At 63.4% G+C, this 54439-nt stretch carries 58 protein-coding genes and 2 pseudogenes (1 of these 60 only partly in view); 27 read left to right on the forward strand and 33 right to left on the reverse strand.

Translation table 11 applies throughout. The features are described 5' to 3' along the window. Nucleotides 1–80 precede the first annotated feature (80 nt). On the forward strand, nucleotides 81–1055 hold the full coding sequence (locus J7573_RS02680) for a D-glycerate dehydrogenase (protein WP_294325276.1): 975 nt from the start codon (nucleotides 81–83) through the stop codon (nucleotides 1053–1055). Nucleotides 1056–1186: 131 nt separating this feature from the next. On the opposite strand, the gene J7573_RS02685 is transcribed toward J7573_RS02680, so the two are convergent. The 4 genes from J7573_RS02685 to J7573_RS02700 form a co-directional block, all read right to left on the reverse strand. After that, a complete protein-coding gene (locus J7573_RS02685; protein ID WP_294325278.1) occupies nucleotides 1187–2125 on the reverse strand; it encodes a glycosyltransferase family 2 protein in 939 nt (312 codons plus the stop codon). Continuing rightward, nucleotides 2122–2490, reverse strand: coding sequence for a GtrA family protein (locus tag J7573_RS02690; protein WP_294325280.1), 369 nt, complete (start codon nucleotides 2488–2490; stop codon nucleotides 2122–2124). The genes J7573_RS02685 and J7573_RS02690 overlap by 4 nt, the downstream gene beginning before the upstream one ends. Next, nucleotides 2487–3980 carry a glucosyltransferase domain-containing protein gene (locus tag J7573_RS02695; protein ID WP_294325282.1) on the reverse strand — a complete coding sequence of 498 codons (1494 nt, stop codon included), beginning with the start codon at nucleotides 3978–3980 and terminating at the stop codon, nucleotides 2487–2489. Before J7573_RS02695 ends, J7573_RS02690 begins: the two co-directional genes overlap by 4 nt. 77 nt (nucleotides 3981–4057) lie before the next feature. Next, entirely contained in the window at nucleotides 4058–4951 is an 894-nt protein-coding gene (locus J7573_RS02700) for a DMT family transporter (protein ID WP_294325284.1), read from the reverse strand. 148 nt (nucleotides 4952–5099) lie between these two features. Here J7573_RS02700 and J7573_RS02705 point away from each other — a divergent pair, with 148 nt between their 5' ends. Then, nucleotides 5100–5975 (forward strand): AraC family transcriptional regulator, encoded by an 876-nt coding sequence (locus J7573_RS02705; protein WP_294325285.1) that lies wholly within the window; start codon nucleotides 5100–5102, stop codon nucleotides 5973–5975. Between the two features lie 78 nt (nucleotides 5976–6053). Here the strand turns inward: J7573_RS02705 and J7573_RS02710 are convergent, their stop codons facing one another. The 6 genes from J7573_RS02710 to J7573_RS02735 form a co-directional block, all read right to left on the reverse strand. Then, complete coding sequence (locus J7573_RS02710; RefSeq protein ID WP_294325286.1) at nucleotides 6054–8444, reverse strand: TonB-dependent receptor; 2391 nt, start codon at nucleotides 8442–8444, stop codon at nucleotides 6054–6056. Between the two features lie 102 nt (nucleotides 8445–8546). Further along, the gene (locus J7573_RS02715; RefSeq protein WP_294325287.1) at nucleotides 8547–9527 is read right to left on the reverse strand and encodes a FecR domain-containing protein; all 981 of its coding nucleotides are present in this window, start codon (nucleotides 9525–9527) and stop codon (nucleotides 8547–8549) included. After that, on the reverse strand, nucleotides 9524–10075 hold the full coding sequence (locus J7573_RS02720; RefSeq protein WP_294325289.1) for an RNA polymerase sigma factor: 552 nt from the start codon (nucleotides 10073–10075) through the stop codon (nucleotides 9524–9526). Before J7573_RS02720 ends, J7573_RS02715 begins: the two co-directional genes overlap by 4 nt. Before the next feature lie 4 nt (nucleotides 10076–10079). Beyond that, on the reverse strand, nucleotides 10080–10406 hold the full coding sequence (locus J7573_RS02725) for a DUF3325 domain-containing protein (protein ID WP_294325291.1): 327 nt from the start codon (nucleotides 10404–10406) through the stop codon (nucleotides 10080–10082). Next, on the reverse strand, nucleotides 10406–11977 hold the full coding sequence (locus J7573_RS02730) for a PepSY-associated TM helix domain-containing protein (protein WP_294325292.1): 1572 nt from the start codon (nucleotides 11975–11977) through the stop codon (nucleotides 10406–10408). The genes J7573_RS02725 and J7573_RS02730 overlap by 1 nt, the downstream gene beginning before the upstream one ends. Continuing rightward, nucleotides 11974–12279, reverse strand: a complete 306-nt coding sequence (locus J7573_RS02735; RefSeq protein ID WP_294325293.1) for a DUF3649 domain-containing protein — start codon at nucleotides 12277–12279, stop codon at nucleotides 11974–11976. Before J7573_RS02735 ends, J7573_RS02730 begins: the two co-directional genes overlap by 4 nt. 247 nt (nucleotides 12280–12526) lie before the next feature. On the opposite strand from J7573_RS02735, the gene J7573_RS02740 reads away from it, so the two are divergent. Both J7573_RS02740 and J7573_RS02745 read left to right on the forward strand, forming a co-directional pair. After that, on the forward strand, nucleotides 12527–12874 hold the full coding sequence (locus tag J7573_RS02740; protein ID WP_294325294.1) for an HPF/RaiA family ribosome-associated protein: 348 nt from the start codon (nucleotides 12527–12529) through the stop codon (nucleotides 12872–12874). Between the two features lie 124 nt (nucleotides 12875–12998). Next, nucleotides 12999–13299 (forward strand): annotated as a pseudogene (locus J7573_RS02745) (DUF3509 domain-containing protein). A gap of 3 nt (nucleotides 13300–13302) precedes the next feature. Here the strand turns inward: J7573_RS02745 and J7573_RS02750 are convergent. Further along, on the reverse strand, nucleotides 13303–13773 hold the full coding sequence (locus tag J7573_RS02750; protein ID WP_294325295.1) for a phosphate-starvation-inducible PsiE family protein: 471 nt from the start codon (nucleotides 13771–13773) through the stop codon (nucleotides 13303–13305). A gap of 295 nt (nucleotides 13774–14068) precedes the next feature. Here J7573_RS02750 and J7573_RS02755 point away from each other — a divergent pair, with 295 nt between their 5' ends. After that, complete coding sequence (locus J7573_RS02755) at nucleotides 14069–14335, forward strand: YebG family protein (protein ID WP_294325298.1); 267 nt, start codon at nucleotides 14069–14071, stop codon at nucleotides 14333–14335. Between the two features lie 85 nt (nucleotides 14336–14420). On the opposite strand, the gene J7573_RS02760 is transcribed toward J7573_RS02755, so the two are convergent. Continuing rightward, complete coding sequence (locus J7573_RS02760) at nucleotides 14421–14678, reverse strand: hypothetical protein (protein WP_294325300.1); 258 nt, start codon at nucleotides 14676–14678, stop codon at nucleotides 14421–14423. Between the two features lie 330 nt (nucleotides 14679–15008). Here J7573_RS02760 and J7573_RS02765 point away from each other — a divergent pair, with 330 nt between their 5' ends. Further along, nucleotides 15009–15884: a WYL domain-containing protein gene (locus J7573_RS02765; protein WP_294325302.1), complete on the forward strand. Its 876-nt coding sequence runs from the start codon at nucleotides 15009–15011 to the stop codon at nucleotides 15882–15884. An 18-nt stretch (nucleotides 15885–15902) separates the two neighbouring features. On the opposite strand, the gene J7573_RS02770 is transcribed toward J7573_RS02765, so the two are convergent. Then, the gene (locus J7573_RS02770) at nucleotides 15903–16922 is read right to left on the reverse strand and encodes a Glu/Leu/Phe/Val dehydrogenase dimerization domain-containing protein (protein WP_294325304.1); all 1020 of its coding nucleotides are present in this window, start codon (nucleotides 16920–16922) and stop codon (nucleotides 15903–15905) included. A gap of 124 nt (nucleotides 16923–17046) precedes the next feature. Here J7573_RS02770 and J7573_RS02775 point away from each other — a divergent pair, with 124 nt between their 5' ends. Next, complete coding sequence (locus J7573_RS02775) at nucleotides 17047–17853, forward strand: tetratricopeptide repeat protein (protein ID WP_294325306.1); 807 nt, start codon at nucleotides 17047–17049, stop codon at nucleotides 17851–17853. Here the strand turns inward: J7573_RS02775 and maiA are convergent. Genes maiA through hmgA form a run of 3 tightly spaced genes read right to left on the reverse strand, consistent with a single transcriptional unit; the run spans nucleotide 17847 to nucleotide 21087 of the window. Further along, nucleotides 17847–18479, reverse strand: coding sequence for a maleylacetoacetate isomerase (gene maiA, locus J7573_RS02780; protein WP_294325308.1), 633 nt, complete (start codon nucleotides 18477–18479; stop codon nucleotides 17847–17849). The genes J7573_RS02775 and maiA overlap by 7 nt on opposite strands. Before the next feature lie 11 nt (nucleotides 18480–18490). Further along, nucleotides 18491–19783, reverse strand: a complete 1293-nt coding sequence (fahA, locus tag J7573_RS02785; protein ID WP_294325311.1) for a fumarylacetoacetase — start codon at nucleotides 19781–19783, stop codon at nucleotides 18491–18493. A 2-nt stretch (nucleotides 19784–19785) separates the two neighbouring features. Continuing rightward, on the reverse strand, nucleotides 19786–21087 hold the full coding sequence (gene hmgA / locus J7573_RS02790) for a homogentisate 1,2-dioxygenase (RefSeq protein ID WP_294325313.1): 1302 nt from the start codon (nucleotides 21085–21087) through the stop codon (nucleotides 19786–19788). 114 nt (nucleotides 21088–21201) lie between these two features. Here hmgA and J7573_RS02795 point away from each other — a divergent pair, with 114 nt between their 5' ends. After that, on the forward strand, nucleotides 21202–21984 hold the full coding sequence (locus J7573_RS02795; RefSeq protein ID WP_294325314.1) for an IclR family transcriptional regulator: 783 nt from the start codon (nucleotides 21202–21204) through the stop codon (nucleotides 21982–21984). A 210-nt stretch (nucleotides 21985–22194) separates the two neighbouring features. Here J7573_RS02795 and J7573_RS02800 read toward each other — a convergent pair whose 3' ends face one another. From J7573_RS02800 to J7573_RS02815, 4 genes are all read right to left on the reverse strand, one after another. Next, nucleotides 22195–23097 (reverse strand): SDR family oxidoreductase, encoded by a 903-nt coding sequence (locus J7573_RS02800; RefSeq protein WP_294325316.1) that lies wholly within the window; start codon nucleotides 23095–23097, stop codon nucleotides 22195–22197. 114 nt (nucleotides 23098–23211) lie between these two features. Then, the gene (locus J7573_RS02805; RefSeq protein ID WP_294325319.1) at nucleotides 23212–24117 is read right to left on the reverse strand and encodes an alpha/beta hydrolase; all 906 of its coding nucleotides are present in this window, start codon (nucleotides 24115–24117) and stop codon (nucleotides 23212–23214) included. 176 nt (nucleotides 24118–24293) lie between these two features. Continuing rightward, complete coding sequence (locus J7573_RS02810; RefSeq protein WP_294325322.1) at nucleotides 24294–24980, reverse strand: LrgB family protein; 687 nt, start codon at nucleotides 24978–24980, stop codon at nucleotides 24294–24296. Next, the gene (locus J7573_RS02815; RefSeq protein WP_110639429.1) at nucleotides 24970–25356 is read right to left on the reverse strand and encodes a CidA/LrgA family protein; all 387 of its coding nucleotides are present in this window, start codon (nucleotides 25354–25356) and stop codon (nucleotides 24970–24972) included. The genes J7573_RS02810 and J7573_RS02815 overlap by 11 nt, the downstream gene beginning before the upstream one ends. Before the next feature lie 99 nt (nucleotides 25357–25455). Between J7573_RS02815 and J7573_RS02820 the strand changes: the two genes are divergently transcribed. Next, a complete protein-coding gene (locus J7573_RS02820; RefSeq protein ID WP_294325328.1) occupies nucleotides 25456–26352 on the forward strand; it encodes a LysR family transcriptional regulator in 897 nt (298 codons plus the stop codon). Here the strand turns inward: J7573_RS02820 and J7573_RS02825 are convergent. After that, nucleotides 26334–26789: a flavodoxin gene (locus J7573_RS02825; RefSeq protein ID WP_110639431.1), complete on the reverse strand. Its 456-nt coding sequence runs from the start codon at nucleotides 26787–26789 to the stop codon at nucleotides 26334–26336. The genes J7573_RS02820 and J7573_RS02825 overlap by 19 nt on opposite strands. Nucleotides 26790–26894: 105 nt before the next feature. Here J7573_RS02825 and J7573_RS02830 point away from each other — a divergent pair, with 105 nt between their 5' ends. Together J7573_RS02830 and J7573_RS02835 are read left to right on the forward strand one after the other, a co-directional pair. Then, nucleotides 26895–27323 (forward strand): PAS domain S-box protein, encoded by a 429-nt coding sequence (locus J7573_RS02830; protein WP_294325335.1) that lies wholly within the window; start codon nucleotides 26895–26897, stop codon nucleotides 27321–27323. Nucleotides 27324–27383: 60 nt separating this feature from the next. Continuing rightward, nucleotides 27384–28004, forward strand: coding sequence for a hypothetical protein (locus J7573_RS02835; protein WP_294325338.1), 621 nt, complete (start codon nucleotides 27384–27386; stop codon nucleotides 28002–28004). Here J7573_RS02835 and J7573_RS02840 read toward each other — a convergent pair. After that, nucleotides 27989–28921 carry a MerR family transcriptional regulator gene (locus J7573_RS02840; RefSeq protein ID WP_294325340.1) on the reverse strand — a complete coding sequence of 311 codons (933 nt, stop codon included), beginning with the start codon at nucleotides 28919–28921 and terminating at the stop codon, nucleotides 27989–27991. The genes J7573_RS02835 and J7573_RS02840 overlap by 16 nt on opposite strands. Before the next feature lie 218 nt (nucleotides 28922–29139). Here J7573_RS02840 and J7573_RS02845 point away from each other — a divergent pair, with 218 nt between their 5' ends. The 4 genes from J7573_RS02845 to J7573_RS02860 all read left to right on the forward strand — a co-directional run bounded on the left by J7573_RS02845 (nucleotide 29140) and on the right by J7573_RS02860 (nucleotide 31108). After that, a complete protein-coding gene (locus J7573_RS02845) occupies nucleotides 29140–29700 on the forward strand; it encodes an antibiotic biosynthesis monooxygenase (protein WP_294325342.1) in 561 nt (186 codons plus the stop codon). Nucleotides 29701–29775: 75 nt separating this feature from the next. After that, entirely contained in the window at nucleotides 29776–30468 is a 693-nt protein-coding gene (folM, locus tag J7573_RS02850) for a dihydromonapterin reductase (protein WP_294325344.1), read from the forward strand. Nucleotides 30469–30477: 9 nt separating this feature from the next. Further along, complete coding sequence (locus J7573_RS02855; RefSeq protein WP_054884724.1) at nucleotides 30478–30774, forward strand: DUF1244 domain-containing protein; 297 nt, start codon at nucleotides 30478–30480, stop codon at nucleotides 30772–30774. After that, the gene (locus J7573_RS02860; RefSeq protein ID WP_294325349.1) at nucleotides 30767–31108 is read left to right on the forward strand and encodes a HopJ type III effector protein; all 342 of its coding nucleotides are present in this window, start codon (nucleotides 30767–30769) and stop codon (nucleotides 31106–31108) included. The genes J7573_RS02855 and J7573_RS02860 overlap by 8 nt, the downstream gene beginning before the upstream one ends. Nucleotides 31109–31135: 27 nt before the next feature. Here J7573_RS02860 and J7573_RS02865 read toward each other — a convergent pair whose 3' ends face one another. From J7573_RS02865 to J7573_RS02875, 3 genes are all read right to left on the reverse strand, one after another. Then, nucleotides 31136–32044, reverse strand: coding sequence for an alpha/beta fold hydrolase (locus tag J7573_RS02865; RefSeq protein ID WP_294325351.1), 909 nt, complete (start codon nucleotides 32042–32044; stop codon nucleotides 31136–31138). A 78-nt stretch (nucleotides 32045–32122) separates the two neighbouring features. Further along, entirely contained in the window at nucleotides 32123–33334 is a 1212-nt protein-coding gene (gene fabV, locus J7573_RS02870; protein WP_294325352.1) for an enoyl-ACP reductase FabV, read from the reverse strand. Nucleotides 33335–33584: 250 nt separating this feature from the next. After that, the gene (locus J7573_RS02875; protein WP_294325353.1) at nucleotides 33585–34445 is read right to left on the reverse strand and encodes a LysR substrate-binding domain-containing protein; all 861 of its coding nucleotides are present in this window, start codon (nucleotides 34443–34445) and stop codon (nucleotides 33585–33587) included. Between the two features lie 135 nt (nucleotides 34446–34580). Here J7573_RS02875 and J7573_RS02880 point away from each other — a divergent pair, with 135 nt between their 5' ends. The 4 genes from J7573_RS02880 to J7573_RS02895 are packed head-to-tail and all read left to right on the forward strand — an operon-like array spanning nucleotide 34581 to nucleotide 38715. Further along, the gene (locus J7573_RS02880; RefSeq protein WP_294325355.1) at nucleotides 34581–35621 is read left to right on the forward strand and encodes an agmatine deiminase family protein; all 1041 of its coding nucleotides are present in this window, start codon (nucleotides 34581–34583) and stop codon (nucleotides 35619–35621) included. Then, nucleotides 35618–36514 carry an N-carbamoylputrescine amidase gene (gene aguB / locus J7573_RS02885; RefSeq protein WP_294325356.1) on the forward strand — a complete coding sequence of 299 codons (897 nt, stop codon included), beginning with the start codon at nucleotides 35618–35620 and terminating at the stop codon, nucleotides 36512–36514. The genes J7573_RS02880 and aguB overlap by 4 nt, the downstream gene beginning before the upstream one ends. Before the next feature lie 2 nt (nucleotides 36515–36516). Next, nucleotides 36517–37602: an extracellular solute-binding protein gene (locus J7573_RS02890; protein ID WP_294325359.1), complete on the forward strand. Its 1086-nt coding sequence runs from the start codon at nucleotides 36517–36519 to the stop codon at nucleotides 37600–37602. Nucleotides 37603–37605: 3 nt separating this feature from the next. Beyond that, nucleotides 37606–38715: an agmatine deiminase family protein gene (locus tag J7573_RS02895; RefSeq protein ID WP_294325362.1), complete on the forward strand. Its 1110-nt coding sequence runs from the start codon at nucleotides 37606–37608 to the stop codon at nucleotides 38713–38715. Nucleotides 38716–38726: 11 nt separating this feature from the next. Here the strand turns inward: J7573_RS02895 and J7573_RS02900 are convergent, their stop codons facing one another. Both J7573_RS02900 and J7573_RS02905 read right to left on the reverse strand, forming a co-directional pair. Then, a complete protein-coding gene (locus J7573_RS02900; protein ID WP_294325363.1) occupies nucleotides 38727–39254 on the reverse strand; it encodes a cytochrome b/b6 domain-containing protein in 528 nt (175 codons plus the stop codon). Further along, nucleotides 39254–39523: a PepSY domain-containing protein gene (locus tag J7573_RS02905; protein WP_159408870.1), complete on the reverse strand. Its 270-nt coding sequence runs from the start codon at nucleotides 39521–39523 to the stop codon at nucleotides 39254–39256. Before J7573_RS02905 ends, J7573_RS02900 begins: the two co-directional genes overlap by 1 nt. A gap of 171 nt (nucleotides 39524–39694) precedes the next feature. On the opposite strand from J7573_RS02905, the gene J7573_RS02910 reads away from it, so the two are divergent. After that, nucleotides 39695–40873 (forward strand): acetyl-CoA C-acetyltransferase, encoded by a 1179-nt coding sequence (locus tag J7573_RS02910; protein ID WP_294325366.1) that lies wholly within the window; start codon nucleotides 39695–39697, stop codon nucleotides 40871–40873. A gap of 36 nt (nucleotides 40874–40909) precedes the next feature. Here the strand turns inward: J7573_RS02910 and J7573_RS02915 are convergent. Continuing rightward, nucleotides 40910–41683, reverse strand: a pseudogene (locus J7573_RS02915) (5-methyltetrahydropteroyltriglutamate--homocysteine methyltransferase); the annotation flags it as partial. Between the two features lie 226 nt (nucleotides 41684–41909). Here J7573_RS02915 and J7573_RS02920 point away from each other — a divergent pair. Continuing rightward, entirely contained in the window at nucleotides 41910–43397 is a 1488-nt protein-coding gene (locus J7573_RS02920; protein WP_294325368.1) for a methylenetetrahydrofolate reductase C-terminal domain-containing protein, read from the forward strand. Here J7573_RS02920 and yjiA read toward each other — a convergent pair. The 3 genes from yjiA to J7573_RS02935 all read right to left on the reverse strand — a co-directional run bounded on the left by yjiA (nucleotide 43357) and on the right by J7573_RS02935 (nucleotide 46690). Further along, nucleotides 43357–44334: a GTPase gene (gene yjiA / locus J7573_RS02925; protein ID WP_294325369.1), complete on the reverse strand. Its 978-nt coding sequence runs from the start codon at nucleotides 44332–44334 to the stop codon at nucleotides 43357–43359. The two genes, J7573_RS02920 and yjiA, sit on opposite strands and share 41 nt — an antisense overlap. 78 nt (nucleotides 44335–44412) lie before the next feature. After that, the gene (locus tag J7573_RS02930) at nucleotides 44413–44610 is read right to left on the reverse strand and encodes a YbdD/YjiX family protein (protein ID WP_103449033.1); all 198 of its coding nucleotides are present in this window, start codon (nucleotides 44608–44610) and stop codon (nucleotides 44413–44415) included. A gap of 13 nt (nucleotides 44611–44623) precedes the next feature. Continuing rightward, nucleotides 44624–46690 carry a carbon starvation CstA family protein gene (locus J7573_RS02935; RefSeq protein WP_027918411.1) on the reverse strand — a complete coding sequence of 689 codons (2067 nt, stop codon included), beginning with the start codon at nucleotides 46688–46690 and terminating at the stop codon, nucleotides 44624–44626. A 340-nt stretch (nucleotides 46691–47030) separates the two neighbouring features. Here J7573_RS02935 and J7573_RS02940 point away from each other — a divergent pair, with 340 nt between their 5' ends. The 3 genes from J7573_RS02940 (at nucleotide 47031) to J7573_RS02950 (ending at nucleotide 50380) form a co-directional block, all read left to right on the forward strand. After that, entirely contained in the window at nucleotides 47031–48143 is a 1113-nt protein-coding gene (locus J7573_RS02940) for a lytic polysaccharide monooxygenase (RefSeq protein ID WP_294325376.1), read from the forward strand. Nucleotides 48144–48233: 90 nt separating this feature from the next. Next, complete coding sequence (locus J7573_RS02945) at nucleotides 48234–48599, forward strand: PilZ domain-containing protein (protein ID WP_294325378.1); 366 nt, start codon at nucleotides 48234–48236, stop codon at nucleotides 48597–48599. A gap of 263 nt (nucleotides 48600–48862) precedes the next feature. Next, nucleotides 48863–50380 (forward strand): nucleobase:cation symporter-2 family protein, encoded by a 1518-nt coding sequence (locus tag J7573_RS02950; RefSeq protein WP_294325380.1) that lies wholly within the window; start codon nucleotides 48863–48865, stop codon nucleotides 50378–50380. 60 nt (nucleotides 50381–50440) lie between these two features. Here the strand turns inward: J7573_RS02950 and radA are convergent, their stop codons facing one another. Continuing rightward, entirely contained in the window at nucleotides 50441–51808 is a 1368-nt protein-coding gene (radA, locus tag J7573_RS02955) for a DNA repair protein RadA (protein ID WP_060485566.1), read from the reverse strand. A 176-nt stretch (nucleotides 51809–51984) separates the two neighbouring features. Between radA and mscL the strand changes: the two genes are divergently transcribed. After that, complete coding sequence (gene mscL / locus J7573_RS02960; RefSeq protein ID WP_110639453.1) at nucleotides 51985–52404, forward strand: large-conductance mechanosensitive channel protein MscL; 420 nt, start codon at nucleotides 51985–51987, stop codon at nucleotides 52402–52404. Between the two features lie 32 nt (nucleotides 52405–52436). On the opposite strand, the gene J7573_RS02965 is transcribed toward mscL, so the two are convergent. Next, entirely contained in the window at nucleotides 52437–53213 is a 777-nt protein-coding gene (locus tag J7573_RS02965) for a ferredoxin--NADP reductase (RefSeq protein ID WP_294325386.1), read from the reverse strand. Between the two features lie 213 nt (nucleotides 53214–53426). On the opposite strand from J7573_RS02965, the gene J7573_RS02970 reads away from it, so the two are divergent. Both J7573_RS02970 and J7573_RS02975 read left to right on the forward strand, forming a co-directional pair. Continuing rightward, complete coding sequence (locus tag J7573_RS02970) at nucleotides 53427–54137, forward strand: autoinducer binding domain-containing protein (RefSeq protein WP_294325387.1); 711 nt, start codon at nucleotides 53427–53429, stop codon at nucleotides 54135–54137. Between the two features lie 93 nt (nucleotides 54138–54230). Next, a protein-coding gene (locus J7573_RS02975) for a methyltransferase (RefSeq protein ID WP_294325560.1) crosses the window boundary here: on the forward strand, nucleotides 54231–54439 show its start. Its footprint extends 916 nt past the window's final position; the window shows 209 of its 1125 coding nt (coding positions 1–209); its start codon is at nucleotides 54231–54233; its stop codon lies off the right edge, out of view.

The raw sequence follows: 54439 nt of genomic DNA on the forward strand, positions 1-54439 counted from the left end.
AAAAGCTGCTGCACCACGGCGGTGGACAATGGTAGGTTGCTAACCAATCAACCCCAGCCACCGCCCTGAGAAGTTGCCCGATGAAAAAGACCGTCCTGGCCTTCAGCCGCATCACCCCGGCCATGGCCGAGCGCCTGCAGCAAGACTTCAACGTGATCGTGCCGAACCCCAAGCTCGGTGATATCAGTGCCCAGTTCAACGAAGCCCTGCCCGAGGCCCACGGCCTGATCGGCGCCGGTCGCAAGCTCGGCCGCGCGCAGCTGGAAGGCGCGGGCAAGCTCGAAGTGGTGTCGAGCGTCTCGGTCGGCTATGACAACTACGACGTCGACTATTTCAACGAGCGCGGCATCGCCCTGACCAACACCCCTGACGTGCTCACCGAAAGCACCGCCGACCTGGGCTTCTCGCTGATCATGGGCTGCGCCCGCCGTACCGCCGAACTCGACGCCTGGACCAAGGCCGGCAACTGGCAGGCCACGGTCGCTCCGTCACACTTCGGTAGCGATGTGCATGGCAAGACGCTGGGCATTGTCGGCCTGGGCAATATCGGCGCTGCGATCGCCCGCCGGGGCCGTTTCGGCTTCGACATGTCGATCCTGTATGCCGGCAACAGCCGCAAGGCTGCACTGGAGCAAGAACTGGGCGCCCAGTACCGCAGCCTCGAGCAGCTGCTGGCTGAAGCCGACTTCGTTTGCCTGGTGGTGCCGCTGTCCGACGCCACGCGCAAACTGATCGGCGCCCGTGAACTGAAGCTGATGAAACCGAGCGCGTTCCTGATCAACATCGCCCGGGGCCCGGTGGTCGACGAGGCGGCGCTGATCGAGGCGCTGCAGAACGGCACTATTCGCGGCGCCGGCCTGGATGTGTACGAGAAGGAGCCGCTGAGCGAGTCGCCGTTGTTCCAGCTGCCCAATGCGCTGACCTTGCCGCACATTGGTTCGGCGACTGCCGAGACCCGAGAGGCCATGGCCAACCGGGCGATGGAGAACCTGCGTGCGGCGTTGCTCGGTGAGCGGCCGCGGGATCTGGTGAATCCACAGGTTTGGAAAGGCTGATAATTCTCTAGCGCCTGTACCGGCCTCTTCGCGGGCGCGCCCGCTCCCACAGGTACCGCACAAGGCTCAAGCCTGTGGTGATCCTGTGGGAGCGGGCGTGCCTGCGAAGAGGCCAGTACTAACAACAGATCTTACCTAGGCTGACGCCGACGCCCCAGCACCTTGCGCACTACATACCGCGGCCGATGCTTGGTCTCCTGGTAAACCCGCCCGACGTACTCCCCCAAGATCCCGATGCCGATCAACTGCACCCCACCCAGGAACAGGATCGCCGTCATCATCGAGGGGTAGCCCGGCACATCATTGCCGTGCAGCATCTTGTCGATCAGCATGTACACCGCAAAGGCAAAGGCGAACAACGACACCCCTGCGCCCACGTAGCTCCAAAGCCGCAGCGGCACGGTGCTGAACGAGGTGATGCCGTCCAGTGCCAGGTTCCACAAACGCCAGAAACTGAACTTGCTGTTGCCTGCCGCACGCTCCGGCCGGTCGTATTCGACGATCGCGGTGCGAAACCCCACCCACGACAGCACACCCTTCATGAACAGCTGCTGCTCGGGCAGTTGGCGGATCGCAGCCACCACCTTGCGGTCGAGCAGGCGGAAATCGCCGACGTTCTCTTCGATATGGGTCGAGGCGATACGGTTGTGCAGGCGATAGTAGAAGCGTGCGCTCCAGCGCTTGAGGGGCGTATCGGCGGCTCGGCTACGGCGCTTGGCCAGTACCACGTCGGCGCCATCCCGCCACAGCGCGATCATCTGCGCGATGAGGTCGACCGGGTCTTGCAGATCGACATCGATCGGCACCACGGCATCGCCCTCGGCATATTCGAGGCCGGCGAACAACGCTGATTCCTTGCCGAAATTGCGCGAAAAGTTGACCACCGTGACCCACTCGTCCCGCGCCGCCAACTCGGCGCAGATGTCTTCGCTGGCATCGCTGCTGCCGTCGTTGACGAACAGGATCTCCACCGTCACGTCCTGCAGCGTCGGTTCGTTGCGCACTGCGTCATAGAAGCGCTCCAGGGTGTCCTGCTCGTTAAACACCGGCACGATCAGGGTAATGTTCATGAGCCCCTCCGTTTGAACACCACGGTGTGCGAAAAGCAGTAGCCTGCAACCAGACTGGTTGCCGAAAAGGTCAGCAAAGTCAGCCAGGGCGACAGACCCGCCAAGTCGGAGAGCGCTCCCAATGCCACGCTGAGGCTGCCCATGCCCAACAGGAACAGCAGGTAGCGCTTGCCGGTCGGCCTGACCGCGAAGGTGTAGCGGGCGTTAAGCTGATAGGACACGGTGGCAGCCACAGCAAAAGCCAGCAGGTTGCTCGGCGCCTGCTTGAGGCCCAGGGCCAGGTGCAGGCCGAAGAACACCAGCCAGTGCACCAGCGTGTTGCCGATGCCGACCAGGCCGTAGCGGGCAAAATGGTGCCAGGTCACTGGCCATTTCCTTCAAGTGGTTTGACCAGCACGTAGGCGTCGTCGCCGACCCGGTGGATGTCATAGAAGCGGTTCGACACTTGCGGCGTCGGGCTGGCCGCCAGTACCTGTTGCCGGTCCAGCGGTGGTGGCTGGTAGAACGTGTGCAGGTCGTCGATGCCCACGCGGGGCAGCATCTCGGGTAGCACCAGGTAGTTGTAGGCGTGGACCTTCGCCATGGCCGGCATGGCCTGCAAGGTGCCCGCCGCCGCTGGAATCCAGGGGCGTTTCAACCAGTAGCCGAGCACGTAGTAATGCTCTGCCTTGCCCAGCGAAAGCAGATCATGGGCCAACATCTGCGCGATGGACTGATGCAACGTTTTCTGCAAGACCAGCACCCGGCCATAGGCGAACGAGAACGACAGCATGAACAGCAAGGGCGCGATCAACGCCAGCAAACGCAAGCGCGGCCAACGAGTCAAAGCTCGGTGGACCAGGAAATACAGCAGCATCAACAAGACACCCAGCCCCATCAACACCCGTACCGACTGCTCGAACTCCGCCAGCAACAGGATCAAGCCGGGGACGCACAGGACAACCAGCACAATCGCCATCAACATGGCTGCCATCAAGCCCAGTCGCTCGCCCGCAGCGGCTGGGCGTTGCCATACACGCTGCAACTCACGCAGCAATGCCAATACGGCGCAGAGCAGCAGGAGCGCGAACAGCCAGGCATTACCCGGGGTGATCAGCAAACTGACGACCTCGGCCGTGGTCCTCAGTCGTACCAAAGCTTCGGTCGGCCATCGACCATCCAGGGGCAACAAGCCGCCGCGCGTCGAGGTCACCAGCCAGGCGCTGCTGGCGTAGTACAGCAAAACGCCGAGCAGAAGCTGCCCCGCACGTGCCGCAGCCAGCCGGCAGATCACAGTACCCCGGTCAGCCTCGATCACTCGACGCATCACCTCCAGCGCACAGAGCCCGGCAAACACGTTGACGCTGGGCTGATAGAGCGCAGCGCCGGCAGCCCCCAGCAAAGCCCCACACAACCCGTCACGCCAGCGCTGCGTACCCAGCGTGATGGCCCAGACTGCCGCTGCCATGGACAACGCCATGCTGGCGCCGTCGTACTGGTAGGAAAGGTTCTGCAGGAAATACGGTTGGAACCACAAGGGCAACACCAACAGCACGCTACTCAGGCTCGGTGTCTCGAACCAGTAGTGCAGCAAACGCACCAGCGCGTAACCGGTTACCAGCACCACCAGCAGCAGCGGCAATGGATAGAGGTTCACAGCAGCGGGGGCGAAACTGAGTGCAGCGAACAAGGCGACCATCAACGGCCGCCCTACGTCCATCCAGTCATTGCGCGCCAGATGCTCACGGGCGTAGTCGTCGAGAAACGGCATGTCGGCCATCAGCAACGGCAGGACATGCAGCAGCAACGCCGCGCAGCAGAGCAGCCACAGTTGTACAGGCGTAAGTGGCTTGTCCCATGACGGCGGTGGCGGCATCTCCTTTCCCCGGATATGGACTCCCGCAGAAAAGTCTAGCCAGCCGCCAACGCCCTATCCGGCATTTTTTGGCAGCCTCAAGCCATGGCAGCAGCCGGCTTGGGCCGAGGCTTGCGGAACACCAGCACATTGCCTGCCATTACCGCCACCAGGCCCAACAGCGCCGGTGTCGTCCACTGGTAGCCTTCGGCAAAGGCCGACACGTTCAGCGCCACCAGCGGGAACAGCACGGTGCAATAGGCCGCCCGCTCCGGCCCCATGCGCCCGACCAGGGTCAGGTAGGCGGTGAAGCCGATCACCGAGCCAGGGATGACCAGGTACAGCAGCGAGCCGATGTAGCGGGTGTTCCATTCCATGGCGAAGGGGATGCCGCTGATCAGGCAATACACGGCCAGCATCGACGCGCCATAGACCATGCCCCAGGCATTGGTGGTCATGGGCTTGAGCCCGGCCTTCTGCTGCATGCTGGAAAGCATGTTGCCGGCCGAGAAGCACAGCGTGCCAAGCAGTGCCAGGCCCAGGCCGTACAGGGTTTCGCGGCTGGCCGTGTGGTGCGAAAGCTCGGGCCAGAACAGCAGGCCCAGGCCGAGCAAGCCAAGCGCACCACCACCGAGGACATTGCTGGCGATCTTCTGGCCGAAGAAGATCCGCGCGTTGAGGGCATTCCACAAGGTGGCAGTGGAGAACACCACGGCGATCAGGCCGCTGGCGATCCATTGGCTGGCCGTGAGGAAGCACATGAAGTTGACGCAGAACAGGCAGAAACCCTGCGCCAGGCAGATCAGGTGGCCACGCCGGTTCATCGGCTGCAGGCGGCGGGTGAGCAGAAGAATGGCGAACAGGATCAGGCCGGCCAGGGCGAAGCGGTAGACGATCGACACCGGAATGGCGACGACGCCCAGTTGCAGTTTCAGGGCGATCCAGGTGGTGCCCCAGATCAGGACGGTGAGCAGGTACAAAGAGAGGTTCATGGCGGCGGTTCCTTGGGCCTTTCAAATTCAACGCCATCAGTGTTCTCCCTGCCCACCACCCTGCGCTTGCACAAATTTGCGCTTTTTGCCCACTGGTGGCTGTCAGCGAAACGTTGGCGCAGTACGATGAGCGCCAGAGGACCCGCCCATGACGCCACTCACCCAGCTGCAAGTGTTCAACGCCATGCATGCCTCGCCCAACGCGCGGCTGGAGCTGAGCGCGCACCTGGGCGACGGGCTGGCGGCGGCGTTGTGGAGCAACCGCGACGATGCCCGCGACTACCAGGCGCCGAGCCATCACACGCTGTCGTGCTACATCGCCGACGGCACCGGTACCTTCCGTCGCCAGCGCCCGGCCGACAAGGGCGGGCCGGACAAACTGTGCATCATGCCGGCGGGGCACGAATCGAACTGGGTGGTGAATGGTGCAATCCGCCTGGCCCACCTGTACATCAGCGAAGCGCAGTTCGCCCTGGGCTGCGTGCGCCTGCTTGACCGCGAACCCCGCGAACTGCAGCTGCGAGAAGCCACCTTCCTGGACGACCCGCAGCAATCCGTGCGCTTTCGCCAGCTGATCACCCTGGACTGGGATGAACCCGCCGAACGCCTGTTGGCCAGCAGCCTGGCCCACGAGATCGTCGACCATGCCGTGCTCAGCCAGGTTGGCCTGCGCCAGGGGTTGCGCCTGAAAGGCGGGTTGGCGCCTAGCCTGCGCCGGCAACTGGTGGAATACATCGAGGCGCACCTCGACCAGCCGATTACCCTGGGTGAACTGGCACTGCGCTGCAACCTGTCCGAATACCACTTCGCGCGGATGTTCCGCACCAGTTTCGGCTTGCCACCCCATCAGTATCTGCTGGCGCGGCGCCTGCATCGCGCTTGCCAGCTGCTGCGCCTGGGCGAGCTGCCCCTGGGCCAGGTGGCGCTGCTGTGCGGCTTCGCCAGCGCCAGCCATTTCAGCAACCGCTTCCGCCAGGCATTCGGTGCAACCCCAGGCAATTACCGTATGGCCATTCGCGGCTAAAGCCGCTCCCACAGGTACTGCGCCGTCTCTGTGGGAGCGGCTTTAGCCGCGAAGAGGCCGGCACAGGCTGCACAAGGTTCAAAACTCGAAAGTGCCCGACAGGCTCACCTGCCGCGCATCGCCAATCGCCACGAAATACTGGTTCACCGCCGAGCTGTAGTAGACCTTGTCGAACAGGTTCTTCACGTTCAGCTGCAAGCGCACGTTGTGCTCGTCGAGCTTGGTCTCGTAGGTGGCGAACGCATCGGCCACGGTGTAGCTCGGCAGGTCGAAGGTATTGGTCGAGTTCCCCGGCCGCTCGCCTACATAGCGCGCCCCGGCGCCGAAACGCAGGCGATCGCCGCCGAACAGGCTGCCGAAGTCATACACCGCCGACAGCGAACCGGTGTGCCGGGCCACGTTCTGCAGGCGGTTGCCTTCAAGGTCGGGATCCTTGGTCACCTTGGCATCGGTATAGGCGTAACTGCCGATCAGGCTCCAGCGCTCGCTGAGTTGCCCGGTCAGGTCGAGTTCGACACCCCGCGAGCTGACTTCCCCTGCGTTGCTGTAGACCGTCTCGCCGGTGCCACTGTCGAAGTTGGCGACCAGCACGTTGCGCTTGGTGATATCGAACAGCGCCAGGGTACCGGTGAGGCTGCCCGGCATGTCGAGCTTGGCCCCCAGCTCCCAGGACTTGCCCTCCTCCGGCGCCACCGACGAGTCCAGCACCACGCCACCGGTCAGCGGGGCGATGCTGGAGTTGGGCTTGAACGACTCGCTGTAGCTGCCATACAACGACAGCTGGTCATCGACCTTGTAGACGATGCCCGCATGGGGCACCCAGGCTTGGCCGTTGCTGTCGGTATTGGCCTTGAACGGGCGACCGCGGCCGGCGTACTGGTCGTATTGCTGGTAACGCGCGCCAGCGACCAGGATCCAATGTTCGTCCAGGTGCAGCGCGTCCTGTACGAACAAGGCGTCGGTGCGCAGCTTGTCGGTCTGGTCGCTGTCGCTGGCGCGCACCGTGGTGCCCTCCACTTCCTGGCCGTAGACCGGGTTCAGGTAGCTGAAGGTGGATTGCGAGGTCTGACGGATCAGGTCGCCGCGAAAGATCTTGCGGTCTTCGTGGTCGATGCCGAACAACAGGTCGTTCTGCATGCCGGCCAGTTCGACATTGCCATTGAGGCTCAAGGTGGCGAACTGGTCGCGGCTCATGGCGTTGTGGGTGCCATCGATGCTGCGTGTCAGCGTGCCTTTGGCCTCGTTCACGCCGGTGACGCGAACCTGGCTGGCATCATAGGTCTCGCGGTTGAAGCTGTAGCCGAAATGCAGCTTCCAGTCGTCGGTCAACTGGTGGTCGACCTCCAGGCGGTACAGGTCGGAGCGCCCTTCCATGTCGTTGAACGGCTCGTCCAGGCGGCGGGTAGCCGGAATGTCCAGCGGGTGGCCGTTGCTGCCGAATGCCGTGCCGCGGTCGAACGGATAGAGGAATTCGCGGTGCTCATAGGCCAGCACCACCTGGGTGTCCTCGCCGAGCCAGGCCAGCGACGGCGCCACCAGCGACTCGCGATGCACGCCGAAGTTGCGCCAGTAGTCCTCGTCCTCGTGGTCAACGATGAGGCGGTAGGCGAAGTTGCTGTCGCCCAGTGCGCCGGTGCTGTCGAAACCACCGCCGCTGCCGTTCTTGCCGCTGCCGTAGGTGGAGCCACGCACGGTCAGGGCGTTGTACTGCTGCAGTTGCGGGCGCTTGCTGACCACGTTGATCACCCCGCCTGGGTCCTGAATGCCGTACAGCAGCGAGGCCGGGCCCTTGAGCACTTCGACCCGCTCGGTGCTGGCGTTCAGGCTGCGGCCCTGCACCAGCGGCATGCCGTCGCGCATGATCGAGCCGTCGCGGTTGTCACCGAAGCCGCGCTTCATCACCGTGTCGGAGGTGCCACCGAAGTTGTTGCCCTGGGTGATGCCGCTGACGTTGGCCAGGGCGTCGTCGAGGTTGCGCGGGGCCTGGTCGCGGATGACCTGGGCCGGCACCACGTTGATCGCCTGGGGGATGTCCTGGGACGGGCCCTGGCCGCGCATGATCGAGGCACTGGCGGGTGGCTGATAGCTATAGCTGTCCATTTGCGAGGTCACCGTGGTGGCCTGCAAGTTGAGGGCGCCCGAGGTATCCACAGGTTCGAGGGTCAGGGTGCGTGCGTCGAGGCGGCGCCAGGTCAGGCCGCTGTTGCCCAGCAGCTGTTGCAGGGCCTCTTCGGCACTGAACGCGCCGTTGACGGCCGGGGCCTGCACGCTGGGCAGTTCGAGGGTGTAGACCACGCTCTGGCCAGTGGCACGGCTGAACGCGTTGAGGGCTTGAGCCAACGGCTGGCTGGCCTGGGCGAAGGTGTGCAGCTGGCGTTGCTCGGCGGCCATCAGACCAGGGGCAGCGGCGATGGCCGAGCAAGCAGAAAGGCCGAGCCAGAGGGGGACGCAACGCGGAGAGAACTTCATGGACGCTGACCTGTGAGAGGGTTATTACTGCGAATGAATCGCACTTCCACTCATTACACGGATGCCAACTCCAGTTACCTCATCCGCTTTTGAAATTTTTTGTCAGCGGATTACAGTCAGCCGCCCCAACAAGGTTTGCCGCGAGAAACCCAGCACCTTGCCCAGCGAGTCCAGTGCTGCCAAAGGCTCATCTGCCGGGAAGCTGCCGCTGACCTTGCGCTGCCCCAACTCGCCGTCGAGCATCACGATGCGGCCGGGGTAGTAGCGGCCCAGGTCTGCCACCACCTGTGCCAGCGGCACCTGGTAGTAGTTCAGCCAGCCTTGGCGCCAGGCCAGGCGGCTGTCGCTGTCCACGCTCGCCAGCTCGCCTGTTTGCCCGTCGGCATAGGCCAGCTGCTGATTGGCCGTCAGTACCTGGCCGGCCTGCCCCGCTGCCGGGATGACCGCCACGCGCCCGCTGCGCACGATGACCTGCGCGCCCTGCCCCTGGTCACGCACTTCGAACTGCGTACCCAGTACCCGTACCTCGCCGCCAGCAGCCTCCACCACGAATGGCTGCCCCGTATGGGTAACCTGGAAAAACGCTGCGCCATGCAACAGCCGCACGCGTCGTTCACCTTGCTTGAAATCGACGGCGATGGCACTGCCCGCATCCAGAGTCACCTGTGACTGGTCTGCCAAGGTCACCAGGCGAATCCCATCACTGCTGCTGAAATCGGCCTGCAGGTTCAGCAGCCAGTCACCGGGCCGCCAACCGCCCGCCATGCTGACGGCCAGCACCAGGCAGGCCGCTGCCAAAGCCATGCCGGCGCGCCGCCAATGCCCTTTGCCAGGCGGCTTGGCCATGGCCTCCAAGTAGCGCTGCAAATCTGCCTGTTCTTCCTCGGCCAGACGCGCTGCCGGTGCTTCGCTGAGTTGCCACAGCAACTGGGCCTCGGCGTAGGCTTCGCGATGCTTCGGGTCTTCCAGCAACCAGCGCTTGAACGCCGCGCTGCTGGCCGCTGCCGGCTGTTCGTTGATGCGGATCAGCCACTGCAAGGCAGCCTCGGACTGGGCTGCGGTGATCAGGTCTGGATGGCTCATCGGCGGGCGCTCCCAGGCCTGCGAGTGAAGGTCGCGGGCTCGGCAACACTGGCCTTGCACGCTTCGAGGGCGCGCATCATATGCTTTTCCACACTGCTCTGGGAAAGCTGCATGGCCTTGGCGATTTCACCGTACGTGCAGCCGTGGACGCGATTGAGCAGAAAGATCTGCCGGGTGCGCTCGGGCAGGGCTCGCAGGGCGGCCTCCACACGCTGCAGGTCATGATCGACCTCGACGGCCTGCTCGGGCGCCTGGGCCAGTCCGGCTTCATCCAACGGCAGCGAGGCTTCGGCGACGCGTTCGCGGCTGCCCTCACTGCGCAGGTGATCAATGGCCAGGTTGCCAGCGCAGCGCAACAGGTAGGTGTCGAGCGCTTCGACCTTGACCTCGGGGCGGCGCCAGAAGCGCAGGAACAGTTCCTGCACCAGGTCGGACGCGGTGGCACGGCAACCTACCCGGCGACTGACCAGCGCCTCCATGCGCGCACGCTGGGCCAGGAACACCTCGACGAAGCGCGCGCGGGTACCGTCGCTGTTGGTTTCGTTCAAGGCATCACCCGGCAAATACAGCCAACAGCGGGCCCAGCACCAGGCTGACAGCAGCCAGCCCCAGCAGCACGCGTGGCAGATAGGGCAAGCCGAACACCCACAGGGTGACGCCGGCCATCAACAGCGCGACCCACTCCACCAGACCGTGAGCCCAGCCACGCCAGTGAACGCAGAGGAACAGCGACAAAGTCAGCAACAGCCAGCCCGCAACGCGCAGTGCACGCAACTGACCGGGACCGGGCTTGCGCTTGAGCAGCTCGCTGAAGTGTTTGTCCATCGCCAGGCACAATGCGGCGAAGCCGGCGTATCCGATCAGGGCAATACTCAGCATCACAGCACCCCGACCCTTTCGGCCGTTGCCTTGCTCGCCCGTGGCGCATGCTTGGCGACAGGCTTCGGGGCGCGCAACATCTTGCTCGCCGCCCAGGCCAGGAACAGCCCGCACGCCAGGGCGGTCAGGTCGAACCCGGCCATGGCCCAGTCACCCGCAGGCACAGAGATGTTCAACCCTTGGCCGGTGCTCAGGGCATTGAGCACCGGCAACAGGGCAAAGGCCACCGCGCCCAGCGCCAGCTGCTCGCCCCAGGCCTTGCGTCCTGGGCGTAGCGCGGCATGCAGCAACGACGCCAGCCAGACCAGGAAGAACGTGCTCACTTCCCAGTCGGCGCGCCCTTGCAGGGCCACGGGCAGCAGCCGATTGGCCCAGAAGAAGCCGGCCACGGCCAGGATCAGGCCACTCATGCTGGCGATGTTGAGCACTTCGACCAGGCGCAGCTCGCCCGGCAGGCGTTCGCTTTTGGCATGCTTGAGCTGGCGCTTGCCCAACCACATGACCAAGCCGGTACCGATCACCGCCGTGCCGGCAAGCCCGAAGGTGAAGTACAGCCAACGCAGCCAGGGCCCGGCGTAGTTGCCCATGTGCAGGCCGGCGAAACTGAAGGAGGTCATCATCGTGGCGCTTTCCGCCGCGCCCTGTTTCAGCAGCTCGCCGGTGGCACCGTCGAAGGTCCAGTTGGCACTGCGCTTGTAGGGGACGTTGTCCGCCGATGACTGAGTGAGGGTGACACGGGCGTTGCGATCACCGGCGTTCTGCACCTGGATGAAGCCCATGCGCGCACCGGGTACCTGCGCCTGGACCTTGGCATAGAGGCTCGCCAGCGGCACCAGTGGCGCAGCGACATTGGCCACCTTGGGCGCCTCGTCGCGGCCGAACAGGTCATTGAAGTAATCGCCGGTATTGCCATAGCTGGCCATGATGCTGGCCGGCATGACCATGTACATGAACAGCACCAGGCTGCTGTAGCTGATCATCAGGTGAAACGGTAGCACCAGCACGCCAATGGCGTTGTGGCCATCCAGCCATGAGCGCTGGCCCTTGCCGGGACGGAAGGTGAAGAACTCCTTGAAGATCTTCTTGTGGGTGATGATCCCGGTGACCAGGCCCAGCAGCATGATGAAGGCGCACAGCGTCGACAGCCAGCGGCCCCATGGATACGGCATCTGCAGTTCGAAATGGAAGCGGTAGAAGAACTCGCCGCCACGGCTGTCTCGCGCCTCGACCGGCTGCCCGCTCTGCGCGTCCAGATCTTTCCTGACAAAGCCTCGACGCCCGCCCTCGGGGTCGCGCCAGCCCACATTCAAGGCCGCGTCGCGCTCGCTCGGCAGGCGGATCATCCAGCTGCCCGAATGCGCGGCGTTGCTTTCCAGATAGCGCTGGGCCAGCCCCAGGCTGGCTATCGGGTCGAGTGCATGACGGCGCACTTCCGGCTGCGCCCAATGGCTGACTTCATCCTTGAAGTACGACAAGGTGCCGGTGAGGAAGATGGCGAACAGCAGCCAGCCGAAGATCAGGCCGGTCCAGGTATGCAGCCAGGCCATGGCCTGGCGGAAGCCTTCCTTCATGGGTTTTTCATCCAGTAGGCGAACCCGCCGAGCAGCCCCAGCACCAGGCTCGGCAGCAGCACGCCGAGCCAGGCATGCCAGGCGCTGCGGCAGGCGAAACACCAGATGAACGCCAGCAGGTAGAACACGAACGAGAGCATCAGGCCGGTCAGCGTGGCGTCGACCTGGGGCAACGGCAGCAACAGGGCCAGACAGACACTGACCAGCGACGCCAGCAGATAGCCGCCCAGCAATGCAGCCAGGCTGCGTGAAACCACGGCCAGGCGATAGCTGAGAGGAAGTCCGGCGGCGGAGCGTTTCATGGCGTGGGTCCGGGAAATGGGAGTGCAATAGTAATGATTTCAATTCTCATAAGCAAAGATCCCGCGCCGATCACCCGTTCCTATCGCAGGTGATCAAGCCGGATTTGCAACAGAAAATTTATTTTCAGAAAGGGGTTGTAATCGCTTCGCCGTTGCCTGACCTTAGAGTCAAGAGGCGCAGAAATACCAAGGCCCTCAATGGCCTAGGCACGCCTCCATGCGAGCAAGCTGAATAAGGATTGGAATCATGCAAATCCAGGTCAACAGCAGCAACCATATCGAAGGCAACATCCGTCTCAACGAGTGGGTCCGCAGTACGCTGGAAGCCACCCTCGAACGCTATGACGACGACCTCACCCGCATCGAGGTGCATCTGCGTGACGAGAACGGCGCCAAGCCCGGCCCGCATGACAAACGCTGCCAGTTGGAGGCTCGCCCGAAAGGCCATCAGCCGATTTCCGTGACCCACACCGCCACCTCGCTGGACCAGGCGGTCGACGGTGCCGCCAGCAAGCTGAACAATGCGCTGGAACACTTCTACGGCAAGCTGCGCAGCAAGCGCGGTGCACTGGAACTGAGTGACCCCGAGGCCTGATCATCGGCAAGAACAACAACGCCCGGCCTGTGCCGGGCGTTTTCGTTTGCCCCGATCGATGGGGCTGAACCAACCTGCGGGTTACCCGGTCAACTTCTGTAGTCATTCATTGCAGAACCCGACCATGAACAACCCCTTCGAACAGATCAGCGTCGCCTTCGCCCCCGAGTACCGGGTCAACCTGAGTATCGAACGGCTCGACGGCAGCATCATGCTGACCCTTTCCGATGACGCCGGCGTGGTCGCCAAGCGCCCTGATCAGCCAGGCCCAGCGCAACGACCCGGTGCGCCTGCAGCGGGTCATCGACAGCATCCGCCTGGGCCTTGCGATCGAGCTGGGACAGAACCCGTTGCAGGTCCTCGCCGCCCTGACCCGCGACCGCCACGAGCCACGCCCCCTGGCAGCCGTCGGTCTGGCCAACTGAGGGCTACTTGCCCTCCTCCACTTCCTTGCCGCTGGCATCCAGCACCTTGGTCGAGGGATAGCGGTACGAAGCGTAGCGCACCACCAGGATCGAGAACGCCAGCAGCAGGATGCTGCCACACACGTACAGCAGCCCTTCGTCCGGCGCCTTGTGGTGCGACACATCGCCAATCAGCAGGCGCGTCAGCGCGGTGATCGCCACATACAGCAGGAAGCGGATCGGCATGTGGTTGGTCTTGAAGTAGATACCGACCATCGCCCCGAGCTCCAGGTAGATGAACAGCAGCAGGATGTCATCGACGCTGACGCCACCCTTGCCGAGCATGTCCAGGAAAGTCACCACCGCCGCGTAGGCGGTAATCGCGCCAATGCCGAACAGCGCCAGGTAGTGGAACGCTTCCACACACAGGTTGCCTAGCGCGTCGGCCGAGCCGTGCAGGCCCTTGCGCAGTTTTTCAGCCCATTTGATATCCACGATGTGCGATTCCCCGATACGACATGAAGGATGATGCGTCACGCCTGTGACGCTTGTGCCATGCAGTTAAAGGGCCAGGCCCCTGCCTTGGAAGGCGACCGATTGCCGCAAGGCACGGGCGGCATGCGATTTCAGCACAGCTACAATTTCTGGTTGCGAAACGACCGCATTGCCATTACTGTACATCGATACAGTATTCGGTAACGGCAATCTGCCTGACTGCCTGGATAGCAACTGAACCGCACAGCAGAAGGCGCACGACCGCCCCCTGCTACCACTGACCGAGAGGCCTCGTATGGCTGTTGAGATTCTTTACCGCAGCACGCGCGATTTGGAGACCACGTTCTTGGACCGCAAACTCGCAGACGCCCATGACCAGATGCTGGAACTGGCCGAGGTGCTTACTCAGGTTCTGGTGAAACATGTGCCGGGGCTGGATGAAAACATTGCCGAAGAGGCAAGCATCTTCATGGCCAAGAACCGGGCGGTATTTGCCGCAGCGTTCAAGAACAATGCGTCGGCCTTGGCCGACCTGGACACGCCTACCGATAGCGGCGAGTAACCAGCCCTTCGCAAGGGTGGCAAACATGTCACCCCAAGTGAATGCATCGCCAGCAGCGGCTTTGCACCCCTGACCTCCCCCGCCATTATCCTTGCACCGGGATCAACTCCTGCAAGAGCACCACCTTCCTCTGCAGTTGTTCGATCTGTGCCTGCTCTGCGCGCAGCGCCGAGCGCAGTTCGCGGTTCTCTGCCTCCCAGATCTTCGCCCAACGCGCGTTCTTCTGGCAGGCAAGCCCCAGCTTCCACAGCTCGTGCAGCCGCAAACTCTGATACAGCAGCACCAGCAGAATGATACCCATCACCACAACAGCACCTGTCGCAACCACTTCCCACATATCCATTTCCCTTCTCCTTGAGTGAGCCCTGAAGATGAGGGAATATATGTAGAGTTTAACGACAGATCTAGAATGTAGACTTATACAGGTAAACTACTCATGCACATTGGAATGCCCCAAGTCAGCCGTTTTCAGGCAAGGCATCCTAGCCCTAAGTAGCCCTTTGACATCATCTTCACGTGGCATCGCCCCATCCGCAAGGCGCTTGCCGGCCAAATGCCCTTGGGCTGCGCAAAGTCAATATCACGACAAGACCTTGCGCTATACATGACCCCAAACTTTACACATAATCAGGCTTTCGATATGCCACCCCGGCATCCCTTCTCAGGAGAGGTCATGAAACGCAAGCAAACCGTCGAGCAGGTACGCTGGGACCTGGCACTGCGCTACAAGCTGATCGAGACCGTCGCCTGGTGGGAAGGCCGCCTGACTACCGGCCATCTGATGCAGAGTTTCGGCATCAGCCGGCAGCAGGCATCCAAGGACATCAATACCTACATCACCGAGCATGCGCCGAAGAACCTGGCCTATGACAAGCAGCTCAAGGGTTATGTACCCAGCAAGCAGTTCAAGCCTAAGTTCATCGAGGAGAGTGCAAGCGCTTACCTGCACCTGCTGTATCAGAACGGTGAGCGCGCCCCGCACATTGACGGCCTGGCGCTGGCCTACGCCCATACCAAAGTGCTGGAAGTGCCGGACCGGCCTATCCGGCCGGAGGTGCTGCGGCCCCTGCTCAAGGCCTGCCGTGAAGGCCTGCGCCTGGAAACCGAGTACGTGTCACTTAACACGCCGAACGTCGAGGTACGCCTCATCGCGCCGCACACGCTGGTCTACACCGGCATGCGCTGGCATGTGCGGGCGTACTGTGAAAAGAACGGCCAGTACCGCGACTTCGTGCTCAGCCGCCTGCGCGGGCAGCCGGACCTGCTGGACGAGTCACCCAACACCCGGGAGCAGGACGAAGACTGGAATGCCGAGATGCCGGTGATCTTCGAGCCCGACGGGCGTTTGAACGAGGCGCAGAAGGCGATCATCGAAGCCGACTTCGGCATGGCCCAGGGTCAATTGGTCGTGCCGAGCCGCAGGGCTTTGGTGAAGTATGTACTGCAGCGTTATCAGATCGACCCGCGCAACGTGGCGACCAGCCCTGAAGCGCAACAGATCGTGGTAGCCAATCTCAAGGATCTGCGGCCATGGCTGATGCATGACTGACGTAACCGGCGCCCAGGCTCAACCGTAAAGCAAGCGTTCGGCCAGCATCTGTGCCACCCTCGCCGGCGAGCGCTTTTCCGCCTGGGCATGGCCGAACACCTCGGTCAGCCGCGTCGGTATCCGCGCCAGGTGCGCGGTGATGGTGCCCAGGTCGCCGCCCCGATGCTTCAGCGCCACGTAGATCAGGCCACCGGCATTGATCACATAGTCGGGGGCATACAGGATGCCGCGCGTCTCCAGCTGGTCAGCGACCTGCAACGTGGTCAGCTGATTGTTCGCCGCCCCCGCCACCGCTGCACAACGCAGCTGCATCACCGTCTGGCCGTTGAGCACCGGCCCTACGCCACAGGGCGCGAAGATATCGCAGGGCGTGCTGATGAGGGCGTCATTGGTCACCGGATGAGCGCTGAACTGCTCTACCGCCAGCCGCACCCGGCCTGGGTCCAGGTCGCTGACCAGCAACTCTGCACCCGCCGCATGCAGCTGCTCGGCCAGGGCATAACCGACGTTGCCCAGCCCCTGCACGGCCACGCGCAGGCCTTCGAGGTTGCTGCTGCCCAGGCGCGCCTGTGAGGTGGCGCGGATGCCGGCGAACACGCCCATGGCGGCATGCGGTGACGGGTCACCGGAGGCCGTGGTGCTGGTGACATGCGGTGTGCTCTGGGCAATACAGTCCATGTCCAGGGTCGAGGTACCACTGTCCACGGCAATGATGAAACGCCCTTGCAGGGTATCGATGAAGCGGCCGAACGCCTCGAACAGTGCCGCGCGGTTTTCCACGTGCGGGTTGCGCATGATCACCGCCTTGCCGCCTCCCAAGGGCAAGCCCGCCAGCGCCGCCTTGTAGCTCATGCCCTGGGCCAGGCGAATGGCGTCGGTCATGGCACTCTCGTCATCGGCATAGGGCAGGTAGCGGCAACCGCCCACCGCCGGGCCCAACTTCTCGCTGTGAATCGCCACGACGGCCTTGAGGCCGGTGGGCGGGTCAATGAACAGGTGCAGCGACTGGGTACGGGTGCTTTGCATCAGCGCGAACATCGACGGGCTCCCCAACGAGGTGCTCCTACCAGTATAGGCACGCGCCAGAGGCCGGCGCCGTGGGCGGACCACTGGACGAATCCACGCCCCCCAGCTAATACTCAAGCGTGTGTGGAGAGCCCCCATGAAGCCACGTCAAGCCTGCCTGGCCTGCCTGGAGCGCGAGCCGGTCGCCCTGCTGGAAGCTGCGTTGTGGATCGCCGTCGAGCATGATCGAAAGGTCGAGCCTGCGGCCAGCCTTGCCACACTGCAAAACCTGCAAGGGCAGATCAGTGCCTGCCTGCCCATGCTGCCATTGTCCGAACTGGCCCAGCCGCTGCTGCGCCAGCTCAACGCACTGGGATTCCAGCAAGACGAATACCACCCGCTGCGCCCGCAAGCAGCGCTGCTGGACAAGGTACTGCAGCGCCGACGCGGCCAGCCCCTGGCACTGGCCATCATCACCCTGGAACTGGCCCGGCGCCTGTCCATCCCCCTGGAAGGCGTGGCATTCCCTGGGCACTTCCTGCTGCGCGTGCCCGGTGCCGATCACCTGCTCGACCCGTGCGGGGGCCGCCGTCTGTACCCCAATGATTGCCGCGAGCTGCTGGCGCGCCAGTTCGGCCCGCATGTGCCACTGACTGCCGAACACCTGCGCAGCGCCAGCGCCACGCAGATGCTGCAGCGCCTTTCGCGCAACCTGCGCCAGTTACATATCAGCAACGACAACCACCTGGCCGCGCTGATCGACGCCGAACGGGTCATGCAACTGGGCCCGGCGCAGGTCAGTGACTACATGACCCGCGCCACGCTGTATCAACACCTGGACTGCCCCCAGGCCGAACGTTTCGACCTGGAGCATGCCCTGCTGCTGACCGACGACCCGGTCCAGCGCCTGAAGCTGTCCGAACGTATCGGCAAGCTACCGACGGTGAACCGTTCGATTCACTGAGCCGGCGTGTCCGCCTGGCAGGACGGATGCGCCTTGGCGAACGCCGGATGCCCCTTGGCCAGTGCCGCGACCCGGGCGATGCGTGGGTAGCCGCTGAGGTCGATGTTGAAGCGCTCGGCCGCGTACAACTGTGGAATCAGGTAGACATCCGCCAACCCCGGTTCATCGCCAAAACAATAACCGTGATCGCCAATCAACTGCTCCACAGCGGCCAGCCCCTGACCGATCCAGTGGGCGATCCACTGATTGATCTGCCCCTCGTCATGGCCCAGCTGGCGCAGCTGGTTGAGCACGCTGACATTGTGCAGCGGGTGCACATCGCAACCGATGATCGCCGCCACGCCACGCACCTTGGCCCGCAGTGCCGCGCCAGCCGGCAGCAACGCGGGCTGTGGATAAACCTCTTCCAGGTACTCGATGATCGCTGGCGACTGCACCAGCAATTCACCGTCGTCGGTGCGCAAGGCCGGCACCCGGCCTTGCGGGTTCACCGCGACATAGGCATCACCGCGCTGGTCGCCCTTGAGCAGGTTGACCGGCAGGGCCTGGTAGTCCAGGCCTTTCAGCGCCAGGGCAATGCGCACCCGGTAGGAAGAGGTGGAACGGTAATAGGTATACAGCTCCATGGCCTGCTCCCTCAGTTGGCTGCGATGATCTTGCCGCGGCATTCGCCGAAGCCGATGCTGGCCACGCCATCGCGCTTGCAGCGCGCGCGCAGGATGATCTCGTCACCGTCTTCAAGGAACTTGCGGATTTCACCGCTGGCCAGCTCCACCGGCTGCTTGCCGCCCACGGTGGTTTCCAGCAGGCTGCCGTAGGCGTCTGGCGTGGCACCGGACAGGGTGCCGGAACCGAACAGGTCGCCGGGCTGCAGCTGGCAGCCGTTGACGCTGTGGTGGGTGATCAGCTGGGCCACGGTCCAGTACATGTTCAAGGTGTTGCTCAAGGCCAGACGGTGCGCCGGCATACCTTGCTCGCGCATGCGCTCGGTGAGCAGCAGCACTTCCAGTTCGATATCGAAGGCGCCATTGGCCTGGTCATGCTGATCGAGCAGGTAAGGCAGCGGCTGCGGGTCGCCTTCCGGGCGGGCCGGCTGGGCACAGCGGAAGGGCTCCAGGGCTTCGGCAGTGACTACCCACGGCGAAATGCTGGTGATGAAACTCTTCGACAGGAACGGGCCCAGTGGCTGGTATTCCCAGGCCTGGATATCCCGCGCCGACCAGTCGTTGAGCAGGCACAGACCGGCAAGGTGCTGGTCAGCCTCGGCAATCGGGATGGCCTGGCCCATGTCGTTGCCCTGGCCGATCCAGATGCCCAGCTCCAGCTCGTAGTCCAGGCGCGCGCAGGGGCCGAAGCTCGGCTCGGTGTGGCCGGCAGGCAAGGTCTGGCCTTTCGGGCGACGGACCTCGGTACCCGATGGGCGCAAGGTCGAGGCGCGGCCGTGGTAGCCGATCGGTACGTACTTGTAGTTGGGCAGCAGCGGGTTGTCGGGGCGGAACAGCTTGCCGACGTTGGTGGCGTGCTGGATGCCGACGTAGAAGTCGGTGTAGTCGCCGACCTTGGCCGGCAGGTGCAGCTGGCACTCGCTGGCCGGATACAGCGCAGCCTTGAGCACAGCCTGATGTTCGCTGTGTTCGCCCAACAGCACCAGCAGACGCTCACGCAACGCTACCCGGGCAGTACGCCCCAGCGCAAAGAAGGCGTTCAACGCACCGCCACGGGTGGCTTCCACTGCTGCCTTGGCCTGGCCAGCGAACAGGCCTGCGGCCAGTGCGGCTTCCAGGTCAAGGATGGCATCGCCGATGGCGACGCCACAGCGCTGCGCTTCACCCGGGCGGCTGAAGATGCCCAGCGGCAGGTTCTGCAGCGGGAAGTCGCGGTGCCCGTTGGCGTGCTCGACCCAGCTACGGGCAATGGCGGTCTGGTTCATGGTTATCTCCGGTTCGGGTTGAAGGTGCTCGGCAAGGTGGCCCAGCAACTATCGTAGTCGGCCTGCAATTGCGGGCTGTCGAGTGCCTGCAGGCTCGGGCGCAGCACCTGGCTGGTCTCGAACATGAAAGCCATGGTGTTGTCGATCTTGTGCGGCGCCAGCTCGGCGGCGATGGCCTTCTCGCAGGTTTCGGCGTCCGGCCCGTGGGCGCTCATTACCCCGTGCAACGAGGCACCACCCGGCAGGAAGCCTTCGGCCTTGGCGTCGTAGGCACCGTTGATCAGGCCCATGAATTCGTTCATCAGGTTGCGGTGGAACCACGGTGGACGGAAGGTGTTCTCGGCCACCATCCAGCGCGGCGGGAAGATCACGAAGTCCATGTTGGCCATGCCGTGCACACTGGTCGGCGAAGTCAGCACGGTGAAGATCGACGGGTCCGGGTGATCGAAGCTGACCGTGCCAATGGTGTTGAAACGGCGCAGGTCATACTTGTAGGGCACGTTGCTGCCGTGCCAGGCGACCACGTCCAGCGGCGAGTGCTGCAGCTCGCAGGCCCAATGCTCGCCGAGGAACTTCTGCACCAGCTGCACCGGGCCATCCACTTCTTCGTAGTGCGCCACCGGGGTGAGGAAATCTCGCGGGTTGGCCAGGCCATTGCTGCCGATCGGCCCCAGGTCAGGCAGGCGCAGCGGCGCGCCGTGGTTTTCGGCGATGTAGCCGCGGGCCTGGCCATCGGGCAACTCGACGCGGAATTTCATGCCGCGCGGGATCACGGCGATTTCCATCGGCTCGACGTCCATCACGCCCAGCTCACTGGCGATGCGCAGGCGGCCCTGTTCCGGCACCAGCAGCAGCTCGCCATCGGCGTTGAAGAACACACGCTCCATGGAGCGGTTGGCACGGTAGATGTAGATGCTGACCCCGGCCGGCTTTTCGGCTACCGAGTTGGCCACCATCGGCACCCAGCCTTCGATGAAATCGGTTGGCTCGCTGGGCATGGGCTGTGGGTTCCAGCGCAGGCGGTTGGGCGTGACCGCACCCAGCGGGCCGCTCAAGGGCTGGCGTTGCAGGCGCTCGAAGCGCGGGTGCAGTGCCGACGGGCGGATGCGATACAGCCAGGTGCGGCGCAGTTCGCTACGGGCCATGGTGAACGCCGTGCCCGACAGCAGCTCGGCGTACAACCCGTAGGGGGCCTTCTGTGGCGAGTTTTGCCCGACCGGCAGGGCGCCAGTCAGGGCTTCGCTGGCGAATTCGTTGCCGAAACCGCTCAGGTAATGAAGGTCGGGGGACGTGTCGTGGTTCATCGAAGCCTCCGGATTTTGTTTTTATCGTAATCTGATTACGAATAACGTAATTTGCTCCCCGCCAGGCGTCAAGCTATAAAGGCGCGACGCGAAAAATCCGGAAGCTTCCTACCCATGGCCAAAGCCAGCTCCCCCGCCGACAACGGCAAGCAGAAAGTCCGATCGGCGGAAGTCGGCACCGACATCCTCAAGGCCCTCGCCGAACTGTCCCCCTCCACCTCGCTGTCGCGCCTGGCCGAGCATGTGCAGATGCCGGCGAGCAAGGTGCACCGCTACCTGCAGGCGCTGATCGCCAGTGGTTTCGCCGAACAGGATGCCGCCACCAATCACTATGGCCTGGGGCGTGAGGCATTGCGCGTGGGGCTGGCGGCACTGGGCAGCATCGATGTGCTGAAAGTGGCGGCACTGCCACTGTCGCAACTGCGCGATGAGCTGAACGAGAGTTGCTTCCTCGCCGTATGGGGCAACCAGGGCGCCACCGTGGTCAGCATCGAGCCCGCCGTACGGGCGGTCACGGTAGTGACCCAGATCGGTTCGGTACTGCCGCTGCTCAGTTCCTCCACCGGCCTGGTGTTTGCCGCCCATCTGCCCGAGCGTGAGACCGTGGAGCTGCGCGACCGCGAGCTGGCCGCGCTGCAGCAGAACGCCAGCGACTACGAAGGTTTGCTGGCAGGGATCCGCGAACAGGGCTTGCACCATGTGCACGGCCTGTTGATGCCGGGTGTGGATGCGTTGTCTGCGCCAGTGTTCAACGCCATGGGGCAGATTGCGGCGGTGATGACCGTGGTCGGCCCGACCTCGATCTTCCATGCCGATGAGCACGGCCCGGCAGCACAGCGCCTGCTGGCGGCAGCACGGGACACCAGCTGGCGCATGGGCTACTCGCCAGCGACGTGAAATGCCCGCCGGGCACTGTTGCCCGAAACGTAAAGGTGAATGTCACAAGCGGCTATTTTTCCCACAGGATCAAGCGCTTATTCTTACCTCACTGGCCGGCATGAAGGGCTCTACCCCCCGCCTTTCAGGCCCGCGAGGTTCACCGACGTAGATTTTGAAGCTCCTTGATCTAACGTCTCGATTGGCCGCTGCGTCTTGCAGCGGCCTTTTTTATTTCTGCAGGTTGGCCATCATCTGCTGCAACGCCTGCAGGTTGTCGCGCGGGTGCACCGCCCCCGCGAAATCACCAATCTGCGCCCATTGATCCGCGACCTGCTCCGGGGTGAACCCTTGCTCAGGATCGAAACCGACACCGAGGCTACGCTCCCAGCGCACCTTACCCACCCAGCCACCGCCTACCTCGAACAACTCACCGCTGTCCTGGCACTGTTCGCTGCCCAGGTACACCACCAACGGGCTGATCAACTCGGGCCTGAGCCGCTCGAACAGCTGCGGGGGTATCAGCCCTTCGGTCATGCGCGTGCCGCCGGTCGGGGCGATGGCATTGACCAGCACGCCATGCTTGCGCCCTTCGATGGCCAGGGTCCGGGTCAGGCCATACAGCCCCAGCTTGGCCATGCCGTAGTTGGCCTGGCCGAAGTTGCCATAGATGCCCGAGGTCGACGCTGTGAAGATCACTCGCCCCCAGTTCTGCTCGCGCAAGTGTGGCCAGGCCGCCCGGGTGACCTTGTAGGCACCTTCGACGTGGACCTTGTAGACCAGTTCCCAATCGCTGTCGTCCATCTTGTGGAAGGCTTTGTCGCGCAGGATGCCGGCGTTGTTCACCAGCACATCGACCCTGCCGAAACTGTCCAGCGCCTGTTCGACGATGCGCGCACCGTCGCCCACCGAATCGTGGTTGGCCACCGCCGTGCCCCCGGCTGCGCGGATTTCGGCCACGACCTTGTCGGCAGCCGACGCATTGGCCCCCTCACCCTGGGCCGTGCCGCCCAGGTCGTTGACCACGACCCTGGCGCCACGTGCGGCGAACAGCAAGGCATGGGCACGGCCCAGGCCGCCACCGGCTCCGGTAACGATCACTACACGGTCTTGCAGACGTACCGGCTCGCTCATGCCCAATGCTCCAGGTCAGGTTGAAGGCATCGAGTGTCCGCCAGCCCGGGCAGGCGGACAATCAAGCTCACCCTGGCTAATGCCAGGCGATAACGGCGGGCGATGATCGCCGGTTCAGGACCAGGCGACGCGTTGCGGCAGGTAGCTCAGCAGCTGTTCGCGAAAGGCCAGGTAGTGTCGCAGTACCTGCACGGGCGCTTCGGTGTGCGGGTAATGGCCGATGCCCTGCAACTGCACGGTGTCGGGGTTTGGCACCAGCTGCCGATAGCGCTCCACCATATGCGCACCGGACAAAGGGTCAGCGATGCCATTTATGAACCGCAGCGGCACTCCATCGCGCTGCAATGCCCCAACCCAGCGCTCGCGGTGCTGCCTGCGCTCAGGCTGGTAGCCCACCAGCTTGTGCAGGATGCGCGTACCGTAGTTCGCTGCGATCAGGCTCCAGCAATCGTCCAGCGCGCTTTCGCTTGGGTGGGTGCACGGGCCGTAGATCCGGGTCACGTTGCGCACCAGGTCGTCGCGCCCGAAGGAACGCCCCACCAACCAGCCCAGGCGGCTGAGCAGCAGCTTCTGGACCAGTGGTATCTGGCAGCTTTCTGGGAACAGCCCGCTGTTGAGGAACACGCAACTGGCGATGTCGACGCGCTGTTCATGATGCCGAGACAACAGTTCCTGAGCCACGCTGCCACCGTAGTCGTGCGCCAGCAGATGCACAGGCTGCTCGACCTGCAGGTACGCCAGCAGCGCCTGTTGCAGGTCTGCTTGCTCCATCAGGCTGTAGTGGTGGTTGAGCGGCTTGGCAGAATCGCCGAAGCCGAGCATGTCACAGGCGATCACCCGGAAGCGTTGGGTCAGTGGAGCCCACAGGTAATGCCAATCCCAGCTCGCGGTGGGAAATCCATGCATCAAAAGCAGGGGCTCTCCTTGCCCTGCGGTCCAGTAGCGGATGCTCTGGCCCCGGAATGTAAAACTCTGTCCCCGGGTACGCCAGACGCACAATGGAATCTCGGCGATAGGCATCAGAGTGGTCCCGGTGGAGGGGTGTTGACGGAATAGGGCAAGGCTGCGGTCATTGCATGTCACCTCGGCACTTTCATGTGCTCTCTATGTCGAGGTTGAGTGTAATCAGCAGCCCGCCAGGTGAAACTTGCGTTACCAGCCAGCTTGATGACCGAACGGGTCAGTGGCACGAACGGTCACAGCAACATTGCCAGCAACGGCGCGGCGAACAGGTTGAGCAGGCCGGTGAGGACCATGACCAGGCCGGCCACCGAACCTTCTTCGCGGCCCACTTCCTGGGCCCGGCTGACCCCGGCGCCATGCGCGCCCACACCGAACAGTGCACCCCGCGCCAGCGGTGTGCGCAATGGCAGCCAGCGCAGCAGCACGCCGCCGAACATGGCGCCCAGCACCCCGGTGAACATCACGAACACCGCTGTCAGTTCCGGCACGCCACCCAGGTCATGGGCCAGCGGCATGGCGAATGGCGTGGTGATCGAGCGCGGCACCAGCGACAGGCTGATCGCATCATCCAGCGCCAGCAGGTGCGCCAGGCCCCAGGAACTGGCGATCGACGCCGCGCTGCCCGCGACCATGCCCACCAGCAGCGCCGGCCAATGCCGCGCCAGCATCGCCCGCTGTTGCCAGATCGGCACGGCGAAGGCCACGGTCACCGGGCCCAGCACGCTCATCAGCCAGTGGGTGTTGCGCGCATATTCGGCGTAGGCCGTGTGCAGCGGCACGGCCACTGCCAGCAACAATACCGGGACCAGAATCAGAGGCGACATCAGGTAGCGCCCGGTGCGCCGATACAGCCAACGGCTGGCCAGGTAGGCAGCCAAGGTCAGTGCCAGCCAGAACAGCGGCATGGGTTCAAGGCTCATGGCGCAGCCTCCAGCGGCAGACCAGTTCCACGGTCACGGCGGTAACCACCATGACCATCAGAGTGCTCACGGCGATGACCAGCAGGATGCGCCAACCTTCGCTGCGCACCAGGCTGCCGTAATCGAGCAGGCTCATCAGTGCCGGGATGAAGAACAGCAGCATTTCCGCCATCAGCCAGCCAGCGCCCAGTTGCAAAGTGGCCGGCTTGAGCACGCCACAGGCGAACAGCAGCAACAGCAAGCCCAGGCCCATCACTCCGCCAGGGATCGGCCAGCCCAGCCAGGCGGCCAGTTGGCCACCGAACAGGAACAAGGCCAGCAGGACCGCCAGCTCGGCGAGCAGGCGCAGGGGCTTTTTCAGTAATGCGGGTTTCATGGGCGGGGGTTCCTCGACAGGCCCTCATTTTAAGATTCGCCTGCCCAGGCCAAAAGCGAATTGTTAGACTTGCAGCCATTCCACATTGGAATTGAGATCATGGAATTCAAACAGCTGCGCAGCTTCATTGAAGTCGTTCATCGCGGCGGCTTTACCCAAGCCGCCCAGACCCTGCATATCAGCCAGTCCGCCGTGAGCAAGCAGGTCGCCCAGCTGGAGCAAGATGTGGGCCAGCCACTGCTCGAGCGCCAGGCCTCGCAGCTGCATCTGACGGCGGCCGGGCGCATCGTGCTGGCGCGCGGCGAAGCGCTGCTGCGCGAGCGTCAGGCGCTGCTCAGCGAGCTCGACGACCTCAGCCAGATGGCGCGCGGTGAGTTGCGCCTGGGCTTGCCGATGCTGGGCAGCGATACCTTGTTCGCCGGGTTGTTCGCCGAATACCGCAGGCGTCACCCGAATATCGCCATTCAGCTGCTTGAAGGCGGCAGCCGTAGCGTCGAACAGGCAGTGAGGACTGGAGAGCTGGAGCTGGGCGGCAGCCTCACCCCGAGCGACCCGGCGTTCGCGTACCAGCCGTTCTGCAATGAGCCGCTGGATGCGCTGCTACCGGCCGGGCATGCGCTGGCCGCGCTGGACCAGGTGAGTCTGAAGCAGTTGGCGGATACCCCGTTCCTGCTGTACCAACGCAGCTTCGTGCTCAACGACCGCCTGCTCAAGGCTTGCCAGCAGCAAGGCTTCACCCCGAAGGAAGGTGGCCGTAGCGGCCAGGCGGACTTCCTGGTGGCACTGGTCGCGGCCGGCCAGGGTGTGGTGCTGCTGCCCCGTGTGGTGGCAAGAGCGCTGGAGCGACCCGGGGTGGTGCGTTTGCCGCTGAAGGCGCCAACGGATCTACGCTGGGATATCGCCTTCATCTGGCGGCGTGGGGCTTACCTGTCGCGAGCGGCGCAGGCATGGCTGGAGTTGCTGCGGGAGGAAACGCCTCAGGCTTTCAGTGCTTGAGCAAGCTCTGCCAGCCAAGGCTCGGCATCAGCCTCTGGGGTCACGGTCTCACTGGCATCGAGCTTCAGCATCGGCAGCACTTCCCGCACCCCCAGCTCGGCAAACAGTTCGCGCATCTGCTCGCCGCCGCCGCAATAGGTATCGCCATAGCTGGAATCACCCAGGGCAATCACTGCGCCCGGCAGCCCACGCCAGGCCGCTGGCAGGGTGTCGCGAATGCTGCTGAACAGCGGCATCAGGTTATCCGGCAATTCACCCATGCCGGTGGTCGACGTCACCGCGAGCAACGCTTCAGGGGCAAAACCCTCGAGATCCTGCTGGGTAGCACGGGCAGCGTGCCAGGCTTCAAAGCCTGCAGCCTTGAGCAACGACGCGGCATGGCGGGCGACTTCTTCGGCGGTGCCGTACACCGAGCCGGAAATAATGGCGACTTTCATCAGGAAGAGGATTCCGAAACTGAGTGAAAACGTAGGATACTAGCATTCGGAGCTGGCAAAAGGCCGCCTCTACCAAAGTCCCCCTCATTGACCCATGGTCCGGACATGATCAACGCGCAGCTGCTGCAATCGATGGTCGACGCCTCCAACGACGGGATCGTGGTCGCCGAACAGGAAGGCGACGACACCATCCTGATCTACGTGAATGCGGCCTTCGAACGCCTGACCGGCTATAGCCGTGACGAAATCCTCTATCAGGATTGCCGCTTCCTACAGGCCGATGATCGCGATCAGCTGGGCCGGGCACGCATTCGCAAGGCCCTGGCCGAAGGCCGTCCCTGCCGTGAAATACTGCGCAACTACCGCAAGGATGGCAGCGCATTCTGGAACGAACTGTCGATCACCCCGGTAAGGCACGATGCCGATCAACGCACCTATTTCATCGGCATCCAGAAAGACGTCAGCCGTCAGGTCGAACTGGAGCGCGAACTGGCCGATATGCACGCTCGTCGGAATTCCGACGAACGCGGCTGAACCAAGCGCTCTGAGCACGGTCAATTCCCGTTGAAGAAATCGTCATCACCGAGTTCGATCATGCAAGCAGACGCGCTCCTGACTCAGGACGAACTGGATTTCATCCAGGACATGCAGCATTCCCCGCAATTGAATCTCGCCGACCCCATGTCGAGCCTGCTGGTCAATGGCGACCGCCGCATCCAGTCCCTGCTCGCCCGCCTGGTGGCCAACGAGCAGGTAACCCTGCAGGCGCAGTTCAACAACCAGCAGATCAGCTTCCCGCTGCAGCTGGTGGAAGACGAGTTCCATGCCGTTCACCTGCAGATCGGCTCACCGGAAATCTACGAAGACGACGGCCCCATGCTGCGCCCCTGGCGCCTGTCGATGGCGCAGCCCAGCGCACTGCTGGATGCCCAGGGCAAGGCCAGCAGCTTGCTGGTCAGGGACATTTCGTTCAAGGGTGCACTGCTCGAGGTACGTGGCCTGGCCAAGGCCCCGTCGCGTTTCAACCTGCATTTCGCCCCGGATGGCATCAGCCCGATCGGCCTGCATGGCCGGCTGCGTCGGCGCATCGGCCCGGACCTGGCCGCCTACGACCTCAGCCGCAGCCCCGCCGAAGAAATCGACCGACTGCGTGAGTACATCCTCCAGGCCCATCGTCAGGCCCATCCAGAACTGCACGATCAGGTATCGAGCTGACCGGCCAGGTACTGTCGCAAGCGACGCCGCATCAGCTCACCTTCCGCACCAAGGCACGCAATCGGGCTGCCCGCAAGGCTGTCCTGGGCGTTCTCGGCTGCCTCGCCGGCCAACAGCAATGGGCATTCCAGGCCTGCAGCCAGACGCCTCAGGCGCTTGTTCAATTCGACTGTCGGCGAATGGTTGGCAAACAGCACCAGCGCATCTGGCCGCAACCGCTCACACACCAGCGGTAGTTCTTCCAGCGACTGGCCGGGCATGAGCAGGTTCACGCCAATGTCATCGCTGCCCAGAAGCAAGCCGGTCACCAGCAGTTCCAGTTCGTGGCACAGCCCGGGCAAGGGAGCCAGCAGCACATGACGGGGGCGCGGCTGGCGAGCAAGCTGCAAACGGGAGAACACCCGACCACGCAGGAACTGGTCGAGGAACAACCACTCGCTGGCCTGGCCGAACGCACCCTGCCCCGCCGCCAGGTCATGCCAGACGGGCAAGAACACTTCGCTGAACACCTGGTCCAGGGCAATTGCCGCGAACACCTGGTCGAACAGCCGGTCCAGGCTCGGCGCATCGAAGCGATTCACAGACTTGCGCACCTGGGCCTGCCAGTGCGTTCTGTTATCAGCTGAAATCACGCCCTGGGCGACCGCCTGGCCGCGGGCGAGAATACCCCCGACCTTGCTGACCGCGACACCACGTTCGAGCCAACCCAGGATGCTCCGGACCTGTTCGATATCCGCCTGGGAATACAGCCGGTGACCGCTGTCGGTGCGTGTCGGCTGGATCAGCCCGTAGCGGCGTTCCCATGCACGCAGGGTCACGGCGTTGACGCCGGTCAGGCGGGAAACCTCACGGATCGGGAAGAGGTCCTGGTGTTGCAGGCCTGTCTCGATATCCGAGCCACGTCCCTGTTTGTTCATCTGCACTGAGTAACCTGTGTGCGGAATTAGAAGGGACATTCTACTACGACATCTTATGCCGCAGGCCAGCAACCGTTTGCTGACAGATGTTCGCCGAGCATGTCCTCTGGAAGGGGCTTCGTGCCCGATTCTTGCATCCATGTTCGCGTTGCCCACCACCCCGGGCCACGCAGCCAAGGGGCCGGCTACCCGCCAGCCCCGTCGCCAGGAGATACACGATGTCTACCCCACCCGTCACTTTGATGGTGTCGCGCCGCGCCGCCCACGGCCGCTACCAGGACCTGCTGGCCTGGCTGCACGAAGGCGAGCAGCTGGCCACCGACTTCCCCGGCTACCTCGGCTCGGGCATCCTCGCTCCGCCCCGCGACAACGACGAATTCCAGATCATTTTCCGCTTCAGCGACGAACCTACCCTGCACGCCTGGGAACATTCCGCCTCGCGCCGAGCCTGGCTGGCTCGCGGCAACGGCCTGTTCGAACGCCCCAAAGAGAGGCGCGTCAGCGGCATCGACGACTGGTTTGGCACCAATAAGGTGCAAAAGCCGCCGCGCTGGAAGCAGGCCGTAGCTATCTGGCTGGCCTTCTTTCCGGTCTCGCTGCTGTTCAACGTCGTGTTCGGGCATTGGCTCGCGACGCTCGAACTGCTCCCCCGGGTCATGCTCAGCACGCTGGCCCTGACACCGCTCATGGTCTACCTCTTCATCCCCTTGTCCACCCGGCTGCTGACCAACTGGCTGCACGCCACGCCATCCGCCAGCCCGGCGCTGCGTAGCCGCTGAGGCAGGTCATACAAGCGGGAACAGTTCGGGTATGCTGGGCGGCAACGACAGGACAGACAAGTTGACCGCCCGCACATGAACAGCCCTATTCTCGTCACCGGCGCCAGCCAGCGCGTCGGGCTGGCCCTGGCCCTCGAACTGGCTCAGGCCGGCCATACGGTGGTCAGTGCCAGCCGCAGCCTGCAGCCGCAGTCCGCGCACCCGAACATCGTGCATTTCCAGGCCGACCTCTGCGTCAAAGCTGACCGTGAAGCGTTGATCGACCACCTGCAGCGCAACTACGACGGTCTGCGCGCAATCATCCACAACGCCTCGCTGTGGCTCGACGACGACCTCGACAACCTCGAGACCATGTTCCGCCTGCACGTCGAAGCGCCGTACCACCTCAACCTGGCCCTCGGCGAGCTGCTGAACAAGGTCGACAAGGCCGACATCATCCACATCTGCGACGAAACCTCCTCGCGCGGCAGCAAAGGCCACATCGGCTACGCCGCGACCAAGGCCGCGCTGCAGAACATGGTGCTGTCGTTCGCTGAAAAGTACGCGCCCAAGGTGCACGTCAACGGTATCCTGCCGGGCCTGCTGATCCTCAAGGAAGGCGGTGACGAGGCCTACCGCCAGCAAACCCTGAAAAAGGCCCTGCTGGAATTCGAACCCGGCGCCGGGCCACTGATCGAGACAGTGAAATACCTGCTCGCCAGCCAGTACAGCACCGGCAGCCAGGTGGTCATCAACGGTGGCCGCCACCTGAAGAACCGCATGATCTGAGAGACTGCCATGACTGAGCAACAACAGCTCGAACTCGAAGCCGCCGCGTTCCGGCGCCTGGTCGAACACCTGCAGAAACGCACCGATGTGCAGAACATCGACCTGATGAACCTCTCCGGCTTCTGCCGCAACTGCCTGTCCAAGTGGTACAAGGCCGCCGCCGACGAGCGCCAGGTCGACATCAGCCTGGATGACGCCCGCGAAGCGGTGTACGGCATGCCCTATGCCGAGTGGAAAGCCCAATACCAGAAAGAAGCCAGCGCCGAGCAGCAAGCGGCGTTTGAACAAGGAAAACCTCGTGACTGATCTGAACACCCTGCGCACCAGCCTGGCCAGCGGCCAACACGCCTTTGCCGACACCCTGGCTTTCATCGCCGGCAACTACAGCTACCAGCCTCAGGCCTTCAACAACGGTGGCGTGGAAAATGCCGCCGGGCAGAACGAAGGTTCTTGCAAGACCCTCGGCCTGGCCCTGCTGGAAGGCCTGAGCGACCAGGAAGCGCTGCTGGCCTTCGGCGAGCACTACCGTGACGTTTTGGCCACGCCGGAAGGCAGTGACCATGGCAATATCCGTGCGCTGATCAAGCATGGTCTCGCTGGCGTGAAGTTCGCCGCGCTGCCTCTCTCGCGCAACGCTTGAGATTGCCGGGGCCGCTTTGCGGCCCTTTCAACTGATCGTCGTCCCCGGCACACCCTCTTCCAGCCCGCCCTGCTGCAACCACCGCAATGCAATCGGCCACAGGCTTTCGCGAAAACGATCATGGAAGAACGCGAAGTGGCCAATCTCATCGACCGAGATATCCACAGGCGCAATCCGCAAATGCCGCCGCTGCGACGCAGGCAGATATCCCAATAACCGCTCGGTCGCCGCCACGGTGCCAAACGGGTCATCCGTCAGGCTGATGGCCAGGGTCGCGGCCTTTACCTGAGCGAAGGGCAACGCTGCCAGGCCACGCCCGCTCGGGCGCTGTTCATAGCGCGGTGTGCGAGTGGTCCAGTCATGCACCACGCCGGCGGGCGTATCCTCAAGCCAGCCCAGGCGCTTGCCGGGGAAGTAGCCAAAAGCACGGGTCAGCAACGGCATCACCACATGCCATTTGCCGAACAGCCGCCAGCGCTGGTCGGCGGCATAGTCGCGCCAGTAGGCGAACTGCGCACCGACCATCACCACCCGCCGCACCTGCCCGGCCGACGGCGCCAGGCCCACGGCGCAACCCCCGAAACTGTGGCCCACCACGTCCACCGGCTGCCCGGGAAAATGTTCGGCGGCGTGCGCCAGCATGGCTTCGAAATCCAGACGGCCCCAATCGCTCCACGACGCCTGGAAGCCGCGCAACGAGTGCGGGCGTGATTCGCCGATACCGCGATAGTCGTAGGTCAGTACATCGCAGCCTTGGGCGAACAGGTAGTCGGCAAAACGTGAGTAGTAGCGGCAGCGCACCGAAGTGGCCGCGTTGATGATCACCAGCGGGCGCTGGACGTCCGGGTGGGCGTGACGCCAGCAGAAGCCGCCGAGGCTGTAGCCGTCGGCCGTGGCCTGGCGAAAGGCGGTGGCGGGTTGGGTGAGGCTGCTCATGGCACACTTCCTGTTGTTGTGCGCCAAAACTAGCAAAAAAAATGGGGGCCTGTATCGGCCCCCATTTTTTACATCGACTTACAGCTCGATGCAGTCGAACTTCACATCGGTCGCCACGTCTTCGTCGTAGTTGACGTCAGCGCGCTCGAAGCCGAAGAGGTTGAGGAACTGCTTCTTGTAACCGGCGTAGTCGGTCAGCTCGAACAGGTTCTCGGTGGTCACTTGTGGCCACATGGCCTTGCACGCGTCCTGTACGTCGTCGCGCAGCTCCCAGTCGTCCAGGCGCAGGCGGGCTTTTTCGTCCACTTGTGCCGGGGCGCCATCGGCGCGGTACATGCGATCGCGGAACATGCGGTCCAGCTGGTCCTGGGTGCCTTCGTGCACACCCTTTTCCTGCATGATCTTGAAGACCATCGACAGGTACAGCGGCATCACCGGGATGGCCGAGCTGGCCTGGGTGACCACCGACTTCAGCACCGCCACGTTGGCGCCGCCTTTCACTTCACCGGCCAGTTTCTTGTCCAGGCGCAGTGCGGTTTCGTCCAGGTCCTGCTTGGCCTGGCCCAAGGCGCCGTGCCAGTAGATCGGCCAGGTGATCTCGGTGCCGATGTAGCTGAAGGCCACGGTACGCGCGCCTTCGGCCAGCACGTCAGCGCCCGCCAGGGCGTCGATCCACAGCTGCCAGTCCTGACCACCCATCACGGTGACGGTGTCGGCGATTTCCTGCTCGGTGGCCGGCTCGATGCTGGCCTCGATGATGGTGTCCTTGTTGGTGTCGATGGCGGTCGACTTGTACGGCTGGCCGATCGGCTTCAGTGCGGAGCGGATCAGTTCACCGGTCTGCGGCAGCTTGCGCACAGGCGAAGCCAGCGAGTAGATGACCAGGTCGACCTTGCCACCCATTTCGTTCTTGATCAGCTCGATGACCTTGGCGCGGGCTTCGTCGGAGAAGGCGTCACCATTGATCGACTTGCTGTACAGGCCCTCGGCCTTGGCGAACTTGTCGAAGGCGGCAGCGTTGTACCAGCCGGCGGTACCGGCCTTGGTCTCGGTACCTGGTTTTTCGAAGAACACGCCCAGGGTGTCGGCCTTGAAGCCGAAGGCCGCGGTGATGCGGGCTGCCAGGCCGTAGCCGCTGGAAGCGCCGATGACCAGGACCTTCTTCGGGCCATCCTCGCGCACGCCCAGCTTGCGGGTGGCTTCGATCTGGTCACGGACGTTGAGCTCGCAGCCCTTCGGGTGAGTCGTGGTGCAGATGAAACCGCGAACCTTAGGATGAATGATGGCCAATGTCTGTACCTCGTCAGGTTTATGCCGGGGGAAGCGCCGCAGGGGCGATTCCGATTGATCAGAGGGTGAGACTACCCCCGCAGGTTATCCGACACATATTACGGGCTGATCGGGGGGATGCAAAACCGGGGATCGCCTGTGCTGGCCCTTTCGCGGCTAAAGCCGTTCCCACAGGAACTGTGCAGCACTCAAGTTCTGCGCGGTCCCTGTGGGAACGGCTTTAGCCGCGAAAGGGCCGGCACAAGCAGCATCAATCTACTGCCAGAGCCCCTTTCAACCACCCGAGAAACTGCCGGGCCAGCGGATCATCCTGGCTGTCACGATGCACCAGGCAGGCCCAGGCCGGCCCGCGCACCCGCTGCGCAGACAGCGCCTGCAGCCGCCCCTCGCCCACCGCCCGCTGCGCCAGCAACTGGCTGACCAGGGCAACGCCCAGCCCTTCGCTCGCGGCATCCAGCAGCAGCCCGGGGTCGGAAAAATTCAGCCCCTTGCCCTGCTGCCCCACCGCCTCGCCGCCTTCCAGTTGCCAATGGCTCCAGTCCATTTCGCGCTCGCCATGCAGGGTGGTGCGTTGCTGCGCAGGGGTTTGCAGCAATGAAGGGTGGCAGGCGGGATACAACTGGTCGTGATGCAGCACGGTAAAGCTGCACTCAGCCTGGGCACTCAGATCATCGCGAATGGCCAGGTCGATGGTTTCGCTGGCCATGTCCGGCACCTCGAAGCTGGTGAACAGCCACAGGTCGACCTGCGGGCAGCGCTGATGGAAATCGGCCAGGCGCGGCAGCAGCCAGTGCCGGGCGAACGCCGGGCTGGTATTGACCACCAGTTGATTCGGCTTGCGGTACTGCTCCAGGCGGCGGATGCCGACGGCCAGGTGCTGCAGCATGGACTGGGTGGTGCTGAGCAGGTCATGCCCGGCATCGGTCAGGCTGACGCTGCGGCCACTGCGGTAGAACAGTGGCTGCTCCAGGTAGGTTTCCAGGCTGCGGATCTGCTGGCTGATCGCCGACTGGGTGAGGTTCAGGGCTTCGGCGGCCTTGTGGAAGCTGCCAAGCCGCGCGGCGGCTTCGAAGCCCCTGAGGGCATTGAGCGGTGGCCAGTGTTTGAGCATGATCGATAAGCCCTGCTAATCAGATGTCGGCTAAATCTATCGTTTGTCGCCACCTCTTCATAGCCATAGCATGGACATCAACACCCGCGACGGCGGGCTTCGTTGATAAAAATCCTTAATAGATCGGAGTTCACTATGCATCTGTCCCTCGACAGCGGCTGGCGCATGCCTGCCGAATGGGCCCGCCACGCGGCAACCTGGATGGTCTGGCCACACAATCAGGCGCTGTGGGAAAGCGGCTGGCGCGTCAGCCTGGCCGATGTGCAGCGCGACTATGCCCGTGTAGCGGCAGCCATTGCCCGCTTCGAGCCGGTGAAGATGGTCGTCGACCCGTCTGCCCTGCAAAGCGCCCGCGCCCTGTGCGGCGCCAACATCGAACTGATCGAACTGGCCGTGGACGACAGCTGGTGCCGTGACAGCGGCCCGAGCTTCGTTTGCCATCCGCAGCATGGCCTGGCCGGTCTGAGCTGGCGCTTCAATGCCTGGGGCGGTAAATCGCAACACAGCCAGGACTGCAGCCTCGGCCGCCGCATCCTCGACCAGCTGGGCCTGGACGGTTTCAGCACCTTCCTGTGCAACGAAGGCGGCGCGATTCATGTCGACGGTGAAGGTACGCTGATCACCACCGAATCGGTGCTGCTCAACCCCAACCGCAACCCCGGTATCGACAAGGCCGAGTTCGAAGCCTGCTTCGCCCGCTACCTGGGCATCAGCAAGACCATCTGGCTGCCCGGCGACCCGCAGTACGTCACCGGCGACATGACCGACGGCCACGTCGATGGTGTGTGTGCCTTCGCCCGTCCAGGCGTGCTGCTGGTCGATGCCACCCACGACCACGGTTCGGTCTACGCCGAAGTGGTCCGCGAAAACCGTCGCGCCCTGGAACTCGCCACCGATGCACAGGGCCGCCATTTCGAACTGCTCGACCTCTATGAAGCCAGCGCCGCAGTCGACCAGGACGCTGAAGTGTTCTGCGCGTCCTACACCAATTTCTACATCGCCAACGGCGCGATCATCATGCCGGCCTACGGCATCGCCGCCGACCAGGACGCCGCCGAGCAACTCGCCCACGCCTTCCCGGGCCGCGAAATCGTGCCGGTGCGCATCGATGCCATCGCCCACGGCGGCGGCGGCATCCATTGCATCACCCAGCAGCAGCCGGAGGTGCAGCCATGAGCCTGCTGCGCATCGCCACCACCCAGATGCCTTGCAGCTGGAACCTGCCCGACAACCTCGACCGCGCCGAGCAACTGGTACGCCAGGCCGCCGCCGATGGCGCGCAGGTGATCCTGCTGCAAGAGCTGTTCGCCACGCCCTACTTCTGCATCGAGCAGGACCACAGGCACCAGGTGCTGGCCGAGCCCTACCCGAACAGCCCGATCCTGCAACGCTTCGCGGCCCTGGCCGGCGAACTGGGTGTGGTGCTGCCGTTGAGCTGGTACGAGCGCGCCGGCAATGCCTTCTTCAACTCGCTGACCGTGGCCGATGCCGATGGCCAGCTGCTGGGCGTCTACCGCAAGACCCATATCCCCAACGCCATCGGCTACCAGGAGAAGGAATACTTCAGCCCCGGCGACACCGGTTTCAAGGTCTGGGACACCGCCTTTGGCCGCCTGGGCATCGGCATCTGCTGGGACCAGTGGTTCCCGGAAACGGCCCGCTGCCTGGCCCTGATGGGCGCCGAGGTGCTGTTGTTCCCCACCGCCATCGGCTCCGAGCCGGGCTGTGCCGAGCTGGACTCGCGCGACCATTGGCAGGTCGCCATGCGTGGCCATGCCGCTGCCAACCTGTTGCCTGTGGTGGCCGCCAACCGCGTCGGTGTGGAGGTGGCCGATAGCGATGAATCACTGAGCATGCGCTTCTACGGCTCGTCGTTCATCTGCGACCACAAGGGCGCGATGCTTGCCGAAGCCGACCGCAACAGCAGCGGCATCTGGCTGCACGACCTGGATCTGGCACGCATGCGCGAAGACCGCCTGAGCTGGGGCATCTACCGCGACCGTCGCCCGGAAATGTACGCGCCGCTGCTGACCCTGGACGGCAAACACCCACACAGCCTGAGGGCCTGAGCATGAAACGCCACGTTATCGCCGCACTGGCCCTGGCCTTCTGCGCCAGCCAGGCCCAGGCCGACCAGCCCACCCTGCGCCTGTACAACTGGGCCGATTACTTCGCCGAGGACACCCTCAAGCAATTCACCGCCGAAACCGGTATCCAGGTGATCTACGACGTGATGGACGGCAGCGAGGTACTCGAAGCCAAGTTGATGTCCGGGCGCAGTGGCTACGACCTGGTGTTCCCCGGCGATACCGTGGCGGAACGGCTGATGCGTGCCGGCAGCCTGCAGCCACTCGACCGCAGCCGCCTGGAAGCCCTCGACGACATCGAGCCCGGCCTGCGCAAGCTGCATGCGCAATACCCCAAGGCCAGCCAGGCGACCGTGCCCTACACCTGGGGCACCATCGGCCTGACCGCGAATGCCGAGAAAGTCCGCCAGCGCATGCCCGATGCGCCGCTGGATAACCTCGACCTGCTGTTCAAGCCGGAGCTGGCGGCCAAGTTCGCCGATTGCGGCATCTCGATCATCGACTCGCCTGACGAAGTGCTGGCCGTGGTACTCCATTATCTGGGCCGCGAACCGCGCAGCGCCAAGCGTGAAGACCTGGCGGCCGCCAGCGAACTGCTCAAGGCAGTACGCCCGTACATCCGCAAGTTCCAGTCGCAACCGGTGACCGAGCTGGTCAACGAGAACCTGTGCCTGTCGCTGGGCTACAGCGGCGACGTGATCCAGGCCCAGCGCGCCGCCGACGCTGCCGGCAAGCACCTCGACTTCCAATACCGCGTACCGCGCCAGGGCACCACGGTGTGGATGGACACCATGGCCATCCCGGCCGATGCCCAGCACCCGGAATACGCCTATCGTTTCATCAACTTCGTCATGCGCCCGGCGAACATGGCTGCCATCAGCAACTTCACCGGCTACCCCACGGCCAGCGCCAAGGCGCGCCAGGCAGTGGACCCGCGCATGCGCGACAACCCCGACATCTACCTCGACGAAGCCACCTATGCCCGGCTGATCCCGGGCCGGGACATTCCACAGGCCGACATGCGTGCGCGCATGCGCGTGTGGACCCGCTTCAAGACTGCACAGGACTGACCCATGCCCAGCCGTAGAACCTTCCTGCAACTGTCACTGGCTGCCGGCCTGGGGGCCGGCCTCGGCCTGCCGCTGGGCCTGGCCCGCGCCGAGGAGCCTGGGCGCTGGTTCATGCCCGACGAGGGCGAACCGCAGCAGCGCGCGTTCATCGCCTTCGGTGCCCAGAAGGCCATCTGGGAGGACTTCACCGCCGACGTGCAAGCCGCCTTGGGCCGCATCGCCCAGGCCATCGCACGCTACCAGCCAGTGACCGTGTTCTGTCGCCCCGGCGAACGCGAACTGGCCGAGCGGCACTGCGCCAGCCACAACACCCGCTTTGTCGAATGCAATCTGGACGACATCTGGATGCGCGACATCGGCGCCAACTTCGTCGTCGACGATGAGGGCGCCCTCGCTGCAGTGGATTTCAACTTCAACGGCTGGGGCAACAAGCAACGCCACCAGAACGACGCGCAGCTGGCCAAGCGTGTGGCCACCCTTGCCGGCGCCCGTTACCAGCGCAGCGAACTGGTGGGCGAAGGCGGCGCCATCGAAGTGGACGGCCACGACACCGGCATCATGACCGAGAGCAGCTGGATCAATGCCAACCGCAACCCGGACTGGAGCAAGGCCGACGTCGAGGCCGAGCTCAAGGCACGCCTGGGACTGAGCAAGGTCATCTGGCTGCCGGGCATCGCCGGCGAAGACATCACCGACGGGCATGTAGACTTCTATGCCCGCTTCGTCCGCCCGGGGGTGGTGATCGCCAACCTGGACAACGACCCGGACTCCTATGACCACGCGGTGACCCGCAAGCACCTGGAGATTCTCAAGAAAGCCACCGATGCCGAAGGCCGGCGCCTGCAGGTGCATGTGGTATCGCCGCCCATGCGCGGGCGGCGCAACAGGTTCAGCCAGGGTAATGACGACTTTGCGGCGGGGTACATCAATTACTTCGTGATCAACGGCGCGATCATCGCGCCGCAGTTCGGCGATGCGCAGGCCGATGAAAAAGCCCGGGCATTACTGGCCGTGCTGTATCCAGGGCGGGATATCGTACAGCTGGATATCGATGCGATTGCGGCGGGTGGCGGGGGGATTCATTGCGTCACCCACCAGTGCCCGGCAGTCTAGCAGCGCACTGCTCATGGGCGCCGACGGCGCCCGGTCAGCATCGACAGTGGCAGGTTCTCCCGCAGGCGTACGCTCTCGACCACCGCTGCCAACAAGTGCACGCAGACCAGCGCCAGCAAGGCATCGGCGATGAAGCTGTGGATATCCAACGGCCAGTCCGCGCCCCAAAGCGCATCGACCTCCTCCATCAGAAAGCCGGTCAGGCCCAGAGCAGCGAGGCAGGTCAGCATCAGCACCATCACCAGCGCGCCGATCGGCGAGTGCCCCAGGCGGTGGAAGGGTTTGCCCTGCAGCAGTGCCTTTGCGTGGGCAACCAGCCGCGCCCGGGTCGGCCAGAAGTCCGCCCAGCGCGCACTCTGCGGCCCGACGAAGCCCCACATCAGGCGCAGCAACACACAGCCAACGGCGTAGTAACCCAGCCAGCGGTGCCAGCCATCACCCTCTTCGTTGAAGAAGTAGTTGGCAAAGAACACCGTGGCGAACGACAGATGGCACAGCCGCAGCAGAGGGTCCCAGAGCCGCAACGTGGCGGCGGGCATCAGTAGCCTTCGACCTCGCTCTTCACAGCCTTGCCGGTGACCGGGTCATGGTAGATCTCGACTTTCTTGCCGTCCTTGTTGAAGCCGTAGATCTCGTAGCAATTACCTTTGGTGACCTTGAACTTGCTGATCTTGTAGCCCTGCTCCTTGAGCTGGGCCTGGAACTTTTCCGGGTCTTGCCAGGTGCTCTTGTCGGCCGTGGTGCATTGGGTGGCGGCAAAAGTGGATCCGCTGGCAAGTAACAGGGCGAGAGTGAAAACAATACGCATGGCGAGAGTCTCCATTCGGATGAGAAGCGAACCTGGTTCAGCTTAGCTCACACCCGGCAGCGGCCCCATTGATTGGCTTTTCACATCAATCACAAAGAAAAACAAACTTAACAAATCAACCCAACCCGCCGATGCTGGCAGCACTACGCCCATTGCCCGGAGAACAACAACATGAACGACGTGGTCATCGTCGCCGCAACCCGTACCGCCATCGGCAGCTTCCAGGGTGCCCTGGCCAGTGTGCCGGCCGTCGACCTCGGTGCAGCAGTGATCAAGCAACTGCTGGAGCAGACCCGGCTGGACCCGGCCCAGGTCGATGAGGTGATCCTCGGCCAGGTGCTCACCGCCGGTGCCGGGCAGAACCCGGCGCGCCAGGCCGCGATCAAGGCCGGCCTGCCCTACAGCGTGCCGGCACTGACCCTGAACAAGGTCTGCGGCTCGGGCCTGAAGGCCCTGCACCTGGCGGCGCAGGCGATCCGCTGCGGTGATGCCGAGGTGGTGATCGCTGGTGGCCAGGAGAACATGAGCCTGGCCCCCTATGTAATGCCATCTGCTCGCACCGGCCAGCGGATGGGCCATGGCCAACTGATCGACAGCATGATCAGCGACGGCCTGTGGGATGCCTTCAACGACTACCACATGGGCATCACCGCCGAGAACCTGGTGGACAAATACGGCCTCAGCCGCGAGCAGCAGGATGCCTTCGCCGCCGAGTCGCAGCGCAAGGCCGTGGCAGCGATCGAAGCGGGCCGCTTCAAGGACGAGATCACCCCGATTGTGATGCCACAGAAAAAAGGCGAGCCGAAAGTCTTCGACCGTGATGAACAACCCCGCCCGGACACCACCGCCGAGTCGCTGGCCAAGCTGCGCCCGGCCTTCAAGAAAGACGGCAGCGTCACCGCCGGCAATGCCTCCAGCCTCAACGACGGTGCCGCCGCGGTGCTGCTGATGAGCGCCAGCAAGGCCAAGGCCCTGGGGCTGCCGGTGCTGGCGAAGATTGCCGGTTATGCCAGTGCCGGCGTGGACCCGGCGATCATGGGCATCGGGCCGGTGTCGGCGACCCAGCGTTGCCTGGACAAGGCGGGCTGGCAGCTGGCTGACCTTGACCTGATCGAAGCCAACGAGGCCTTTGCCGCGCAGGCACTGGCAGTGGGCAAAGCGCTGGAGTGGGATGCCAGCAAGGTCAACGTCAATGGTGGCGCGATTGCCCTGGGGCATCCGATTGGTGCGTCCGGGTGCCGGGTGCTGGTGACCTTGCTGCATGAAATGATCAAGCGTGACGCCAAAAAAGGGCTGGCCACCTTGTGCATTGGTGGTGGCCAAGGTGTCGCCCTGGCGATCGAGCGTTGATCAGGCCGTAGCGCGCACCTCGCGGGCAGCCGCTTCATTGACGCCAGCGGCCAGCAGCGCGACTTCCTGGCACTTGTGCACAGCCTGCTCCACCGGGCTCTGCAGTAACGGGCAGGCTGTGGCCACCCACAGCCGCTCGCCCAGGCGGTCGTGGGCATCGCGCAGCAGGTCCAGGGTATTTTCCAGGTCGCATGGCGAGGCGTTGCGGCCGTCGACCAGGCCCAGCGACAGCACCTTGTAGGCCGGCAGCCGGTCAAGGAGGGTCTGGTACTGGTCGGGGGCCTGCACCAAGTCGACGTGCAGGCCATCGACCGGCAGGGTGACAGCCAGGCCGAGGTTGCCTTCCAGGCCACCGAAGTAGGTGGCGATCAACTTCTTCAGCGGTGCACGCTGAAGGATGTTGTAGACCCGTTCGAAAGCGTTTTTCCAATCCTGCGGCAGTTCCTGGGCCAGAATCGGCTCATCGATCTGCACCCATTCGGCGCCTAAGGCAGCCAGGCGGTTGAGGCCAAGGTCATACAGCGGCAGCAGGTGTTCCAGCTCGTCAAGGTCAGCGTTACCTTTGCTGGCCTGCCACAGGTAGGTCAAAGGGCCGATCACCACCGGTTTGACTGCATGGCCCAACGCCTTGGCTTCTGTCACTTCGTCGAACAGTTGCTCCCAGCATTGGGCAAACGGATGATCGCACCAGGCAAAGTCGCCAACTGGCAGCAGCTCGATGCCGGCGTCTTTCTGCACTTGCCAGTGGCGGGCACGCAGCTCGCGGTCACTGCCAAAGCGTGGAAAGCCCAGGTTGTGTGCCAGTGCCATGTCTTGTCCCTCAGAGTTCGAAAAAGTACCGAAATGAATAGGGGAATTTTCCGGCCATCGACCGCCTGAGACAAACTCATTAAATTTGAGATGAACTCAAGAAATGCTCATGATGCCCATGAACCTGAATGTCTTGTTCAGAGCAGCACCCTACGTATTCAGACATGAGCCCAACCGACCACCTGCTGCACAATGCCAACCTGAACACGCCAGGTGCCCCCGAGCCATGAGCCTGCTGAAAGCCGCGCTGCGCGAAAAACACTTCGTCTGCGTCATGGAATTCGTCCCCAAGCCGTCGGCGGAACGCTTCGCCGCGATGGAGGCGATCATGGCCCGCGGGCAGTTGTGCGGCTGGCCCATGACCGTCGCCATCGGCGACCGCGTGGGCAGCCCGCTGGACATGTCGCCGCTGGACGCCCTCGGCTCTTTCAGCACCCCACTCCCCGCCTTGCCGCATTTCTCCGGTAAAGACCGCGAACGCCATCATCTGTTGGCTCAGCTACAGCGCATGGACGCCGCCGGCCTCGATCAGTTGCTGCTGCTCACCGGCGACCGTCTGCCCGGCCACCAACCCGGTGAACGCCCGGTGCGCTACCTGGAGTCGGTCGCGGCCTTACTGATTGCCCGCCAGGCCTGCCCGCACTGGTTGCTCGGCGCGGCACTGAACCCGTTCAAGTACCACGAGGAAGAAGGCGGCGCGCAGTACTTCAAGGCCGAGAAAAAGCTCGCCGCCGGCGCCGACTTCCTTACCCTGCAACTGGGCTTCGATGCCAGCAAGCACCAGGAGGCCATCCACTGGATGCAGCGCCAGGCCTCGCCCAAACCGATGCTGGCCTGCCTGATGAGCCTGACCCACGGCCGCGCGACGATGCTCGAGCATGTGGCGGGGGTTACCGTCTCGCCTTCGATGCGCGACCTGCTTGAGGCCGAAAGCCATGTCTCCAAGGCCTTTGCCCAGGCGCGCAGCGTCGACCGCCTGGCCTTGCAGATCATCGGTGTGAAACTGATGGGGTATGCAGGCGTGCACCTGTCGGGGATTCACGAGCTCAAGCAGCTGCTGGCACTGGAAGAGCGCCTGGAACACTGGCAGGCGCAGATCCATTCACTGGAGCACTGGGCACCCGCCTGGGCCGACAGCTGGCAGATGCCAGGCCTGCCCATCGTTGCGTTCCATCCGCCGCAGGGCAACTGGCGCCAGGGTGAATCGACCGTCAGCGCCTCAGGCAAGGAGAAAGCCCGCTACCACCTGCTGCACGGCGCCCATTCGCTGCTGTTCAGCCGCACCAATTGGCTCAGCAAGGCGTTCGGCTGGGTCGTGCGCCAGCCACTGTGGGCAACCCAGCGTGGGGCCCGGGTGCTGCACGGGCTGGAACGGGCGGTCAAACGTCCGCTGACAGGCTGCGACACCTGCGGCCGCTGCCGCCTGGAAGACACCCTCTACACCTGCCCGGAAACCTGCCCCAAAGGCCTGGCCAACGGCCCTTGCGGTGGCACGGCGCTGAACCGCTGCGAGTTTGGCGACCGCGAGTGCATCCACAGCGTCAAGTACCGCACCGCCAAGGCCGTGCGGCAAACCGCCGTGCTCACTGAGCGACTGATCCCGTGCATCGAAGTCGAGACACGCCACCGCAGCTCGTGGCCGCAGTGGTTCGAGGCTGAGCCGCCGCGCCAGCTCAGCCCGCAGCCAGCGCCTCGAACCCAGCCCGAATCTTAGCTTCGGGCAGTTCATCGGCGATGAACACCATCACGCTCTCGCGCAGCTCGCCTGCTGCCCATTCGGCATCCCAGTCGAAGCCATAGAGCTTGAGCACGCCCTGGAACACCAGGCGACGCTCCTCGCCGGCGATGTTCAGCACGCCTTTGTAGCGCAGCAACTGCTTGCCGTGCTCTTCCAGCAATTCGTTCATGAAGTCGCTGAGGCGGTCGATGTCCAGGGCGGTCTCGGTGCGCAGCACCAGGGTGGAAATCCGGTCTGGCGTGGCCGGCTTGAGCACCGGGCGCAGGCTTGGCTTTAGGTTGGCACCCAGGTCCGGGTTCAGGTTGAAGCCGCGCACATCGAGCAGCTCGGCCAGGTCGATGCGGCCATGCTCGACCACACGGATCGCCGCCCGGCCGTTGATCCGCGCCAGGTGCTCGCGCAGGGCCTCCACCGCAGCCGGTTCGACCAGGTCGGTCTTGCTCAGCAGCAGGCGATCGGCAAAACCGACCTGGGCCTGGGCGATGGTCTGGGTCAGGTGTACCTCGGCGTGGGCAGCATCGACCAGGGTGATGATGCCGTCGAGGATGTAGCGATCACGCAGTTCTTCATCGATGAAAAAGGTCTGCGCCACCGGTGCCGGGTCGGCCAGGCCGGTGCATTCGATCACCAGGCGGTCGAAGGCGATCTCGCCAGCGTCCAGGCGTTCAAGCAGCAAGTACAGGGCGCGGGTCAGGTCGCCATGGATGCTGCAACACACGCAGCCGTTGGCCAGGGTCATGACTTGTACCGGCTCGTCGCCAAGCAGTTGGCTGTCGATACCGGCCTCGCTGAACTCGTTCTCGATCACGGCGATCTTCAGCCCGTGCTCGGCCTTGAGCATGTGCTTGAGCAGGGTGGTCTTGCCGGCACCGAGGAAACCGGTGAGGACCGTTACGGGAATGGGCGTCTGCACGCAGAAATCTCCTGAAGCTGAAAATGATTGTGGGAGGCCGGTTGCCCGGCCTCCCACAGGTTCACGCACGTTGCAGGTTCAACAGCACTTGGGCCCGGACTTGCCACCGTAACGTGCTTCCTGACGTTCGCGGAAGAACGCCTCGTACGTCATCACCGGCTGGTCCGGGTGCTTGTTGCGCATGTGCTCGACGTAGTTGTCGTAGTCGGGCATGCCGACCATCAGGCGGGCTGCCTGCCCCAGGTATTTACCCAGTCGACCCAGGTCGTTGAACATCACTGCAGTCCTCTCAAGCGTCAGGCAGGGCCTGGAACGGGGTTTCCTTGTCGGTACGCTCTTTGCGGCCGAGGGCGGCGTAGCCGACCTTGAGGGCGAAGAAGAGCACACTGAACACCACCAGCAGGAACAGAATGGTCAGGCCGGCGTTGGTGTAGGCGTTGAAGATCACGTGCTGCATCTGATTGATGTCCTTGGCCGGGGCCAGGACCTGACCGGCGTCCAGCGCGGTGCTGTACTTCTTGGCCAGGGCCAGGAAGCCGACGGCCGGGTTCGGGTCGAACAGCTTGATCAGGCCCGCCGCAGTGGTGCAGATCAGCAGCCAGGCAGCCGGCAGCAGGGTGACCCAGATGTAGCGCTCGCGCTTCATCTTGATCAGTACCACGGTACCGAGCATCAGGGCGATACCGGCCAGCATCTGGTTGGAGATACCGAACAGCGGCCACAGGGTGTTGATGCCGCCCAACGGGTCGATCACGCCCTGGTACAGCAGGTAGCCCCACAGCGCCACGCAACCGGCGGTGCCGATCAGGTTGGCAGTCCACGACTCGGTGCGCTTGAGCGCCGGCACGAAGCTGCCCAGCAGATCTTGCAGCATGAAGCGACCGGCACGGGTACCGGCGTCCACCGCAGTGAGGATGAACAGTGCCTCGAACAGGATCGCGAAGTGGTACCAGAAGGCCATGGTGTTTTCACCCGGCAGCACCTGGTGCAGGATCTGCGCGATACCCACCGCCAACGTCGGTGCACCACCGGCACGGGCGAGTACGGTGTGCTCGCCGATGTCGCGGGCCACTGCTTCGAGCTGCTCAGGGGTGATCATGAAGCCCCAGCTGCTGACCGTTTGCGCCACCGAAGCCACGTCCGCGCCAACCACGGCGGCCGGGCTGTTCATGGCGAAGTACACACCCGGCTCGATCACCGAAGCGGCGACCATGGCCATGATAGCGACGAACGACTCCATCAGCATGCCGCCGTAGCCGATGTAACGGGCGTTGGCTTCGTTGTCCAGCAGCTTCGGCGTGGTCCCCGAGGAGATCAGCGCATGGAAGCCGGACACCGCGCCGCAGGCGATGGTGATGAACAGGAACGGGAACAGGGTGCCCTTCCACACCGGGCCGGTGCCATCGGTGAACTGGGTCAGCGCCGGCATTTTCAGCTCGGGCATGGTCACCAGGATGCCGATGGCCAGGGCGATGATGGTCCCGATCTTGAGGAAGGTCGACAAATAGTCACGCGGTGCCAGCACCAGCCACACCGGCAGTACCGCGGCAACAAAGCCGTAGCCGACCAGCATCCAGGTGATCTGCACGCCAGTGAAGGTGAATGCCGGGCCCCAGACCGGATCGGCTGCAATCTGGCCCCCCAGCCAGATCGATGCCAGCAGCAGGACCACGCCGACCACCGAGATCTCGCCGATGCGGCCCGGGCGGATGTAGCGCATGTAGATGCCCATGAACATCGCGATCGGGATGGTCGCCATCACCGTGAACATGCCCCACGGGCTTTCGGCCAGGGCCTTGACCACGATCAGCGCCAGCACCGCGAGGATGATGATCATGATCAGGAAGCAGCCGAACAGGGCGATGGTCCCCGGGATGCGGCCCATCTCCTCGCGCACCATGTCGCCCAGCGAGCGGCCGTTGCGGCGGGTGGAGAGGAACAGGACCATGAAGTCCTGCACCGCACCGGCCAGCACCACGCCGGCGATCAGCCATAGCGTGCCGGGCAGGTAGCCCATTTGCGCGGCGAGTACCGGGCCGACCAGGGGGCCGGCGCCAGCAATGGCGGCGAAATGGTGGCCGAAGAGGATGTGTTTGTTGGTCGGAACGTAGTCCAGACCGTCGTTGTTGAGCACCGCTGGGGTGGCTCGGCGAGGGTCGAGTTGCATCACCTTGGTGGCGATGAACAGGCTGTAGTAACGGTAGGCGACCAGGTAGATGGCCACCGCGGCGACCACGATCCACAAGGCATTGATCGCCTCGCCGCGACGCAGGGCGACGACACCCAGCGCGCAGGCCCCTATGACCGCCAACGCCAGCCACGGGATGTGGCGTAGCAGGCTGTTATTGTTGTTCATGGCATGCTTCCAGCTAAGTGGTTGGAATAGACAGCCTCTTGAGTCTAGGGCCTGCTTGGCAGCTTTACCATATGCAATTGTGATCGAGGTTTGGGCGCCAGTGCCCGCGCTAGAGCGGTGAGCGCCTTGCGCGGTTTTTTTTTGATAAGCCAGCCGCCTCAGCCCTTGAACGCTGAGCATTATTTTCTTTCACATCCTCCACGCTGTTTACGGCCACCTGATAATTTTGCCAGTTGTGCCGTCATTGCCGACGCCCTTAAATATTCCTGGCAGATCAGCCAAGTCAGTTTCCCTGACAGGTTGTTTGGCTTGCTTAAACTTCTGACAACAGGAATATGTCATGTCTTCGAAAAAGCCAGGCAGCACTCGCGACCCACACGCCATCAGTTGGAAAGTAGCGCCACGACATGGCGTCGTGGCCTCGCCCAAATCCCGTGCCTATTTTGCGGATGAAAAGGGCCTGATCGAGGGAAACTTGAAATACGGCATTGAGTGGGGCAAGTTTTTCCCGGCCGTGGTGGGCGGTCTGCAAGACCCTTATGCTGCCACGGATGCTACCAATATTACGCCCCCCGTTGATGGCAAGATTGCCAGTGGCGAAAGGCCCGGCGCAGCCTATCTGGACAGAACGGATGTCAATTGGCAGAAACATAAAGTCTATGGCGGCGAGGCGCTGGATTTCGTTTGGGAATTCTCTGCACGCCACAAGTACCGCCGCTTCAACTACTTTATTACCCGCGTCGGCTGGGACCCTGATCAACCGCTGTCACGCGCACAATTCGAAGCAGAACCCTTCGCCACGTTCCTTAATACCCGACAGCCTTACTGGTCATATACCGATGTCGAAATGTGGCCCGCCAATCCGACTACGCATACTCTGACCCTGCCCAAACGAGAAGGCTATTACGTCTTGTTGGGCGTGTGGGAAGTCGCCGAAACTGACAAAGCTTTCTACCAGGTTGTCGACCTTGAGTTCTTGCCAGATGGCGAGGGGCCAGAAGGCCCTGGGGCACCCTATGAATTGCACGATATGGGTACCACCGAAACTTCAGTGGACCTGATGTGGGCCGCCCCAGAGAACGGCGCTCCAGTTGATGGCTATATCATTTATCGGGACGGTAACGAAGTTGGCCGAGTGCCTTCGCTACAACGAACATTCACCGATGACAACCTCAAGCCCGACACCAGCTATCGCTACACCGTCAAGGCGTTTGATGCCGAGGGTCAGCTTTCTCCATCAAGCAATGTGCATTCGGCTCGCACCAAGCCCGGTGAAGGCGGCGGTGAGTATCGGGACTGGAAGCTGAAAGACAGCTACAGCACCGGTGAAATCGTCCGTCATGACCAATTACTGTGGCAGTGCCTGACAAGCCATACCGCCCATGTGGAGAGCTGGGCTCCAGGGGCTGCGGATGGCTTTACCTTGTGGAAGGAATATGTGCGTCGGCGCTGAGCCATGAACTGATAACCCAACCACGTCTCGGTACAAGGCAGAGGTGGCCATGCCTGGTCTATAGTCAGTGCAACTGACGAGGGGCCTGCCATGACCACTTCTGCCGACGACCGCCGCCGTTTCCAGCGCATCGATTTCGACGCCCCTACCGAGCTGCGCCAGGGCGATCGCCGCTGGCCGGTGAAACTGCTGGACCTGTCGCTCAAGGGGCTGCTGATCGAACGCCCGTCACCCTGGGATGCCGACCTGAGCCAGGATTTCGATGCAATCATCCACCTCGACTGCAATGTCCGCGTGCAGATGCAGGTGGAGCTGCGCCATGAAGAAGCCTCCCGCCTGGGCTTCATCTGCCTGTACATCGACGTTGAATCGATGACCCACCTGCACCGTCTTGTGGAACTGAACGTGGCCGACAGCACCGAAATGATGCGTGAGCTGCGTGAACTCATCGAATAATGCAATCTCTTAGCTAGCTAACAGCATCCCCGCCCTCTGTTTCCTGTCTACCCAGACAGCTTTCTGCCTGGGTAGCAGCGCTTTGTACACACCCCTCTAGCTCAGCCTTTATCGACTTGGTACGCGATCTGCATTGGCGTCTTGCACACATTGCAAGGCCAGCTGTTCGCGCTCCGATCAAAAACTTGTATACAATTTATGTGGCAATCATTTGTAGGAAATGTCTACAGTAGTGCCACAACAATAAACAGAGAGCCTGCTCCATGACTACGTCCCCTAGCACGTCTCCCGCCCAGCGCCCCGAGGACGAAAACCTCGGGCTGGGTGCCAACCTGGCCTATGGTCTGCAGCATGTGCTGACCATGTATGGCGGGATCGTCGCGGTACCCCTGATCCTGGGCCAGGCAGCCGGCCTCAACGGTGCCGAGATCGGCATGCTGATCGCCGCGTCGCTGTTTGCCGGTGGCCTGGCGACCTTGCTGCAGACATTGGGCATCCCGTTCTTCGGTTGCCAGTTGCCGCTGGTGCAGGGCGTATCGTTCGCTGGCGTGGCGACCATGGGCGCCATCCTCAGCAGCGAGGGCGGTGGCGGCCTGCCGGGCGTGCTCGGCGCGGTCATGGCAGCGTCGGTGATCGGTTTCCTGATCACCCCGGTGTTCTCGCGGATTACCAAGTTCTTCCCGCCGCTGGTGACCGGCATCGTCATCACCACCATCGGCCTGACCCTGATGCCAGTCGCCGCGCGCTGGGTGATGGGCGGCAACAGCGCTTCGCCGGAGTTCGGCAGCGTGGCCAACATCGGCCTGGCTGCGCTGACCTTCGCCATCGTCCTGGTGCTGAGCAAACTCGGTAGCGCCACCATTTCGCGCCTGTCGATCCTGCTGGCCATGGTGGTCGGCACGCTGATCGCCTGGGCATTGGGCATGACCGACTTCAGCAAGGTCAGCCAAGGCCCGATGTTCGCCTTCCCCACTCCGTTCCACTTCGGCATGCCTGAGTTCCACATCGCCGCGATCCTGTCGATGTGCATCGTGATCATGGTGACCCTGGTGGAAACCTCGGCGGACATCCTCGCCGTGGGTGAGATCATCGACACCAAGGTCGACTCCAAGCGCCTGGGCAACGGCCTGCGCGCCGACATGGCGTCGAGCATCCTGGCGCCGATCTTCGGTTCGTTCACCCAGAGCGCCTTCGCCCAGAACGTCGGCCTGGTGGCCGTGACCGGGGTCAAGAGCCGCTACGTGGTGGCCACCGGTGGCGTGATCCTGGTGGTGCTCGGCCTGCTGCCGGTGATGGGCCGGGTGATTGCCGCCGTACCGACCCCGGTACTGGGTGGTGCGGGCATCGTGCTGTTCGGCACCGTGGCCGCCAGCGGCATCCGCACCCTGTCGAAGGTCAACTACAAGAACAACGTCAACCTGATCATCGTCGCTGCCTCGCTGGGCTTTGGCATGATCCCGATCGCCGCGCCGACCTTCTATCACAACTTCCCGAACTGGTTCGAGACCATCTTCCACTCGGGCATCAGCTCGGCGGCAATCATGGCCATCCTGCTGAACCTGCTGTTCAACCACTTCAAGACGGGCAATTCGGAGAACCAGTCGGTATTCGCCGCAGCCTACGAACGCACCATCCAGTACTCGGACATCTCGTGCCTGCGTGATGGCGACTACTTCAAGGATGGCAAGCTGTTCGATGCCGATGGCAACGAAGTACCGGTGATGGAGCTGGACGAGCACGGCAACCAGGCGCCCAGGCGCAGTGCGGTTGCCGAACATTGACCACTGACTGAGTGGTGACGTGGGGGGAGCCGATGCGCATCGTCGGCTCCCCTTTTTCGTTTACTCGAACAAGGCATCCAAGGCCTGTTCCAGTCGGGTCACGGCAATCACCTGCAGCCCCGCTGGCGGCTCCTTCGGCGCATTACCTTTGGGCACGATGGCGCGCTTGAAGCCATGCTTGGCCGCTTCTTTCAGGCGCTCCTGGCCACTGGGCACTGGCCGCACCTCGCCCGACAAGCCGATTTCGCCAAACACCAGCAGCCCATGGGCCAACGGCCGGTTGCGCAGGCTGGACATCACCGCCGCCAGCAACGCCAGGTCCGATGCTGTCTCCAGCACCTTTACCCCGCCGACCACGTTGAGGAACACGTCCTGGTCATGGGTGGGAATGCCACCATGCCGGTGCAGCACCGCCAGCAACATGGCCAAGCGGTTCTGGTCCAGGCCCAGAGTGACCCGGCGCGGGTTGGCCAGGTGGCTGTCATCGACCAGCGCCTGCACCTCGACCAGCATCGGCCGGGTGCCTTCCCAGGTGGCCATGACCACACTGCCAGGCACTTCTTCCTGGGTACGGTTGAGGAAGATCGCGGACGGGTTGGACACCTCTTTCAGGCCACGGTCGGTCATGCCGAATACGCCCAGCTCGTTAACCGCGCCGAAGCGGTTCTTCACCGCCCGCAGCAAGCGCAGGCGGCCGTCGGATTCGCCCTCGAAATACAGCACGGTATCGACCATGTGCTCCAACACCCGCGGCCCGGCCAACGAACCTTCCTTGGTGACGTGGCCGACCAGGAAGATCGCCGTGCCACTCTGCTTGGCATAACGCACCAGCAACGCCGTGCTCTCGCGCACCTGGGCCACGCCGCCAGGGGCGGACTGCAACTGCTCGGTGAAGATGGTCTGGATCGAGTCAATCACCATGACCCGGGGCTTTTCCACCCGCGCGGTGGCAATGATGGTTTCGATACAGGTCTCGGTCATCACCTTGAGCTGGTCCTGGGGCAGGCCCAGGCGCCGCGAGCGCATGGCCACCTGCTGCTGCGACTCTTCGCCGGTGACGTACAACGCCGGCAGGCCCACAGCGATATTGCACAAGGTCTGCAACAAGATGGTCGACTTGCCGATGCCTGGATCACCACCGATCAGCACCACCGAGCCATCGACCAGGCCACCGCCGAGCACACGGTCGAGTTCGGTGCTGCTGGTGGTGAAACGCGGGATCTCTTCGACGCTGACTTCGGCCAGGGTCTTGATCTGCGCCTGCTGCCCGGTCCAGCCGGCGCGGCCGCTGGGGGCCGCCGCGCCACCGCTTTCGATCATGGTTTCGACCAGGGTGTTCCAGGCCCCGCAGTCGGCGCACTGGCCGGCCCATTTGGGGAAGGTCGCGCCGCACTCGGTGCAGCCATACAAGCGCTTGGCCTTGGCCATGGGCAGGGTCTCCTGGAAAAAACCGCCATGATAGCCGAGGCCGACGTGTCTCGAACCGCTCGAGATGCGACAAAACTATTCGTTCTAACCGCAGTCACTACCCCTGAAGCCAACGCATGAAGCGTTTTAGTGGCTTACACTGCGTTAACCTCACCATTTGTTACAAGGAATCAAACATGGGCATGCTCAGTGAGTTCAAGGCCTTCGCGGTCAAAGGCAATGTCGTCGACATGGCGGTCGGTATCATCATCGGCGCGGCCTTCGGCAAGATCGTCTCCTCGTTCGTCGGGGACGTGGTCATGCCACCACTGGGGCTGCTGATCGGCGGCGTCGACTTCAGCGATCTGGCAATCACCCTGAAGGCTGCCGAAGGTGATGTACCGGCCGTGGTGCTGGCCTACGGCAAGTTCATCCAGACCGTGATCGACTTCGTCATCGTCGCTTTCGCCATCTTCATGGGTGTGAAGGCGATCAACCGCCTCAAGCGTGAAGAGGCCGTGGCACCGACCACGCCACCAGTACCCACCCCGCAGGAAACCCTGCTGACCGAGATCCGCGACCTGCTCAAGGCGCAGAACCAGAATCGGTTGCCCTGAAATGGCTGGGGCCGCATCGCGGCCCCTTTGCATTACCAGTAGTTTTCCACCGCCACCTGCCCCGGCCGCTTGCTCAGGCTCAGTTGCAGGTCACGCGCCTTGAGCACCTTGCGTGTCTCGTCGATCATGTCGGGGTTGCCGCAGAGCATGATCCGAGAATGCTCGGGCGACAGCTCCAGCCCCGCCGCCTTTTCCAGCTCGCCATTCTCGATCAGCGTGGTGATACGCGCATTTAAAGCCCCTGGATGCTGCTCACGGGTGACCACCGGAATGAACTGCAGCTTGCCAGCGAACTCGGCCAGGTAATCCCGCTGCTCCAGCCCGGCGATGTCGTCTATATACGCCAGCTCTTTTGCCTCGCGGACCGAATACACCAGCTTGATGCTGTCGAAGCGCTCCCAGGCTTCGAAGTCCTGCAGGATCGACATGAAGGGCGCAATGCCAGTACCAGTCGCCAGCAACCACAGGTCGCGGCCGCCGACGAAGCGGTCGAGGGTCAGGTAGCCGAACGCCTGACGGTCGATCAACAGGCTATCGCCCTCGCCCAGGCGGCTCAGCTCGCTGGTGAATTCTCCCCCCGGAACCACGATTGAAAAGAAGTCGAGGTATTCGTCATGGGGAGCGCTCACCATCGAATAGGCACGCCAGACCACGCTGCCATCGGCCTTGGTCACGCCCAGCCGGGCAAACTGACCGGCCCGGAAGCGAAACCCTGGATCGCGCGTAACCCGCAGGCTGAACAGGCTTGGCGTCAGCGGCTGGACGTCGAGCAGGGTCTGGCGGGTAAATTTGTCGGCACTGGCGGTCATGACGGGCTCCGTGTATGGCGTGCGCCCAGTGTCGCGCAAAGCGGCCTGGATAAAAACCGCCGGAAAGTAGGGGCTCATCAAGTCGGCCATGTCTGGCCACATGAAAAATGCGGCCTCTATAACAAAAAATCCCAACATAACAGTCGGTCTTTTCCTACAATCATCCCGGTATGCAAACGGATCGGATCCACCACATCCAAGGGAGTGTGACAGATGCTTCAGTGGAATCATGAGCATCTCCATCAGTTGATCAGCGAAAGCACGCCGCAAAAGGTTTTTGATCTTGCTGTGCACCTGGCGCAAGACCTGGACATGGTGTTCCTGGGGCTGAAAGTCCGCATTCAACTGGCCGCGCAATCACCACGGCTGTACCTCTACAGCAACTATCCAGTCACGTGGATCGAGCGCTACCAGCGTGACGACTTCTACAAACGGGACGCAGCGGCGATCCGAAGCCATACCTCGACCCTGCCGGTGTTGTGGACCGACGACCTGTACCGCGAAGTGCCCGATTTCCGCGAGCAGGCTTGCGCACACGGGCTGCGCCATGGCTGGACGCAGTCATTGCATGACCTTCAGCATAATGAGAGCCAGGTCAGCATTTGCAGGCCAAGCAATGAAGTGAGCATCGCCGAGCTGTACGACAAATCCTGCAAGGTGCAATGGCTGTGTCACACCCTGCACGCGATCATCAGCGAACATCACCTGGCCAAGCTCAGCACGCCGTTGAATATGACCGAGCGCGAAATCGAAGTGCTCAAGTGGTCGGCCGCCGGCAAGACCGCCGCCGACGTTGCCTGCATCCTGACGCTGTCGCAAAGCACGGTGAACTTCCACATTCGCAGCGTAATCACCAAGACCAACGCCGCCAACAAGGCCGGTGCCATCGCCATCGCCATGATGCGCGGCCTGATCGAACAGTAGCCAGGCCTGCGGCCTCGGGCAAAGCCCTGTAGAATCGCGTACCAAAGCTCGTGGCGAACCGCCATGGGCAGATCCGTACCCGAGCCAGACGCCATGCCCCTGTTGACCACCCCCTACGCCGAACTCGACCTGATCCGCCAGCCGGACCAGGCCAACGACCCGCTGCAAGCCTTCGATGCCGCCGATGAATACCTGCTCGAACAGCTGCATGCCCAGGGCCTGGACGCCGGCAGCCGGGTGCTGGTGCTCAACGACAGCTTCGGCGCCCTGGCCGCCAGCCTGGTCGATCATCTGCAGGTAGT

This window comes from Pseudomonas sp. (assembly GCF_017744435.1).
Taxonomy (GTDB): Bacteria; Pseudomonadota; Gammaproteobacteria; order Pseudomonadales; family Pseudomonadaceae; genus Aquipseudomonas.

Excerpts from the sequence above, each read along its gene's own strand:
- J7573_RS02725 (WP_294325291.1), bottom strand. The coding sequence starts at position 10,406 with ATGCTGAGTATTGCCCTGATCGGATACGCCGGCTTCGCCGCATTGTGC.
- J7573_RS02855 (WP_054884724.1), top strand. The coding sequence starts at position 30,478 with ATGACTGAGCAACAACAGCTCGAACTCGAAGCCGCCGCGTTCCGGCGC.
- J7573_RS02695 (WP_294325282.1), bottom strand. The coding sequence starts at position 3,980 with ATGCCGCCACCGCCGTCATGGGACAAGCCACTTACGCCTGTACAACTG.
- folM (WP_294325344.1), top strand. The coding sequence starts at position 29,776 with ATGAACAGCCCTATTCTCGTCACCGGCGCCAGCCAGCGCGTCGGGCTG.
- J7573_RS02965 (WP_294325386.1), bottom strand. The coding sequence starts at position 53,213 with ATGACCGCCAGTGCCGACAAATTTACCCGCCAGACCCTGCTCGACGTC.
- J7573_RS02730 (WP_294325292.1), bottom strand. The coding sequence starts at position 11,977 with ATGAAGGAAGGCTTCCGCCAGGCCATGGCCTGGCTGCATACCTGGACC.
- J7573_RS02875 (WP_294325353.1), bottom strand. The coding sequence starts at position 34,445 with ATGCTCAAACACTGGCCACCGCTCAATGCCCTCAGGGGCTTCGAAGCC.
- J7573_RS02845 (WP_294325342.1), top strand. The coding sequence starts at position 29,140 with ATGTCTACCCCACCCGTCACTTTGATGGTGTCGCGCCGCGCCGCCCAC.
- J7573_RS02920 (WP_294325368.1), top strand. The coding sequence starts at position 41,910 with ATGAGCCTGCTGAAAGCCGCGCTGCGCGAAAAACACTTCGTCTGCGTC.
- fahA (WP_294325311.1), bottom strand. The coding sequence starts at position 19,783 with ATGAACCAGACCGCCATTGCCCGTAGCTGGGTCGAGCACGCCAACGGG.
- J7573_RS02865 (WP_294325351.1), bottom strand. The coding sequence starts at position 32,044 with ATGAGCAGCCTCACCCAACCCGCCACCGCCTTTCGCCAGGCCACGGCC.
- J7573_RS02760 (WP_294325300.1), bottom strand. The coding sequence starts at position 14,678 with ATGGATATGTGGGAAGTGGTTGCGACAGGTGCTGTTGTGGTGATGGGT.
- aguB (WP_294325356.1), top strand. The coding sequence starts at position 35,618 with ATGAGCCTGCTGCGCATCGCCACCACCCAGATGCCTTGCAGCTGGAAC.
- J7573_RS02705 (WP_294325285.1), top strand. The coding sequence starts at position 5,100 with ATGACGCCACTCACCCAGCTGCAAGTGTTCAACGCCATGCATGCCTCG.
- J7573_RS02715 (WP_294325287.1), bottom strand. The coding sequence starts at position 9,527 with ATGAGCCATCCAGACCTGATCACCGCAGCCCAGTCCGAGGCTGCCTTG.
- J7573_RS02795 (WP_294325314.1), top strand. The coding sequence starts at position 21,202 with ATGGCCAAAGCCAGCTCCCCCGCCGACAACGGCAAGCAGAAAGTCCGA.
- J7573_RS02680 (WP_294325276.1), top strand. The coding sequence starts at position 81 with ATGAAAAAGACCGTCCTGGCCTTCAGCCGCATCACCCCGGCCATGGCC.
- J7573_RS02945 (WP_294325378.1), top strand. The coding sequence starts at position 48,234 with ATGACCACTTCTGCCGACGACCGCCGCCGTTTCCAGCGCATCGATTTC.
- J7573_RS02940 (WP_294325376.1), top strand. The coding sequence starts at position 47,031 with ATGTCTTCGAAAAAGCCAGGCAGCACTCGCGACCCACACGCCATCAGT.
- J7573_RS02685 (WP_294325278.1), bottom strand. The coding sequence starts at position 2,125 with ATGAACATTACCCTGATCGTGCCGGTGTTTAACGAGCAGGACACCCTG.
- J7573_RS02895 (WP_294325362.1), top strand. The coding sequence starts at position 37,606 with ATGCCCAGCCGTAGAACCTTCCTGCAACTGTCACTGGCTGCCGGCCTG.
- J7573_RS02820 (WP_294325328.1), top strand. The coding sequence starts at position 25,456 with ATGGAATTCAAACAGCTGCGCAGCTTCATTGAAGTCGTTCATCGCGGC.
- J7573_RS02890 (WP_294325359.1), top strand. The coding sequence starts at position 36,517 with ATGAAACGCCACGTTATCGCCGCACTGGCCCTGGCCTTCTGCGCCAGC.
- J7573_RS02765 (WP_294325302.1), top strand. The coding sequence starts at position 15,009 with ATGAAACGCAAGCAAACCGTCGAGCAGGTACGCTGGGACCTGGCACTG.
- hmgA (WP_294325313.1), bottom strand. The coding sequence starts at position 21,087 with ATGAACCACGACACGTCCCCCGACCTTCATTACCTGAGCGGTTTCGGC.
- J7573_RS02800 (WP_294325316.1), bottom strand. The coding sequence starts at position 23,097 with ATGAGCGAGCCGGTACGTCTGCAAGACCGTGTAGTGATCGTTACCGGA.
- maiA (WP_294325308.1), bottom strand. The coding sequence starts at position 18,479 with ATGGAGCTGTATACCTATTACCGTTCCACCTCTTCCTACCGGGTGCGC.
- J7573_RS02775 (WP_294325306.1), top strand. The coding sequence starts at position 17,047 with ATGAAGCCACGTCAAGCCTGCCTGGCCTGCCTGGAGCGCGAGCCGGTC.
- J7573_RS02880 (WP_294325355.1), top strand. The coding sequence starts at position 34,581 with ATGCATCTGTCCCTCGACAGCGGCTGGCGCATGCCTGCCGAATGGGCC.
- mscL (WP_110639453.1), top strand. The coding sequence starts at position 51,985 with ATGGGCATGCTCAGTGAGTTCAAGGCCTTCGCGGTCAAAGGCAATGTC.
- J7573_RS02815 (WP_110639429.1), bottom strand. The coding sequence starts at position 25,356 with ATGAAACCCGCATTACTGAAAAAGCCCCTGCGCCTGCTCGCCGAGCTG.
- J7573_RS02910 (WP_294325366.1), top strand. The coding sequence starts at position 39,695 with ATGAACGACGTGGTCATCGTCGCCGCAACCCGTACCGCCATCGGCAGC.
- J7573_RS02825 (WP_110639431.1), bottom strand. The coding sequence starts at position 26,789 with ATGAAAGTCGCCATTATTTCCGGCTCGGTGTACGGCACCGCCGAAGAA.
- J7573_RS02740 (WP_294325294.1), top strand. The coding sequence starts at position 12,527 with ATGCAAATCCAGGTCAACAGCAGCAACCATATCGAAGGCAACATCCGT.
- J7573_RS02970 (WP_294325387.1), top strand. The coding sequence starts at position 53,427 with ATGCTTCAGTGGAATCATGAGCATCTCCATCAGTTGATCAGCGAAAGC.
- J7573_RS02835 (WP_294325338.1), top strand. The coding sequence starts at position 27,384 with ATGCAAGCAGACGCGCTCCTGACTCAGGACGAACTGGATTTCATCCAG.
- J7573_RS02810 (WP_294325322.1), bottom strand. The coding sequence starts at position 24,980 with ATGAGCCTTGAACCCATGCCGCTGTTCTGGCTGGCACTGACCTTGGCT.
- J7573_RS02950 (WP_294325380.1), top strand. The coding sequence starts at position 48,863 with ATGACTACGTCCCCTAGCACGTCTCCCGCCCAGCGCCCCGAGGACGAA.
- radA (WP_060485566.1), bottom strand. The coding sequence starts at position 51,808 with ATGGCCAAGGCCAAGCGCTTGTATGGCTGCACCGAGTGCGGCGCGACC.
- J7573_RS02930 (WP_103449033.1), bottom strand. The coding sequence starts at position 44,610 with ATGTTCAACGACCTGGGTCGACTGGGTAAATACCTGGGGCAGGCAGCC.
- J7573_RS02900 (WP_294325363.1), bottom strand. The coding sequence starts at position 39,254 with ATGCCCGCCGCCACGTTGCGGCTCTGGGACCCTCTGCTGCGGCTGTGC.
- J7573_RS02805 (WP_294325319.1), bottom strand. The coding sequence starts at position 24,117 with ATGCCTATCGCCGAGATTCCATTGTGCGTCTGGCGTACCCGGGGACAG.
- J7573_RS02770 (WP_294325304.1), bottom strand. The coding sequence starts at position 16,922 with ATGTTCGCGCTGATGCAAAGCACCCGTACCCAGTCGCTGCACCTGTTC.
- J7573_RS02700 (WP_294325284.1), bottom strand. The coding sequence starts at position 4,951 with ATGAACCTCTCTTTGTACCTGCTCACCGTCCTGATCTGGGGCACCACC.
- J7573_RS02840 (WP_294325340.1), bottom strand. The coding sequence starts at position 28,921 with ATGAACAAACAGGGACGTGGCTCGGATATCGAGACAGGCCTGCAACAC.
- J7573_RS02710 (WP_294325286.1), bottom strand. The coding sequence starts at position 8,444 with ATGAAGTTCTCTCCGCGTTGCGTCCCCCTCTGGCTCGGCCTTTCTGCT.
- J7573_RS02935 (WP_027918411.1), bottom strand. The coding sequence starts at position 46,690 with ATGAACAACAATAACAGCCTGCTACGCCACATCCCGTGGCTGGCGTTG.
- J7573_RS02735 (WP_294325293.1), bottom strand. The coding sequence starts at position 12,279 with ATGAAACGCTCCGCCGCCGGACTTCCTCTCAGCTATCGCCTGGCCGTG.
- J7573_RS02830 (WP_294325335.1), top strand. The coding sequence starts at position 26,895 with ATGATCAACGCGCAGCTGCTGCAATCGATGGTCGACGCCTCCAACGAC.
- J7573_RS02905 (WP_159408870.1), bottom strand. The coding sequence starts at position 39,523 with ATGCGTATTGTTTTCACTCTCGCCCTGTTACTTGCCAGCGGATCCACT.
- J7573_RS02755 (WP_294325298.1), top strand. The coding sequence starts at position 14,069 with ATGGCTGTTGAGATTCTTTACCGCAGCACGCGCGATTTGGAGACCACG.